This window comes from Saccharopolyspora sp. NPDC049357 (assembly GCF_040677225.1).
Classification (GTDB): Bacteria; Actinomycetota; Actinomycetes; order Mycobacteriales; family Pseudonocardiaceae; genus Saccharopolyspora.
On sequence record NZ_JBFAQJ010000001.1, the window covers coordinates 227,397 to 285,067 of the forward strand.

At 68.3% G+C, this 57,671-nt stretch carries 52 protein-coding genes (2 of these 52 cut by a window edge); 12 read left to right on the forward strand and 40 right to left on the reverse strand.

All coding sequences use genetic code 11. From position 1 onward, the window contains the following. From AB0J91_RS01045 to AB0J91_RS01060, 4 genes are all read right to left on the reverse strand, one after another. Positions 1–1,226 carry the 5' portion of a copper resistance protein CopC gene (locus tag AB0J91_RS01045; protein WP_363862661.1) on the reverse strand. It extends 535 nt beyond the left edge of the window, so only the first 1,226 of its 1,761 coding nucleotides appear in the window; the start codon lies at positions 1,224–1,226; its stop codon lies off the left edge, out of view. After that, on the reverse strand, positions 1,223–2,101 hold the full coding sequence (locus AB0J91_RS01050) for a DUF1775 domain-containing protein (protein ID WP_363862664.1): 879 nt from the start codon (positions 2,099–2,101) through the stop codon (positions 1,223–1,225). Before AB0J91_RS01050 ends, AB0J91_RS01045 begins: the two co-directional genes overlap by 4 nt. A gap of 155 nt (positions 2,102–2,256) precedes the next feature. Then, positions 2,257–4,536, reverse strand: a complete 2,280-nt coding sequence (locus AB0J91_RS01055; protein ID WP_363863007.1) for a copper oxidase — start codon at positions 4,534–4,536, stop codon at positions 2,257–2,259. Between the two features lie 698 nt (positions 4,537–5,234). Further along, the gene (locus tag AB0J91_RS01060; RefSeq protein ID WP_363862667.1) at positions 5,235–6,029 is read right to left on the reverse strand and encodes a hypothetical protein; all 795 of its coding nucleotides are present in this window, start codon (positions 6,027–6,029) and stop codon (positions 5,235–5,237) included. A 1,110-nt stretch (positions 6,030–7,139) separates the two neighbouring features. Here AB0J91_RS01060 and AB0J91_RS01065 point away from each other — a divergent pair. Then, on the forward strand, positions 7,140–8,105 hold the full coding sequence (locus AB0J91_RS01065; protein ID WP_363862670.1) for a PDR/VanB family oxidoreductase: 966 nt from the start codon (positions 7,140–7,142) through the stop codon (positions 8,103–8,105). 728 nt (positions 8,106–8,833) lie between these two features. Beyond that, positions 8,834–9,664: a helix-turn-helix domain-containing protein gene (locus tag AB0J91_RS01070; protein WP_363862673.1), complete on the forward strand. Its 831-nt coding sequence runs from the start codon at positions 8,834–8,836 to the stop codon at positions 9,662–9,664. Here the strand turns inward: AB0J91_RS01070 and AB0J91_RS01075 are convergent. Both AB0J91_RS01075 and AB0J91_RS01080 read right to left on the reverse strand, forming a co-directional pair. Then, positions 9,651–10,853 carry a saccharopine dehydrogenase NADP-binding domain-containing protein gene (locus AB0J91_RS01075; protein WP_363862676.1) on the reverse strand — a complete coding sequence of 401 codons (1,203 nt, stop codon included), beginning with the start codon at positions 10,851–10,853 and terminating at the stop codon, positions 9,651–9,653. The two genes, AB0J91_RS01070 and AB0J91_RS01075, sit on opposite strands and share 14 nt — an antisense overlap. A gap of 28 nt (positions 10,854–10,881) precedes the next feature. Next, on the reverse strand, positions 10,882–12,120 hold the full coding sequence (locus AB0J91_RS01080) for an NADH:flavin oxidoreductase/NADH oxidase family protein (protein ID WP_363862679.1): 1,239 nt from the start codon (positions 12,118–12,120) through the stop codon (positions 10,882–10,884). A gap of 63 nt (positions 12,121–12,183) precedes the next feature. On the opposite strand from AB0J91_RS01080, the gene AB0J91_RS01085 reads away from it, so the two are divergent. Further along, the gene (locus AB0J91_RS01085) at positions 12,184–12,783 is read left to right on the forward strand and encodes a TetR/AcrR family transcriptional regulator (RefSeq protein ID WP_363862682.1); all 600 of its coding nucleotides are present in this window, start codon (positions 12,184–12,186) and stop codon (positions 12,781–12,783) included. 174 nt (positions 12,784–12,957) lie between these two features. On the opposite strand, the gene AB0J91_RS01090 is transcribed toward AB0J91_RS01085, so the two are convergent. Next, positions 12,958–13,917 (reverse strand): NAD(P)H-quinone oxidoreductase, encoded by a 960-nt coding sequence (locus tag AB0J91_RS01090; RefSeq protein ID WP_363862685.1) that lies wholly within the window; start codon positions 13,915–13,917, stop codon positions 12,958–12,960. Between the two features lie 431 nt (positions 13,918–14,348). On the opposite strand from AB0J91_RS01090, the gene AB0J91_RS01095 reads away from it, so the two are divergent. The 4 genes from AB0J91_RS01095 (at position 14,349) to AB0J91_RS01110 (ending at position 18,779) form a co-directional block, all read left to right on the forward strand. Beyond that, positions 14,349–15,266, forward strand: coding sequence for an acetoacetate decarboxylase family protein (locus AB0J91_RS01095; RefSeq protein WP_363862688.1), 918 nt, complete (start codon positions 14,349–14,351; stop codon positions 15,264–15,266). A 43-nt stretch (positions 15,267–15,309) separates the two neighbouring features. Next, positions 15,310–16,017 (forward strand): type 1 glutamine amidotransferase domain-containing protein, encoded by a 708-nt coding sequence (locus AB0J91_RS01100; RefSeq protein ID WP_363862691.1) that lies wholly within the window; start codon positions 15,310–15,312, stop codon positions 16,015–16,017. Positions 16,018–16,081: 64 nt separating this feature from the next. Continuing rightward, positions 16,082–17,053: an alpha/beta hydrolase gene (locus AB0J91_RS01105; RefSeq protein ID WP_363862694.1), complete on the forward strand. Its 972-nt coding sequence runs from the start codon at positions 16,082–16,084 to the stop codon at positions 17,051–17,053. A gap of 121 nt (positions 17,054–17,174) precedes the next feature. Next, positions 17,175–18,779, forward strand: coding sequence for a succinic semialdehyde dehydrogenase (locus tag AB0J91_RS01110; protein ID WP_363862697.1), 1,605 nt, complete (start codon positions 17,175–17,177; stop codon positions 18,777–18,779). Positions 18,780–18,818: 39 nt separating this feature from the next. On the opposite strand, the gene AB0J91_RS01115 is transcribed toward AB0J91_RS01110, so the two are convergent. From AB0J91_RS01115 to eutH, 3 genes are all read right to left on the reverse strand, one after another. After that, positions 18,819–19,718: a GNAT family N-acetyltransferase gene (locus AB0J91_RS01115; RefSeq protein ID WP_363862700.1), complete on the reverse strand. Its 900-nt coding sequence runs from the start codon at positions 19,716–19,718 to the stop codon at positions 18,819–18,821. A 187-nt stretch (positions 19,719–19,905) separates the two neighbouring features. Then, positions 19,906–21,312 carry a sugar porter family MFS transporter gene (locus AB0J91_RS01120; protein ID WP_363862703.1) on the reverse strand — a complete coding sequence of 469 codons (1,407 nt, stop codon included), beginning with the start codon at positions 21,310–21,312 and terminating at the stop codon, positions 19,906–19,908. A gap of 370 nt (positions 21,313–21,682) precedes the next feature. Then, a complete protein-coding gene (gene eutH, locus AB0J91_RS01125; RefSeq protein WP_363862706.1) occupies positions 21,683–21,934 on the reverse strand; it encodes an ethanolamine utilization protein EutH in 252 nt (83 codons plus the stop codon). A gap of 273 nt (positions 21,935–22,207) precedes the next feature. Here eutH and AB0J91_RS01130 point away from each other — a divergent pair, with 273 nt between their 5' ends. Further along, positions 22,208–23,560: an MFS transporter gene (locus tag AB0J91_RS01130; RefSeq protein ID WP_363862709.1), complete on the forward strand. Its 1,353-nt coding sequence runs from the start codon at positions 22,208–22,210 to the stop codon at positions 23,558–23,560. 60 nt (positions 23,561–23,620) lie between these two features. Here AB0J91_RS01130 and hydA read toward each other — a convergent pair whose 3' ends face one another. The 9 genes from hydA to AB0J91_RS01175 form a co-directional block, all read right to left on the reverse strand. Further along, on the reverse strand, positions 23,621–25,027 hold the full coding sequence (gene hydA / locus AB0J91_RS01135; protein WP_363862712.1) for a dihydropyrimidinase: 1,407 nt from the start codon (positions 25,025–25,027) through the stop codon (positions 23,621–23,623). Then, positions 25,024–25,419: a gamma-glutamylcyclotransferase gene (locus tag AB0J91_RS01140; RefSeq protein ID WP_363862715.1), complete on the reverse strand. Its 396-nt coding sequence runs from the start codon at positions 25,417–25,419 to the stop codon at positions 25,024–25,026. Before AB0J91_RS01140 ends, hydA begins: the two co-directional genes overlap by 4 nt. 31 nt (positions 25,420–25,450) lie before the next feature. Further along, the gene (locus tag AB0J91_RS01145) at positions 25,451–26,611 is read right to left on the reverse strand and encodes an FAD-binding oxidoreductase (RefSeq protein WP_363862718.1); all 1,161 of its coding nucleotides are present in this window, start codon (positions 26,609–26,611) and stop codon (positions 25,451–25,453) included. A gap of 73 nt (positions 26,612–26,684) precedes the next feature. Further along, the gene (locus tag AB0J91_RS01150; RefSeq protein WP_363862721.1) at positions 26,685–28,079 is read right to left on the reverse strand and encodes an FAD-dependent oxidoreductase; all 1,395 of its coding nucleotides are present in this window, start codon (positions 28,077–28,079) and stop codon (positions 26,685–26,687) included. Next, positions 28,069–28,344, reverse strand: coding sequence for a (2Fe-2S)-binding protein (locus AB0J91_RS01155; RefSeq protein ID WP_363862724.1), 276 nt, complete (start codon positions 28,342–28,344; stop codon positions 28,069–28,071). The genes AB0J91_RS01150 and AB0J91_RS01155 overlap by 11 nt, the downstream gene beginning before the upstream one ends. Continuing rightward, positions 28,341–29,132 (reverse strand): amino acid ABC transporter ATP-binding protein, encoded by a 792-nt coding sequence (locus AB0J91_RS01160; protein ID WP_363862726.1) that lies wholly within the window; start codon positions 29,130–29,132, stop codon positions 28,341–28,343. Before AB0J91_RS01160 ends, AB0J91_RS01155 begins: the two co-directional genes overlap by 4 nt. After that, a complete protein-coding gene (locus AB0J91_RS01165) occupies positions 29,129–29,857 on the reverse strand; it encodes an amino acid ABC transporter permease (RefSeq protein ID WP_363862729.1) in 729 nt (242 codons plus the stop codon). The genes AB0J91_RS01160 and AB0J91_RS01165 overlap by 4 nt, the downstream gene beginning before the upstream one ends. A gap of 15 nt (positions 29,858–29,872) precedes the next feature. After that, a complete protein-coding gene (locus AB0J91_RS01170) occupies positions 29,873–30,733 on the reverse strand; it encodes a transporter substrate-binding domain-containing protein (protein ID WP_363862732.1) in 861 nt (286 codons plus the stop codon). 30 nt (positions 30,734–30,763) lie between these two features. Continuing rightward, a complete protein-coding gene (locus AB0J91_RS01175; RefSeq protein WP_363862735.1) occupies positions 30,764–31,702 on the reverse strand; it encodes a dihydrodipicolinate synthase family protein in 939 nt (312 codons plus the stop codon). A gap of 173 nt (positions 31,703–31,875) precedes the next feature. On the opposite strand from AB0J91_RS01175, the gene AB0J91_RS01180 reads away from it, so the two are divergent. Then, entirely contained in the window at positions 31,876–32,886 is a 1,011-nt protein-coding gene (locus AB0J91_RS01180; protein ID WP_363862738.1) for a LacI family DNA-binding transcriptional regulator, read from the forward strand. Positions 32,887–33,142: 256 nt separating this feature from the next. On the opposite strand, the gene AB0J91_RS01185 is transcribed toward AB0J91_RS01180, so the two are convergent. Further along, a complete protein-coding gene (locus AB0J91_RS01185; RefSeq protein WP_363862741.1) occupies positions 33,143–34,039 on the reverse strand; it encodes a short-chain dehydrogenase/reductase in 897 nt (298 codons plus the stop codon). 174 nt (positions 34,040–34,213) lie between these two features. Between AB0J91_RS01185 and AB0J91_RS01190 the strand changes: the two genes are divergently transcribed. Beyond that, complete coding sequence (locus AB0J91_RS01190) at positions 34,214–35,854, forward strand: GMC family oxidoreductase (protein WP_363862744.1); 1,641 nt, start codon at positions 34,214–34,216, stop codon at positions 35,852–35,854. Here the strand turns inward: AB0J91_RS01190 and AB0J91_RS01195 are convergent, their stop codons facing one another. Genes AB0J91_RS01195 through AB0J91_RS01215 form a run of 5 tightly spaced genes read right to left on the reverse strand, consistent with a single transcriptional unit; the run spans position 35,855 to position 41,072 of the window. After that, complete coding sequence (locus AB0J91_RS01195; protein ID WP_363862747.1) at positions 35,855–36,700, reverse strand: alpha/beta hydrolase; 846 nt, start codon at positions 36,698–36,700, stop codon at positions 35,855–35,857. After that, on the reverse strand, positions 36,697–37,701 hold the full coding sequence (locus AB0J91_RS01200) for an NADP-dependent oxidoreductase (protein WP_363862750.1): 1,005 nt from the start codon (positions 37,699–37,701) through the stop codon (positions 36,697–36,699). Before AB0J91_RS01200 ends, AB0J91_RS01195 begins: the two co-directional genes overlap by 4 nt. A 1-nt stretch (position 37,702) precedes the next feature. After that, positions 37,703–39,178: an AMP-binding protein gene (locus AB0J91_RS01205; RefSeq protein WP_363862753.1), complete on the reverse strand. Its 1,476-nt coding sequence runs from the start codon at positions 39,176–39,178 to the stop codon at positions 37,703–37,705. A 5-nt stretch (positions 39,179–39,183) separates the two neighbouring features. Further along, entirely contained in the window at positions 39,184–40,083 is a 900-nt protein-coding gene (locus AB0J91_RS01210; RefSeq protein ID WP_363862756.1) for an alpha/beta fold hydrolase, read from the reverse strand. 8 nt (positions 40,084–40,091) lie between these two features. Further along, entirely contained in the window at positions 40,092–41,072 is a 981-nt protein-coding gene (locus tag AB0J91_RS01215; protein WP_363862759.1) for an enoyl-CoA hydratase/isomerase family protein, read from the reverse strand. A 105-nt stretch (positions 41,073–41,177) separates the two neighbouring features. Between AB0J91_RS01215 and AB0J91_RS01220 the strand changes: the two genes are divergently transcribed. Continuing rightward, positions 41,178–41,885 (forward strand): WHG domain-containing protein, encoded by a 708-nt coding sequence (locus AB0J91_RS01220; RefSeq protein ID WP_363862762.1) that lies wholly within the window; start codon positions 41,178–41,180, stop codon positions 41,883–41,885. Positions 41,886–41,998: 113 nt separating this feature from the next. Continuing rightward, positions 41,999–42,646, forward strand: coding sequence for an alpha-ketoglutarate-dependent dioxygenase AlkB (locus AB0J91_RS01225; RefSeq protein WP_363862765.1), 648 nt, complete (start codon positions 41,999–42,001; stop codon positions 42,644–42,646). Positions 42,647–42,727: 81 nt separating this feature from the next. On the opposite strand, the gene AB0J91_RS01230 is transcribed toward AB0J91_RS01225, so the two are convergent. From AB0J91_RS01230 to AB0J91_RS01300, 15 genes are all read right to left on the reverse strand, one after another. After that, positions 42,728–43,228, reverse strand: a complete 501-nt coding sequence (locus tag AB0J91_RS01230) for a hypothetical protein (protein ID WP_363862768.1) — start codon at positions 43,226–43,228, stop codon at positions 42,728–42,730. Then, entirely contained in the window at positions 43,225–44,493 is a 1,269-nt protein-coding gene (locus AB0J91_RS01235) for an aromatic acid/H+ symport family MFS transporter (protein WP_363862771.1), read from the reverse strand. Before AB0J91_RS01235 ends, AB0J91_RS01230 begins: the two co-directional genes overlap by 4 nt. A 69-nt stretch (positions 44,494–44,562) precedes the next feature. Then, entirely contained in the window at positions 44,563–45,099 is a 537-nt protein-coding gene (locus tag AB0J91_RS01240; protein ID WP_363862774.1) for a nuclear transport factor 2 family protein, read from the reverse strand. Positions 45,100–45,504: 405 nt separating this feature from the next. Next, positions 45,505–46,758: a cytochrome P450 gene (locus AB0J91_RS01245; RefSeq protein ID WP_363862777.1), complete on the reverse strand. Its 1,254-nt coding sequence runs from the start codon at positions 46,756–46,758 to the stop codon at positions 45,505–45,507. Positions 46,759–47,116: 358 nt separating this feature from the next. Further along, complete coding sequence (locus tag AB0J91_RS01250) at positions 47,117–48,160, reverse strand: LLM class flavin-dependent oxidoreductase (protein WP_363862780.1); 1,044 nt, start codon at positions 48,158–48,160, stop codon at positions 47,117–47,119. 177 nt (positions 48,161–48,337) lie between these two features. After that, a complete protein-coding gene (locus AB0J91_RS01255; protein WP_363862783.1) occupies positions 48,338–49,111 on the reverse strand; it encodes an enoyl-CoA hydratase/isomerase family protein in 774 nt (257 codons plus the stop codon). Next, positions 49,101–50,693 carry an AMP-binding protein gene (locus AB0J91_RS01260; protein WP_363862786.1) on the reverse strand — a complete coding sequence of 531 codons (1,593 nt, stop codon included), beginning with the start codon at positions 50,691–50,693 and terminating at the stop codon, positions 49,101–49,103. Before AB0J91_RS01260 ends, AB0J91_RS01255 begins: the two co-directional genes overlap by 11 nt. Before the next feature lie 41 nt (positions 50,694–50,734). Beyond that, a complete protein-coding gene (locus tag AB0J91_RS01265; RefSeq protein ID WP_363862789.1) occupies positions 50,735–52,432 on the reverse strand; it encodes an FAD-dependent oxidoreductase in 1,698 nt (565 codons plus the stop codon). Between the two features lie 102 nt (positions 52,433–52,534). Beyond that, a complete protein-coding gene (locus tag AB0J91_RS01270) occupies positions 52,535–53,371 on the reverse strand; it encodes a mycofactocin-coupled SDR family oxidoreductase (protein ID WP_363862792.1) in 837 nt (278 codons plus the stop codon). Further along, entirely contained in the window at positions 53,341–55,032 is a 1,692-nt protein-coding gene (locus AB0J91_RS01275; protein ID WP_363862795.1) for an FAD-dependent oxidoreductase, read from the reverse strand. Before AB0J91_RS01275 ends, AB0J91_RS01270 begins: the two co-directional genes overlap by 31 nt. A gap of 52 nt (positions 55,033–55,084) precedes the next feature. Continuing rightward, complete coding sequence (locus AB0J91_RS01280) at positions 55,085–55,927, reverse strand: mycofactocin-coupled SDR family oxidoreductase (RefSeq protein ID WP_363862798.1); 843 nt, start codon at positions 55,925–55,927, stop codon at positions 55,085–55,087. Between the two features lie 56 nt (positions 55,928–55,983). Then, positions 55,984–56,595, reverse strand: coding sequence for a nuclear transport factor 2 family protein (locus tag AB0J91_RS01285; RefSeq protein ID WP_363862801.1), 612 nt, complete (start codon positions 56,593–56,595; stop codon positions 55,984–55,986). Position 56,596: 1 nt separating this feature from the next. After that, positions 56,597–57,031 (reverse strand): thioesterase family protein, encoded by a 435-nt coding sequence (locus tag AB0J91_RS01290; protein WP_363862804.1) that lies wholly within the window; start codon positions 57,029–57,031, stop codon positions 56,597–56,599. Further along, positions 57,028–57,456: a MaoC family dehydratase gene (locus AB0J91_RS01295; protein ID WP_363862807.1), complete on the reverse strand. Its 429-nt coding sequence runs from the start codon at positions 57,454–57,456 to the stop codon at positions 57,028–57,030. The genes AB0J91_RS01290 and AB0J91_RS01295 overlap by 4 nt, the downstream gene beginning before the upstream one ends. Next, positions 57,456–57,671, reverse strand: the final stretch of a protein-coding gene (locus AB0J91_RS01300) for a hypothetical protein (protein WP_363862810.1). Its footprint extends 231 nt past the window's final position; only the last 216 of its 447 coding nucleotides appear in the window; its start codon lies off the right edge, out of view; it ends in the stop codon at positions 57,456–57,458. Before AB0J91_RS01300 ends, AB0J91_RS01295 begins: the two co-directional genes overlap by 1 nt.

Consider the following 57,671-nt stretch of genomic DNA (forward strand, 5'->3'; position numbering starts at 1 on the left):
CGTCGCAACCGGATGCGGAGGACGGCGCTGACGACCACCAGCAGCACGGCGAGCGCCACCAAGCCGATCGCGAGCCAGCCCGGTTCGCCATCTCGCACTGCCTGCCACACGTGATATCCGCCGGTTCCCACGAGCACTGCGGAACAGCCCACCAGCACCGGGATGAGCCGCGGCACAACGGATTCCTGTTCCCGGTGGCCCCTGCGCGCCACGCGGCCGAGCAGCAGCACGCTCGTGATCCCGACCGCCGCCGCGGTGAGCGTCGCGGTGTCGACGACGGCCTCGAGCGGCGTCGGGGTGCCGATCGGGCGGGTGCGGGCCAGCGGCCACGTCGCAGCCAGCGCCGCTCCGCCACCGAGTGCGGCGACCCCGCGCATCAACCGTGCGCGCCGCGTCTCCGCCGGAGAGGCCTCCAGCAGGCACACCAGTCCTGCCAGCACCGGTACCAGCAGCGCCAGCCTGCCCAGCATCCCGTGCCCGGTCGGAGATTCCACAGCCGCCCAGAAGAGGGCAGGGTCGAAGGCGTCGCCGAGCGGAACCCACGCCGCGTACGGGCCAAAGGTCACCAGCGTGCCGATCGTTGCCAGCGCAGTGCCGATGCCGGACCAGATCAGCACCCTGCGCACCGATCTCGACCTCGCGGCGCCGGGCTGGAGAGCGGCGACGAACACCGCCACGCCGATCAGCAGCGACATGGCTCCCAGTGCGGCAACGCGTGCCGCGACGTGCGCACCGGTCACCCACGGATCGTGTTCCGCCGCGATCTCGGGAACACCCACCGGCGTCGACGGCATCACGAGGTCGAAGGTGAACGCGCCCGCGACCTGTTCGAGCCGGTCGGACGGCAACGCCCACGCGACCGTGTAAGTCCCGCCGTAGCGGACCGGCGGCATCGCGACCGCCACCGTGTCGTCATGTCCGGCCGGGTTGTAGGGGCGGGTGAACACGACCTGGTCACCGGGCGGGCTGATGATGCGTACCGTCGCCAGCCCGGCGGGCACGGGCCTGTCGAACCTCAGCAGCACCTCGTCCGGTGATTTCACGTTCTCCGAGTTGCCCGGCGAGGTCGAGCGCAGCACCGGATTGCCCTGCGGCGCGGGCATCGTGGCCAGCAACGCCCCCCAGCACACCGCGACGAACAGCACGGCGGCCAGGACGCGCCGCAACATCGGTGGGCGCGGGACGTCCCGTCGATCAGGTCGTTGTCGGGTCAGCATCGCTGTCATCGCGAGGTCACCTCCGAGACGGTGGCGCTGTCGGCGCCGCCGTCGTGGTCGTGTGCTGGTGCGGTTTCGTCGTCGAACACGGCGAAGAGCTCGTCGGGGTCGCCGCGCTCTCGCCGCCGGGCCCGCAGCGCCAGGGACCCGACGGCCGCGAGCAGCGCTACCGGGAGGGCGGTCGCGAGTCCGAGGAGCTTCCAGCGCGACGACGTGTCGGTCTGCGGTACAGCGGGGTCTCCGGCCAGAACGCGTTCGGTGGGAGGAGGTGCCGATGCGACCGCCTGCGGGTCCGGTGCCGGTGATGGCTGTGCCGAAGGCGTGACCGCGGCGGCCTCTCCTCGGTCGGCCGTAGGGGGCATCGGCCCAGCACCGAGTTCCGGGACGGCCGGTGACGTCGATTCCGGAGCTCGCGGTATCGGGTCGCCGATCGTGATCGTCGGGGCACCGGTGGCCGCTGCGGACCAGCGCAGGACCCGTCCGTCCGAGAACGTCTGCGTCGCGGTGAACACCAGCGAGGTGTTCTCCGGCAGCGGAGCCATGGTGAGCGGAAAGTCCTGGTGGTTGCCCGGTCGGACCCTCCCGCCGCTGTAGGTGATGATGTCGGTGACGACCGAGGTTTCCCGGTCATCGACGCGCACCGGCCGGTCCGCTCGGCGGTCCCGCCGGGTCACCGTCCAACCGGGGACCGGCGTCGCGTCGACCAGCAGTGCCGGGTCGCGCGGGAAGTGCAGCTCGAACCGGGTGGTGACGGCGTCGGCGTCCTCGTTGACCACCCGGACCGCGACGCTGCGGGTGCCGCCTTCTGCGATCGCGTCGGGCACCAGCGACACGCTGGCCGATGCCGGCGTCGGCGCCAGCACCGCGACATCGACGGCGATCACCCCTGCCACCACCAGGTACAGGGCGGTTTTCGGACAGCACGGCATGACTGTCTCCCGGAAAGCGTTGGAAGGAAGGCGTTCACAGCCAGGAGGCGTCTTGAGCGACCGCCCGGGGCCGGGCCGGAACCCGGCCCCGGGGGCTCACTCGGCCCGGATCACTTGCCGGTGCCGATCGGGTCGCGCTGCTGCGGAGTCAGCATCTCGGCCCACTTGCCCGCGTTCTGCTGCGCCCAGCCGTTGTAGACCAGCGGAATCGCGAGGACACCCTGACCGCCCATTCCGGACGCGCCGGTGATGGTGCCGTCGACCTCGGTGTCCGCGGTGGCGTCGAGCGTCTTGGTGCCCACGACGGCCGCATCAGCGATGTTGCCGTCCATGTTCGGATCGACGTCGATGATCTGCATGACGTTGGCGAACTTGTTGGACACGTAGGCGTAGTAGCCGCCGCCCTTCTTGGCACCGAAGTTGATGCCGTGGCAGCCCGCCGAACACGGCAGGTCCTTGACGACCTTGTCCGTCTTCGGGTCCACCACCGAGACCGTCTGCGAGAGCACGTTCGCCGCCACGAGGGCCTTGTCGTCCGGGCTCACCGGCAACTGGATCGACAGACCGCCGAAGGGCTTGCCCTCAGCCGGACCACCGATCGGACTGTAGTTCTCCCACAGGTCGATCGTCTTGCTGTGCACCAGCTTCCCGTCGTCGGCGCACGCGTTCTCCTTCAGGGAGACGCACGTGAGCGACTGACCGGTGAAGTCCGCCGTGTAGGCCTTGCTCGCGTCGGACGTCATGCTGGTCGCGATCGGGAACTGCCCGGTCTTCTCCGTCTTGACCGCCCCGGAGTCGAGATCGATGATCGAGGCGTTGTCGGTCATGACGTTGGGCGTGATCGCGGTCTTGCCGTCGAAGGACAGCCAGTGCGCGTGCGGGTGCCGGATCTCCCCGGACGGGCTGACGTTGATCCGCTTGGTGACGGGGCCACCGCCCGGAGCGACCTCGACGATCTCGTTGCCCGCGTTGAGACCGACGATCAGCTGGTCGGTACCCGGCTTGGTCATGATGTGCGCCGGGTTGTGGCCGACCTGGGTGTTGACGATGTGCTTGCCGGTCTCCCGGTCGAAGGCGTTGATCTCATCGTCGAACCACTCGGACTGGTAGAGGAACTTGTAGTCCTTGTCGGTCCACATGTTGTGCGGGTTGTTCATGTTGATGCCGGGAGCACCGATCTTGCGCTCGATGTTCCAGTTCTCGGCGTTGATCCGCGTGGCGGAGCCGACCTTGTCCTTCTCGCCGAACTCCTCCATCTCGGTGTCGAGCCAGACCTCGCCGACACCGGGAACGGGCGGAGCCTTGTCACCCGGGTTGAGCGTCTTGGGGTACTTGAACTTCGAGTCGAAGTAAGCGTCCAAGATCGGGATCAGGATGGGGTTGCCCGCCTCGTCGTACTGCAGGATCGGGGCAGGCGCCTGGGTCGGGTTCCAGCTGACCGGGTTCTTCGGGTCGAACTTCTGCCAGTTGTTCGGGTTGGTGATGTTGAAGAACGCGTTCACCAACCGGTTGACGATGTCGGAGTGGGACGGCACGTTGAGCTCGCGCGAGTTGATCTGCGAGCGCTTGCCGAAGTCCAGCCCGATCGTCAACGGGTCATCCACCACGACCGCACCCAGCATGTACGGCGACACCATGTCGGCGAACGCGTACAGGCCCGGCTCGGTCAGCTGGATCTGCTTCTCACCGAAGAACGCTCCCTTGGGATCCATGAACGGAAAGCCCTGCGCACCCTCAGGGGCGATCAGGCCCATGGGGTTGCGCAGACCCTCCGACTCCTTCGGGTCCACCACGAACTTCACCGTCACGGGCGGGCCCTTGACCGCGAACGTCTGCAACTCGTTGAGCGCGCCCTGCAGATCCACCCCGACCGGCAACTGGTTCAGGTTGATCGGCGCGTCGACCGGCAGCCCGGCCACCTGCTGGGTGAAGGAGCCCAGCAGACGCTCGGCCTTCAGAGCAGTCGGCAGAGCCTTCGGGTTCGAGACCCCGATCTCCTTGACCGTCTTCAAGGTGCTGTCCAGGTTGAGCATCTGGGCCAGGTTCTGACCCGTCTGCCCCAAGGCCGGCACCTGCTGGCCAACGCCCTTCACGAGGCCGCTCAGCCCCTCGGCCTGATCCATGTTGGTCAGCGACGTGGCCTTCTGCGGCGAGACCGACCCAGTCAGGCCCGGCAGGCCCGGCAGCGCACCATCAGGCACGCTCGGGATGATCGAACCGTCGGCGGCCGACGTGCCCACCCGAGGCAGCTCGGCGACGGCCAGCGACTGACCGCCGAAGAGGTTCAGGCCGGAGTCGAACCACTTCCCGTTGTCATCCTTGATGTGGAAGGTCACCGGCAGCGGACCTGCGCCGACCGGCTGCTGAGCAGCCGCAGGCACCGCGGCCATCGTTCCGGCGCTGGCGGTGGCGACCACCACCGCCGCGGCCGCTTTCAGGCGGCCACGCCATTTTCGGGCTCCCGGAGGAGATTCTGCGGACATGTGATCCCTCTCTGATCCGTGCGATGCGAAGATCGCCGGTTCGGCGGTGTCGGGACGAAGCTCGTTGGGTCCCAGCACCCCGGCGGTCCGACACTTCTTCCGGAGGAACGACCGCACCTCTCCGAATCCTCGGTTCGGAAAACCCGGGCAGCCCTGCGCCACACGGGTATCGTCAATTCGTTTCCGGATCGGCGGGTCATGCTCGACATCAATCGAACGAAAAAAGTTAAGCACGCCGCCGATCCCAGCGAAACGATCAACCGGTAAATCGAATGTAAAACGACCCTCACCGGACAATCGGAATTTCGGTGATCAGAAGAGAAGACAATGCATCACGTGACACGTGAAAGAAATTGAATCCAGCCTCAGAGAAATAGTTCCCACGCGCAGGGTCGGCGCATACCAGCTGGTCACCGTTGCGCACACGCAAGATCAAGGGTCCGCCGAGACCGCGTCACCATGATCACGCACTTCCGCGAACCCATTGTTCAGGCGCGCTCGCGCGAGCCTCGAGAAAATGACGCGAAGAGATCGGGAGAGCGCGCGGAAAACACGATTCGAGGTCGCCTGAACCCCAATTCAGGCGACCACGCGATTTGCTTTCCCTACCCTCGTCCACCCCGGTAGCGCGTCCAGCTCCCGACCGCGATGGCTAACAGCACCGCAGCGGCGAAAAAGAGCCACAACGACCTCTCGTCCGCAGCGGAGTCCGCACGACTCGCTGTCAGCTCGGTGCGCGCGGCCGACATCTCCGGCTCTCCGGATCCCGGCTCCAGATCCCCGACGACACGACGTCCCGCCGCCCACGGCCACTCCTGCGGCGCGCGTTGCTCAGCGCGTGGCACGGCGCCGGCCCCCACCTCATCGGCAGCCAGGGGTTTCGCGGTCTGCGGGGGCGGCGCCGCCGGAGGCGGAGGCGGTTCCGCCGGTTGGGGCGGCATGGGCGGAGGGCCGAGCGGGAGACGTGGCAGGTCGGGAAGTTCCACGTGCGTCACGATTCCGCACACCGGGCTCAACGTCGCGTGCACGACCGGGGCCAACCCGCCCAAGACCGCACGTGCGGCGGGGATCTCTGCCAGGCGCGCGATCACGGCGTCCGCGATGCGTCCGCCGGACAGGTACCCCTCGCCGATCCGCCCCACCGAGATCGGCGGCGCGGCGCTCCACTCCGCCCGGAACGCCTCGGCCACCCCGGGCAGGCCGACGACACCCTGCACGGCCGTCGCGACGGGCTCGACCAACGCCTGCGGAAGCACCATGACCTCGGTACCAGGGGCACCCTCGACGACCGCCGAGCAGGTCGGGAGGACGACAGCGGGTTCAGCCGCCTCGGCCGCGGGCGTGGCGGAGAAGGCCGCGAGCACGAGCGCGCCGGACGTCAGGTGACGGCGGAGTCCCATGCCTTCCCCTCCCGCTCAAGGCGCTTTCTTCGCCTGTTCTCAGCAAATCCACATGCGCCGGTGCGAGCCTGGGAGCTCAGCGCGGACCGAGCAATGGTGGCACGTCCCCCGGGCGGTGCCCAGATCACCGTGACATCGATCATCGATGCGTGTTTCGCGCTCGTTTCCTTACCCGGGACGCGCCCCTGACCAGCAATTTCTCGACGGATCGGCGATCGTGGACGGGGTTGCGGACGGACCACGCCGAACGCGGTGTCCGGCAAATAGTTCACAACCCGGCGCTCCCCACCGCTGACCCCGGCTCGCCGGGTGGAACCTATTTCTCGCGCGCCAGGACCGTCGGTGGCGGCGAAACCCGTCGTGAAAACACTCCGTCTCGCTGCACGGCGCGGTTTCTCACCCGATCGCAACGTCACGCGCGACCGGTCGTCACATCGTCCGGTTATGGATGAGCGCTTCGGCACCTGGGGCGTGCCAGATCGCCGCACGCCGCGGATCGGTCCTCGCCACCACCTGGTGAACGCTGGAACGCGTCGCACGACGTGTGTCCCCGGCGTTTCGCACCCGTCATCGTCGCATGAATTCATGTTGGCAATGTGATTTCCGCGCAGGTGAAACAGGCCGCTCCATCGGCATTCCGGATCCGAACGCCACGCAGAATTGTGACAACCGAAGCGATCATGCACATCGGACTGATAGGCACGACAACGACGCATTTTGTCGAAACGCCCGTCAATTCACCCATCGCGAAGCGTGGAACCACTTTCGCCGCCCGTTCATCGCACCCCCGCTTACACCCAGGAACGACCTCGCACGTCACCACTCGCCCGTGAGCCCGCTGACCTGCGGGAACGCTTGGCACGCGCGTGTTTCGGACAGGTGAACGCGAAGCGCAAAGGAGAGCCACAAGACGTCGAACGCTGCTGGTCAGAACGTTGTCCCCGTGTCACGATGACCTGGCCGGCCATTCCGACACCACTCATTCGCGCGGCGTCATCGACGCCGATCCGCGCGCCAACCGTGGCGGCATTCGAATCCGGGAAACCGCGAATCATTCCGCACCGCCCACAGGTCGTGCGCGGAACGCGGTATCTCACTGAGGAGGCATTGATGACGACGGGCGCCCTGTCCAGAACCGAGGTGGAGCTCAAGGTCCAGCTCGACCGCAAAGACGTCCTCGCCGCCGGTGTCGTGCGGCTGACCTTGCGCCATCCCGATGGAGGCCCCGTGCCGGAATGGGAACCCGGCGCCCACATCGAGATCGTGCTGCGCGACGACCTGGTGCGCCAGTACTCGCTGTGCGGGGACCCCGCCGACCGCTCGACGCTGCAGGTCGCGGTGCTGCGCGAACCAGACGGCCGAGGCGGGTCCGACTACGTCCACCGCGAACTCGCCGAGGGCGACCTGCTGCGGATTCGCGGTCCCCGCAACCACTTCCCGCTGGTGAGGGCCAAGAAGTACCTGTTCCTGGCCGGCGGCATCGGTATCACGCCGATCCTGCCGATGATCGACGCCGTCGACCGGGCGGGAGCCGACTGGCGACTCGCCTACGGCGGCAGGTCCCGCGACACGATGGCATTCGCCGACGAGCTCGTCACCCGCTACGGGCCGAGGGTCGGCCTGAGCCCGGAGGACGAAACCGGCCGCCTGGACCTCGATACCCTGCTCCGGGGGGCCTGCCGCAGAACCGCGGTCTACTGCTGCGGCCCGGAGTCCCTGCTCGCGGAGGTGGAGAGCCGCTTCCCGTCGCGACGCCGCGGCGCGCTGCACCTCGAACGGTTCAAGGCCACCCAGGTCGATGCTCCGACCAGTGGTTTCGAGGTCGAGCTCGCGCGTTCGCGACTCACGCTCACCGTGCCGGAGAACCGCTCGATCCTCGAGGTCGCCGAGGACGCGGGCGTGCCGGTGCTGTCGTCATGCCAGGAGGGCATCTGCGGCACCTGCGAAACTCCCGTGCTCGACGGCGTCCCGGACCACCGCGACTCGCTGCTCACCGAAGCCGAACGCGCAGCGAACCGGACGATGATGATCTGCGTGTCACGCACGTGCGGGACACGGCTCATCCTCGACCTGTAATCGGATCACCCGCTGAGCCCCCACGCCGCCCCTCTGGCGCGGGGGCTCAGCGACTTTCGGGCATCTTCACAGCTCGCGCACAGGAAACCGGCCGATGACTCAGTACCGTGGAAAGGGCCTGGAGTGCGGACCGGGCTTTCACGGGATCCGGTGGACACGCCCCCTGCGGACAGCGTGTCCGCCGGATCCTGTTAACCGCCTCGCCACATCGGCGAACGGATCCTCCGGAACGGCGTTTCCGCAGTTCGGGCACCACACGGCCACCTCCGGTGCGCCACCGACCCCGGAGTGCCCGAACACCGGATGGGGGCAAATGCGTGCCACCCGACTCCGCCCTCCCCCACGGCACCACCGGCCCCGGGCCTGCGCGTTCTCCGCGTCGACGCGCGCACTTCGGGATGCGGACGAGAAACACTTCTCCCCGATTCAGGTGACCGCGCATCACGTCGATCATCCATCCCGCTTGATTCGGAGCTGACGGACAATTAACAGCAGGCCGTTCATTCGGGAGCAACCGGTCGGGTAATTTCACCGGAGCCGGGTTTTCGTCAGTGCAGCGACCGTGAAGCGGTGCGCGGCCCGCAGCCGACCCTAGTCATCGTCCACAGTGCTCGCACGAGAGCGCCAGGAACGCCGTCATCTCGCCAGATCCATCGTCGGCGAGTTCCCGAACGACGAGTAGCTGGGATGTGAGCCATCGAATGACCAATGCTGAAGGCTTGAGGATGATGGCACGGGACGCACGCAAGCTCTCCCCCGAAGCGCTGGAGGAGATCCGTCGTCGAGCCGTTGCCGCAGTCGAGTCGGGAGCATCGCAATCCGACGTCGCGCGCCTGCTCGGTGTGTCCCGCAAGACCGTCGGCGCGTGGGTGCGCGCCTTCCGGAGCAGCGGTGAGGACTCGTTCCGAGCGAAGACGCGGGGACGACGTCCTGGCGAGCAGCTCGCGCTGTCGACGCGGCAGCAGGAGTGGACGATCCGCGCCATCACCCGGGGAACGCCGGATTCGCACGGCCTCCGAGCTGAGCTGTGGAGCAGGCAGGCGGTTTCCGACCTCGTCCACCGCGAGTTCCAAGTGCTCCTCAGTCCCGCGACCGTCGGTCAGTACCTCGCGCGCTGGGGTCTGATCGACGAGGCGCTCCTCAAGGACATGGTGCGCACACGCATCGCCACGGTCGTGCCCCCGTGGCGAGCGACGAACGCCGAACCGCAGTGGTGGATCCCGGGAGCCAAGGTCGCGTGGATCGTCTGGAGCAGGCCGCACACACCACCGCCCGGTCACAGCCACCACAAGCGCAACCTCATGAACGGTTTTCGCGATCACTTCGGCGACGTCAACGTCCTGCAGGCCATCTCGCACCGGAACGTCGTGCTGTTCCACGCACAGCTCGGGCCCTTCGACGCACATCAGGCCGGCCGGTTCCTGATCGGGCTGCAGCACCAGCTCAACGGCCCGCTCAACGCGATCGTCTGCCACTGGCCGGCCGAACACCGCACCACCTTGCAGGAGTGGTCAGCACCCCACGACCACCCGATCGCCCTGCACCTCAGCGCTGGCTGAGTCCGGGCTTCCCGGTGACGGGGTCGAGCACGCTGAACGTGATTCCGGCGTTGATCAGTCGTCGGGTGAGGTTTTCGCCCATGGCCGTGGCGGTGGTGACCTGACCGGCGGTCGGTGGGTTGTCGTCGTAGGCCAGGCACATGGCCGCTTCGCCGAGCATCTTGGCGGTCTCGGTGTAACCGGGGTCGCCGCCGCCGACGCGCGTGCGCACCGTGCGGCCGTCGGCTTCTCCGATGAAGTCCACGGTGAACCACGAGCGCGCACGCCTCTGCTGCGAGGGGCCCTCCCCTCGTGGGAGCCTTGAAGCGAGAAGCCGCCGCAGCGGCGGAACCTGAGCGGCTCCCATCAGAGCCGTGAAACCCACTGCGGCCACGGCGATCGTGGCCGGGTTCTTGACGCCCGCGCAGTGGGTGTAGGTGAAGTCCGGGCCGTAGTCGGCGCGCGCCGCGGCCGAGCGCTGGACGATGAACGGGTCGATGGTCGGCAACGGCAGCAGCCACAGTCCGAGGTACCCGTCACGCCGTGGCCTGTCCGACTTCACCCGTGCACGACGACCTTCGGGGCGCGGCTCCGCTTCGTTGCGCTCCTTCATCGCCCGACGCATCTGCCTGATCCGCGCGAACTGTCCCAGCGCGGAGTGGAAGGTGCCGCCGGAGACCATGGCGTTGCTGCGCACGACGCCGCGGATGGTCACCGCGACGTCGTCCGGCAGTTGCCGACGGGTGAACAAGGCGCCCAAGTCGTGCGGGACGGAGTCGAAGCCGCAGGCGTGCACGATGCGGGCACCGGTGCGCGCGGCAGTGGCGTGGTGGGCCAGGTACATCCGGTCGACGAACTCGGGCTCTCCGGTGAGATCCACGTAGTCGGTGCCGGCAGCGGCGCAGGCGGCCACGAGCGGCTCGCCGTGCTCCAGGTAGGGCCCGACGGTCGTGATCACGACACGCGTCGACTCGGCGACCTCGCGGAGCGCGTCCGCGTCCGTCGCGTCGGCCTCGACGAGCTCGACGTGCGCGCCGTCAGGATGCGCCTCGGCGAGCCGATCCCGTGCTGCTCGAAGTTTGGCCGGGTTGCGACCGGCCAGCGCCCAGCGCGCCCCGGCTGGGAGGTGACGTGCCAGGTAGTCGGCGGTGAGCCCACCGGCGAATCCGGTGGCGCCGAACAGGACGAAGTCGTAGGTGCGGTCGGGCATGGTCTCCTCCGGGAGGTCGGGCAGCGGGTCAGGCGAGTCCGGTCCGCAGCCAGGTGCGGTAGCGGCGCAGGGCAGTGTGCCGGAGTGGCGCCTCCCGGAGGTAGGCCAGGACCGGGTTGACGCCCGGCCGGGCGGGACGACCTCGCCCGAGGCGGCGGAGCTGGTAGCGCACCCGTGCCATGCCGGCCGCTGAGGCGAGGGCCTTGTCCTTCAACCGGACCGGCGGGAGCTCGACGCTGGCTTCGCCATCCGCGCGCCACGTGTTCGGCAGGTCGGGATCGACGGCCAGCGCCGTGCCCATCCCGACCAGGTCGATGCCGCTGGCGAGGACCTCCTCGGCGACGGGGCGCCGGATGATGCCGCCGGTGAGCATCAGCGGCAGCGAACTGGTCCGCGCGAGATCTTCCGCGAGGGTGAGGAAGTAGGCCTCCCGCGCGCGGGTGCGCTCGTCAGCGGCCTGCCCGGTCATGGCCGGGCTCTCGTAGCTGCCGCCGGACAACTCGACGAGGTCGACGCCGAGCGGGGCGAGCAGCTCGATGACCTTCTTCGCGTCGTCGGCGTCGAAGCCGCCCCGCTGGAAGTCGGCCGAGTTGAGCTTGACCGCGACCGCGAACCCCGGGTCCACCTGCGCTCGGATCGCGCGGACGCACTCGAGCAGGAGACGGGCACGGTTTTCCAGGGTGCCGCCCCACTCGTCGGTGCGCTGGTTGGACAGCGGCGAGAGGAACTGCGAGAGCAGGTAGCCGTGCGCCGCGTGGACCTCGACCCCGTCGAACCCCGCGGCCTCGGCGCGGCGCGCGGTGGTGGCGAACCGCGCGACCGTCTCCTCGATCTGCGCCGACGTCATCGCCACCGGCTGCGCCAGCCGCTTGCTGTTCCTGCCGATGTCGACCCGGATCGCCGACGGCGCCCACACGACCCCCGGCATGTTCGCCATGACCTGACGACCGGGGTGGTTGATCTGCATCCACACCTTCGCCCCGCTCTCCCGGGCCGCACCGGCCCAGCGCTGGAACGGCTCCAACGGCGAGTACTCGTCGAGCACGACGCCTGCCGGCCCGGTGAGCGCCTGGGCGTGGACCATGACGTTGCCGGTGATGAGCAGTCCCGCGCCACCCCGGCTCCACCGCTGGTAGAGGCGGATGAGCTGGTCACCGGGCAGTTGCCCGGCGACGGCCATGTTCTCCTCCATCGCGGCCTTCGCCAACCGGTTCGGGATGACGGCCCCGCTCGGCAGCGTCAGGGGCGTGAAGAGGGTGGATGACATCGATCCTCCGGATCGTGCGGTATGTTTACAGTGCTAACGCGACACTAGGGAGGGAAGTAAGCAGTGTCAACATCCGAGAAGAGTGGCTACCACCACGGTGATCTGCGCGCGGCGCTGCTGACCACGGCCATGCAGATGCTCGAGAACGGGGAAACCTTCTCGCTGCGCGCCGTCGCCCGGAACGCAGGCGTCTCCCCCACCGCCCCCTACCGGCACTTCCCAGACCGCGACGCCCTGGAAGCCGCCCTGGCCGTCCAGGGCTTCGGCGACCTGAAGCACGACCTGACCGACGGCCGCGACCTGCCCACCTCGATCGCCGACCTCGCGGAATTCGGCGTCACCTACGTCGACTTCGCCATGCGGCGACCGGCCCTGTTCCGGCTCATGTTCGGCAACCCGTGCGACAACACCGACGACGAACGCGTCAACGCCGCCGACGAGCTGCACGAACTCCTCGCGCAGGCCCTGGCGAACGTCACCTCCGAGTCGGACACCACCGCGCTGGCGAACGCGGGCTGGAGCCTGGCGCACGGCCTCGCGTTCCTGCACCTCGACGGCAAGCTCTCGGCAGACTCCCCCGAGGAGATCGCCGAGCGGGTGCGCTCGGCATTCCTGGCGATCATGACGACCCAGGGCAAGACCAAGAGCCGACGACGCACCTGAGCCGTTCCGCCGTGCTCCGCCGCCTCCTCGCCTTGGCGCACGCCCCATGTCCGTGGGAACAGGGGGTGCGGGCCCCTCGGGATGGGGCCCACACCCCCTGGAACAGCAGGCGAGCCGGACATTCGCGGTGTCGACCCGGGCGCGGCCGCAACCGTGCGCCCAAAACGGTCCGTGCTACGCGTTGACCAGCAGGATCTTGCCGATGTGCTGGCCGGCGTCCATGAGCTCGTGCGCGTGTGCGGCTTCGGCCATGGGCAGCGTTTGGGAGATCACGAGCTGCACGTCGCCGCTCTCGATCATCGGCCAGACCTCGCTCTGAACCTCGGCCACGATGGCCGATTTCGCGGCTGCGGACCGCGTGCGCAACGTGGTGCCGTGCACCGATGCGCGCTTGAACACCAGCTCGGCGAGGTTGAGCTCACCGGCCAGCCCGTCCTGCAGACCGATCACGACAAGGCGCCCGTCTTCGGCCAGTGATCGGACGTTGCGTTCGAGGTACTGACCGCCGATGACGTCCAGGACGACGTCGTAGGGGCCGTGATCGACGAAGTCCTCCGAGCGGTAGTCGATCGTCAGGTCAGCACCCAGTTCCCGCGCGCGGGCGGCCTTCGCGGGACTGCCGACGGTGGTGACGACGCGAGCTCCCAGCGTCTTGGCGATCTGGATCGCCATGGTGCCCACTCCCCCGGCTCCGCCGTGCACGAGGAAGGTTTCGCCCTCCTTCAGCCCCGCGGTCATGACGAGGTTGGACCACACCGTGGCGGCCGCCTCGGGCAACGCCGCCGCCTCGACCAGCCCGGTTCCCTTCGGCACCGTGAGCAACTGCCCCGCGGGGACGGCGACCTTCTGCGCGTAGCCACCTCCGGTCAACAACGCGCACACCTCGTCGCCCACCTGCCAGCCGGTCACTCCCTCGCCGAGGGCGCTGATGCGACCCGAGACCTCCAGCCCCGGATACGGCGAGGTGCCCGGCGGCACCGGGTACAGGCCCATCCGCTGCATGACGTCCGCCCGGTTCAGCGCGCTGGCCACCACGTCCACGACGACTTCCCCAGCAGCAGGCGACGGGTCGTCGACCTCGGCCCACTCCAGGACCTCGGGCCCACCAGGTTCTTTGATCACAACTGCTTTCATGGCGTGCTCCATCCACGTCGCTGAAATGAGGGCTCTCGCCGACGTTCTGGTCAGGATGCTCGCGACATGCCCCTGCTGCGAGTGCGGCGCCACAGCACGGCGGAATGCACCACAGCAGAGCGCAAACAGGCACCCAGGCAGAGAGTTGAAATGTTAACGCTGCACACATTAACCCAGGAAGTGTGCACCGTCAACATTGGGCCGCATCCAGCCGCCTCGCCGTCGGAAGCAGCCCGACTTACCGTTGGGGCCGCAAGCTGAGCAGCACGTCCGACCACCTCAACCCAGGCGAGCGCACTCCACCCGCCCGTCGAGGTCGGCCACGACGCCCCTGGCGCCACAGGCACCCCAACGCTGGTGTTGACAGTGCTTACATTCCCGCTTAGCCTATGTAAGCATCGTAAACATCCTCGATGAGGGAGCTGCCCGCAATGCCCACAACGCACCAGGACACGGTCGAGGTCGACCTGGGTGGCCGCACGGTCGCCGTTCCCCAGGGCGGCTTGTTCGACCAGTACCGGATGAACACCGATCTGGACGAGGTCGCTCGCGATCCCCGCGTCAGCAGCGTGGATTTCTTCCGAAAGCTTCCGAAGACCCGGGTCGAGTCGCCGATCGGCCCGACGTTCACGCCGAACTTCTACTACCGCATGTCCTCGACCCGGCTGACGATGCTCGCCCGTTCCCGCGCAATTCGCGCCCGCCTGCCCCGTGAGCTGGCTCCCTTGGAGGTCGCGCCCGGACTCGGGCTGGTCTCGGTGATCTTCTTCCGCTACGACGTGTGCGACATCGACTTCTACACCGAGGCCGCCGTCGGAGTCGCCGTGCGGCCGGCACGGCACGGCAAGCTCGGCTTCGTCGACCTCGTCGCGGCGTTGAAGAACGACGCCCTCGACTCCTACGTGCTGTCCCTGCCGGTCAACACCGACATCGCCCAGGTCCGCGGTCACGACGGCTACGGCTTCCCCAAGTGGGTCACCGAACTCGACGTCGACATCGACACCAGCCGCACCACCGCGCGCGTGGCCAACGACGCTGGTGAAACCGATCTGACGCTCTCGGCGCCCACCCCTGCGCAGACCAGGCACCGCAGCGGTGAACGGGTGTCGGCCCTCACCTCGTACACGTCGATCGACGGGGCGTGGCATTCGACGTTGAGCCAGACCAACGCGCTGTCGTCGGGCAGCACCGCTTTCCCCCGCCACATCGACCTGCGGCTCGGCCGGGGACGCATGACGGACGACCTGCGCTCGCTCAAACCGATCCGGACCATCCGCCTCGACGTGATCACCGAAGGCCAGCTCGCGCTGCACATGCCCGTCCCGTACTCGGTGCCGGACAAGTCGTGACCCACCCCAACCGCAACCGCCACAGCCGCTGAGGAGTCTTCCGATGACCAGAGTTCTCCAGGTTCTCTCCGCCGCCCGCGTGTGGACGCTCAAGAACGGCACGGAGCACCCGACCGGATTCTGGGCAGAGGAGTTCGTCGTGCCCCACACGCTGTTCACCGAAGCCGGTTGGGACGTCACCGTGGCCACCCCCGGCGGCGAACAGCCCGTCGTCGACGAACTCAGCCTCGGAGTCAGGGGCGGGGTCCTGCCGCCGCGAGCCAAGAAGCTGCGCGCCGAGCTCGATCGGCTCGCGCCCGTGCTGCTCAGCCCGGCCGATCTGTCCGAAGTGGATCCTGATGACTTCGACGTCGTGTTCTACTCGGGCGGGCACGGGCCGATGGAGGACCTCGCCGTCGACGAGGCCTCCGGCGCGCTGCTGACCAGGCGGCTGCAATCCGGTCGTCCGCTCGCGCTGCTCTGCCACGCCCCGGCCGCCTCCCTGGCCGCCAAGAACCCCGACGGCAGCTGGCCTTTCGCCGGCTACACCATGACCGGACTGTCCAACGCCGAGGAGCGGGTCAACCCGTTCGCGTGGAAGGCCAAGTGGCTTCTCGAAGACCGGCTCAAGCAGGCCGGTGCGCACTACACCGCCGGCCTGCCCCTGAAGTCGAAGGCCGTGGTCGACCGCAACGTCTACACCGGACAGAACCCCGGCTCCTCGGCCGCGCTCGCACGCCGCATCATCGCCGACGTCTCAGGAAAGGAGTGAACCTCGGAACAGCAAGCGGGACACCCGGTGTCCCGACCGGCGAACCACGAAGAGGGAGAGAGCAATGACTGAGATCCCGCCTCCCATCAAGCCTTACCTCGAACCGGAAGCGACCGAACTGGCCCAGGCGACCGATCCGCACCCGCGCATCTACGAGCTGCCGCCGGATCAGGGTCGGCAGCTCCTGCTCGACCTGCAAAGCGGCGAAGGCGTGCCCCGTCCTGATGTCGACGAGACCTGGGTCGACGTCGACGCCGGGGAATGGGGCACCGTTCCCACCCGCATCATCCGCCCCAAGGGTTCGACGGGACCGCTGCCGGTGGTGTTCTACATCCACGGCGCCGGGTGGGTCTTCGGTGACGACAAGACCCACGACCGCCTCTTCCGCGAACTCGCCGTCGGCGCGGGCGCCGCAGGCGTCTTCCCGGTCTACGACCGCGCACCGGAGAAGGGCTATCCCACCCAGGTCGAGCAGAACTACGCCGTGGGTCAATGGGTGCTGCAGCACGGAGCCGAGCACGACCTGGACACCTCCCGCGTCGCGGTCACCGGTGAGTCCGTCGGCGGCTGCATGTCCGCGGTCTTCGCGCTGATGAACAAGGAACGCGGCGGTATCGACCTCAAGGCCCAGGTGTTGCTGTACCCGGTGACCAACGCAGACTTCGACACCCCGTCCTACATCCAGTTCGCCGAGGGCTACTACCTCACCCGCGACGGCATGAAGTGGTTCTGGGACCAATACACGACCGATCCCAACCAGCGCGCCGAGAAGTACGCCTCGCCGCTGCAGGCGTCCCTGGACGACCTCAAGGGCCTGCCCACCACCCTCGTCATCACCGACGAGGCCGACGTGCTGCGCGACGAAGGCGAGCAGTACGCCAACAAGCTGCGCGAGGCCGGTGTCGACGTCACCTCGGTCCGCGTCGCCGGGATGGTCCACGACTTCCTGCTGCTGGACAGCCTCCGCGACACCCGCGCCGCCAACGTCGCCCGACACCTCGCGATCGACGCCCTGAAAACCGCGCTGCAGCAGTGATGCGCTGACCGGTCCGGCGGTGCCCGCACCGAATCGAGCGGCCACCGCCGAACCGCACCACCCGCCGCATTCCGACCAGTGCACCCATCCCCAACCACCCCCTCGCGCACGGAGCCTGACCATGAACGCCGCACCAGCCAGCACCCCCGGCATCGCCTCCGCCTCGGCGGGCGCGTTGCCTCCGTCGATCACATCGCCGACCCTGCAGCGCCTGGCCGCACGGGTCACGGCCGCGGCGGAGCCCGCGACGGTCACGACCCGTGCCCCCTGCACCGGGGACCCGCTGGCCGACCTGCCCGTCTCCACGCCCGCAGACGTCGAGACCGCGTTCACGCGGGCCCGCCGCGCGCAGGCGGCTTGGGCCGCCACGCCCATCGGCGAGCGCAAGAAGATCCTGCTGCGCTTCCACGACCTCGTCCTCGAACGTCAGGACGAGGCGCTGGACCTGATGCAAGCCGAGAGCGGCAAGACGCGCCGCGACGCGTTCCTCGAAGTCACCGACATCGCGATCACCGCGCGCTACTACGCGCGCAGCGCCGAGCGGTACCTCTCGCCCCAGCGCCGCCGCGGCGCCATCCCGCTGCTGACCCACACCACCGAGCTGCGCCACCCCAAGGGCGTCGTCGCCGTCATCTCCCCGTGGAACTATCCCCTGAGCATGGCCGCGGGTGACGCCATTCCGGCGCTCATGGCCGGAAACGCCGTCGTCCAGAAACCCGACACGCAAACCGCGCTCACCGCGCTGTGGGCGCTCGACCTGATGCGCGAAGCCGGCCTGCCCGAGGGCGTGTGGCAGATGGTCGTCGGCCGGGGCAGCTCCATCGGCGGTGCGCTCATGGCAGGCGCCGACTACATGATGTTCACCGGCTCCACCGCCAGCGGACGAAAGATCGCCCGCGACGCCGGGGAACGACTCATCGGCTCCTCTCTGGAGCTCGGCGGCAAGAACGCCATGCTCGTGCTCGACGACGCCGACATCGGCCGGGCCGCCGACGGCGCCATCACCGCCTGCTTCCCCTCGGCCGGTCAGCTCTGCGTCTCGATCGAACGCCTGTACGTGCCCGAAGCCGTGCACGACGAATTCGTCGCCGCATTCGTCGCCCGCACCAACGCACTGCGAATCGGTGCCGCCTACGACTGCAGCATCGACGTCGGCTCCCTCACCAATCCCTCCCAGCTCGACACCGTCACCGCGCACGTCGCCGACGCGGTCGCCAAGGGAGCCACCGTGCGAGCCGGGGGCACTGCGCGACCGGATCTCGGGCCGCTGTTCTACGAGCCGACCATCCTCACCGGCGTCACCCCCGACATGACCCTCCACGACCACGAGACCTTCGGCCCGGTCGTGTCGATCTACCCGTACCGCGACCTCGACGACGCCGTCGCGCAGGCCAACGCCACGCCCTACGGGCTCAACGCCAGCGTCTGGACCCGCAACGGTTCCAGAGGACGCGCGGTCGCAGCGCGTCTGCACGCCGGAACGGTCAACGTGAACGAGGCCTTCGCCGCGGCGTGGGGAAGCATCGACGCCCCGATGGGCGGCATGGGCGATTCCGGACTCGGGCGCCGCCACGGAGCCAACGGCATCCTCAAGTACACCGAACCCCAAACCATCGCCCACCAACGACTCCAGGGCTTCACCCCGCCCACCAGCGTCTCCCCTAAGACCTGGGCCACCATCCTGACCACAGCGCTGAGGCTCCTCAAGAGGATCGGCTCACGCTGAAGCGCGGCCGGGCGAACTCCTCGGCCCGATCTCGAAAGGCTAGTACAGGATCGATGGCAAATAGGCGCCGGAAGGCTCGTTGTAGAGGCCTGTCGTCATCAGCGTCGTCACCATGCGGATTCGAAGACCGTGGTCGAGGCACCAGCCCACGAGCTGGCTGTTCCTGGCGGGGAGGAGGAAGCCGGGCCCGCTGAACTCGGTCGCGGCGGTGATGAGCGCCCGCAGGCCGTCATTGGTTTCCGCGACCGAATGAGCGAAGAAGCCCACTCCTGTCGTGTACCCGGTGATTCGCCCGTCGAGTTCCACCACCCGGGCCGCACCTTGGGACAGCGCGTCACGCACCTCACCGGCGCGGTCGTGGCCGTGCACGGCGCGACAGACGCCGTTGCAATCCTCGAGATCGTCGGCTGTCGCCGACCGGACCATGTAGCCAGGCACCGTGCCGCCGATCGGTTTCCCCTGCATGTTCAGCACGGCTTCGCGGATCTGGAACCCGAGCTTGGCGTAGAGGCTCAACGATCGGTTGTGATAGGCCGACTGCAGAAGCCGTACACCGGGAAAGCGCTGACGCTCCGCACGCCGCATCACGTCGATCATCATCAACCGGCCGACCCCCGAATCCTGCACGCCAGGGGCAACGGTGATGGGGCCAACACCCGCGACCTCCGAACGCTCGTCGAGGAAGTTGCTCCCGATGACCTTCCCCTCGAGTTCCGCTACGACGCCGTAGAACCCAGGGTGTGACAGCAGGCCGCGCACCGCCGTCACACCTACCTCCGAGGAGGGGAAGTCGGACGGGAAACCGTGCTCGTGGGCGAGGGCGGTGAAGGCGTCGTAGCAGATCCGCCCGCAGGTCTCGGCGTCGTCGGGCGTCCCTGCTCGCAACGTGGCGGTCGTCGCCGACCCGGACGAGCCGAGCGTCTGCGGAAGACTCGACATGGCAACCTCCCGGCCCACGGTGATACGCGGTCGCGCCTGCCCGTCCGCGAACGGAGCAATCCCAGTACACGACCACGCGGCTGCTATCCGGCAGAGGCTTTCGACTCGAAAGCTCACCGCCGCAGAGCAGCCGGATCACGCCGGGCTCCGCCCCATACCGAAACTCGATCGATGGCCGTGAGGCGAATCAGTGCGTGCGGGTGGACTCGCTGCGGTCTGCTGTGAGACTGGCTTCGATCTCCTCCAGGCTGCGGTTCTTGGTCTCCGGGAGCCACCGGTAGAGGTAGCCCAGGCACAGCGCGCCGAGCAACGCGTAGATCCAGAACACCACCGAAGCACCGAGTGCGGAGATCAGGGTGAGCACGGTCAGCGACACGACGAGGTTCATCGCCCAGTGCGTGACGATTCCGAACGACGCCGCCTGACCTCGAACGTTGTTGGGGAAGATCTCGCTGTTGACCAACCAGATGGCGATGCCGAGACTGCACGCGAACGCTGACTCGTAGATCATGAGCACGGCGATCAGCCAGCCCACGGTCGCGCCCTGCAACGGGAACAGGAACACGATCCCGATCACCACGAGCGCGAGGACGATGACCGCCGTACCGCCCAGAATCCAGGGGCGACGGCCGACTCGGTCGATCCACAGCAGAGCGGGCAGCGTGAACAACACGTTGACCACACCGATCGCCACCGAAACACCGATCGCCGCAGTCTTGCCGAACCCCTCGTCCTCCAAGATCGTCGGCACGTAGTAGATGATCGCGTTCACACCGACGACTTGGCTCGCCCCCGCGGCGACGACGCCCACCGAAATCCATCGGCGGTAGCGCGGACCGAGCAGCTCGCGGTAGGTGATGCGCCCCTCCGCGCGGACCGCTTCCCGGATCTCCGAGATCTCCGCCTCGACCTCGTCCGCACGCCGAGTGCGCATGAGCACACCCCGCGCTTCGGCTTCCCTCCCGTGGGAGAGCAACCACCGAGGTGTTTCCGGGAGGGCGAGCAGCCCCACCGACATCAACACCGCGGGCAGCACGCCGACCCCGATCATCCAACGCCACGAAGCGGACTCGGACAGACCGTAGCCGATGAGGTAGGCCATCAAGATTCCGACGGTCACCATGAACTGGTGCAGCGACACGAGCCTGCCCCGATTGCGAGGCGGCGCGAGCTCGGCGATGTAAGTCGGTACGACCAAGGAAGAAATGCCGATCGCCACGCCCAGGAACACCCGCGAAACGATGAGCCAACCCGCATCCGGAGCGACCGCTGAGCCCAGCGTCGCCACCGCGTACAGGACGGTGACACCGGTCAGGGTCCGCTTGCGGCCGAACCGATCTGCCAACTTGCCACCGACGATCACGCCGACGACGGCCCCCGCCAGCAGAGCCGCGGTCACCACCTGCTTCATCGTCTCGCCGAGCGCGAACGCGTCGCTGATGTAAGGCAGCGCAGCTGCGACGACGCCCGTGTCGTAGCCGAACAGCAGCCCACCCAGCGCGGCGACGATCGAGGCGCCGGCCACCAGCGCCCCTCCTGTCAACCTCCCCGTCCCGGAGACCGGGGCATGCTCTTCGCCTGGAGCGCGCGCCATGGTTTCCTCCGTCCGCGGTTACCTGCGCGATCGGGCACTTCGACCTGGCGATCAGTGTCAATCGGTGGTCGACCTGTCGCAACAACGGCCTGAGTCACGCTGTTCGGTGCTTGGTCGTGAGGCCCGGGCAGGCAGGACATCGGCGCGCGCGTGAATGCGACGCCGAGAAGACGAACCCGAGAAGGGCCTTGTGGTGCTCCGTCATCCGACACCTTGCCATCGGTCGGAGTTCGCCGCTGGCCGCTAACGATCCCTCAACTGGTGGACGCGCGCTCACGTCCTCGCAACCGCCGCCTCTGCGCGAGGGGGGGGCGAAAGTGCTGTTCTGACCGACAACCGCAGCGCTGCTAGCCGAGAGACCGAGGGGCACTTAGGGAATGGCAGGATCGTGGCGGGAGTCCCTGCCGGTGCTCATCGGCTCCGACAGGGAGGAAACCACGCCGCTGCCCGCGGTTTCCTGCACCGTCTGGTAACCGCCCATGTCCACCGCGATCAAGCTCGTCGCAGCAATCGCGGGGTCCGCACCGATCGCGTTCAACAGCGATCCGGCGACCTGTGCGACGAGCGCCGCCAGGTACGGGATCGCGGCCATGATCCCGTTGACGGGGACGAAGATCCGCACTCGGCGATGCGGAAGACAGGAGTCCACAACCGCACGGCGGCAGTCCCCGCGACTCGCGCACACGGCATCCTCTGACCACATTTCCGCCGCGCCCCCCGATGAGCCACTGCCTCATCGGCCACTTTGGCATGTGCTCTGACCTGCAACGATGGGTCCGTCATGCCGCCACGTCCACGCGCCCGAAATGCCCCCTTTCGCGGGTAGTGGCCCCCGCGGCACATCGCCATACTTCCTGCACCCGAATCGCCATCGTTCTCAACGAGGAGATCACCCATGGCCATCGAAGAACCGCGAGCGCGCGAGGTGTCATTGCGCCGGGTCGCGATCGCGAGCTGCGCGGGAACGACGATCGAGTTCTACGACTTCTTCATCTACGGAACCGCAGCCGCGCTCGTCTTCCCCAAGGTGTTCTTCCCCGCGCTCGGACCGGCCGCAGGCACCGTGGCATCGTTCGCGACGTTCGCCGTCGCCTTCTTCGCACGTCCGGTCGGAGCCATCCTGTTCGGCCACTACGGCGACCGGCTCGGGCGGAAACGCACCCTGATCTCCACATTGCTGCTCATGGGAATCGCCACCGTCCTCATCGGGCTGCTCCCCAGCGCGGAAACCATCGGCGTCGCAGCTCCGATCATCCTCGTGGCTCTTCGCTTCGCGCAGGGCTTCGCCGTCGGAGGCGAATGGGCCGGCGCGACGCTTCTGGCAGCCGAATACGCGCCCAAGGCGAAGCGAGGGCTCTACGGCGTGTTCCCCCAACTCGGCCCAGCGATCGCGTTCGCGCTCTCGAGCGCCACGTTCCTCATCACAGGACTGGTCATGGGCCATACGAACGAGGCGTTCCTGTCCTACGGCTGGCGAATCCCGTTCCTGGTCTCGATCTTGCTCGTCGGCATCGGTTTCTACGTCCGCCTCAGCATCGACGAGACCCCGGCGTTCAAGGCGGCGCAGTCCGCAGCACTCGCCGAACAACCGAGACGTCTGCCGTTCCTCGAGGTCTTCAGGACACAACCTCGAGAGGTCCTGCTCTCGGCTGGTTCCCTGACCATGCTCTTCGCGTTCTTCTACATGGGCACGGCTTATCTGACCAGCTACGGCACCAGCCCGCAGGGCGCTGGGCTCCCGCGCACAGTCGTCCTCGCCATCGGCATCGCCGCGGCGGTGGTCTTTGGCATCGCCACCGTGCTCGCCGGGGTGCTCTCGGACAGGTTCGGGCGCCGAAAATTGATCATGGGTTCGTGCGCCGTGGGCATCCTCTGGGGGCTGGCGCTGTTTCCGCTGCTCGACACCGGCACCGCCGTCGCGTTCGCCATCGGACTCACCGTGAGCCTCTGCGTCGTCGGCATCTCCTACGGGCCGGCCGGTTCGTTCCTGCCTGAACTGTTCGAGCCGCGCCACCGCTACACCGGAGCCGGCCTGGGTTACAACATCGCCGGCGTACTGGGTGGCGCCGTTCCGCCTCTCCTCGCTCCCGGCCTGGCCGCGACCTTCGGCGGAATCGGAATCGGTGTGATGCTCTCGGCGCTCGGACTGGTCTCGCTGGTCTGCACCACCGCGCTGGCGGAAACGCGAGGTCAGGCGCTCGCCCACGAACGGTCGGGTCTGCCGCCGATGGCGGCCGCCGCTGACTGATCTCGCGCCAAGTGGTGGGCGGGCCCCTACCCGGGCCCCGCCCACCATCCATCTCGCCCATCAGACCGCCAGGAAGGGAACCTCCGGCCTCCACAGCTGCGAGGCCCGCAGGTGGCGGCCCCGGGGTGTGACGTCGAGGAGCTCGCCCTGGTGCACGACCACCCGGCCGCCCACCAGCACCGTGGAAACCGCACCCGTGACGGCCAATCCGTCGAACGGCGAGTAGTCGGTCGCCATGTGCAGGTCGGTGTTGTCCACGGTGCGCACCGCCGCCGGATCCCACACCACGATGTCGGCGTCCGCCCCCGGCATCAGCGACCCCTTGCGGGGGTAGAGCCCGTTGAGCCGCGCGGGATTCGCGGAGGTCATCGCTACGAAGCGCTGCGCGGGAAGGCCGCGCCGCACGACGAACTCGGAGAACAGCACCGGCATCCGGGTCTCCACCCCGGGCAGCCCGTTGGGCATGTGCCGGACGTCGTCCTTGCGCTCCAGCTTCTGCGCGGTGTCGTAGCAGCAGTGGTCGCTGCCGACCGTGGTCACCTCCCCCGCCATCAAGCGAACACCCAGCTCCCGCACGGTCGCCGCGGAGCGCAGCGGCGGGCAACACACGAAGCGCTCGGGATGCGCCTCGGCGTACTTGCTCTCGTCCAGCACGAGGTGATGGGTCACCGCCTCGGTGAACGCCCGGATCCCCCGTCCCCGGGCGCGAACGACCTGGTCCACCGCGGCCGGCGTCGACTGGTGCACGAAGTAGACCGGGGCGCGCACCGACTCGGCGATGGCGAGCACTCCCGCCACCGCGGCGTCCTCGGCCAGTTCCGGGCGGGTCCGGTGGTGATCCCCGGCGCCGATGTGGCCGCCACCAGCGCACTGGTGTTGCACGTCCTCGATGATGTGGTTGGACTCGCAGTGGATGACCGCCATGCCGCCCAGGTCCCGGAGGTGGGTCATCACCCGCAGGATGGTGTCCTCGTCCGCCATCGTCTCGCCGCGGTAGGTGGTGAACATCTTCACGGTGACGACGCCGTCGGCGACGAACGAGCGCAACTGATCGGGGATGGTCTCGTCCCAATCCGTGACGCACGCGTGCAGAGCGCTGTCGCACACGCCCTGCCCGGCCTTCGCCCGCTGTCGCTCCACCGCCTCCGCGGGAGACTCGCCGGGCCGAGGGATGGCGAAATCGACGATCGTGGTGGTGCCGCCGAAGACCGCCGCCGCAGTGGCTTGGAAGTAGCCATCCCGCGTGGTGTAGGCACCGGAGGTGAATCCGACGTGGCAGTGCGGATCCACACCGCCCGGCATCACCAGCTTGCCGGCGGCGTCGACTTCGTCCAGCCCGCGCGGGCCGGTGCCGGGCTCGATCAGTGCGGCGATCCGTCCATCACGAACCAGCACGTCCGCCGGAGCGGACCACGAGTCGGTGACCACCGTGCCGCCCCGGACGAGGAGCTCTCCACCGCCCGTCACGACGCCCTCCCCGTTGTGGCGAGGTGCGCCCGCCAGCCACCCGCTGCGCTGATGTCCACGACGCCCTCCGCGTCGAGCTGGTCGTCCCGCAGGCGCATGCACAGCGAACCCGAACCGTCCGCCATCTCGATCACGCTGAGCTCCAACTCCGCGGGCTCGTTGGGCAGCAACCGTTCCCGCAGCAGCTCGTAGTCCACCTCGTACAGCTCGCCCGGGACCGAGCAGCCTCCCGTGACGTCCGGGTGCAGGCCGGGGAACTCGTCCCGGACCGAGTAGAACCGGTACTTCGCGGCCGTGCGGGCCTCTCCGAGGAAACGGCCACCGGCGAGCGCCCCGTTGAGCTCACCTCCCGACATGGCCTGCCCGTTGACGAACATCCGCAGGCTTGTCATCTCCTACCTCCATCGCTCGGTGTTGTCGGATTCAGCTCGTGACGGCCGCGTCCGCGCACAAGCGCGCCGGGCCCAGATCATCGATCGGCAGCGGCGGACTCCCGCCCGCCACGAGCCGCGCCAACGCAGAAGCCCACAGCGGGGCGAGGGTGAACGCGTAGGTCCCCCCGGCGACGAAGAACCCGGGAGCCCCGGGAACCTCGCCGATGACCGGCATCTCGTCCGGTGTTGCCGCCAGCGGCCCCGCCCACATCCGCAGCAGTTGCAGATCGGCGAGGAACGGCAGGATCCGGGCCGCCTGCAGCAGGTTTCCGCGCATGCTCGCCAAGCTGGGTGCGCTGCGCCCGGCCAGGTCCAGCCGCTCGGCCGGCCACCCGCCTCCGATCAGCAGATGCCCGGCGCTGACCTGCTTGACCGACATGCCTTCGCCGATGTGCTGCACGAGGTGGCGCATGATCGGCCGGACCCTGGTGGTGACGTGCATCTGGATCGCCACGGGGGTCATGTTCAGCCGGGTGCCGGCCAGTTCTGCGACCTGACCGATCCACGGCCCGGCGGCGTTGATCACCGTCGGAGTCGACCAGGTGCCCTCGCCGGTGCTGACCTGCCACGTCCGGCCGGTGCGGGCGATGCGGGTGACCGGGGAGAAGCCGCGGACCACCGCGCCGTGCCGGCGGGCGGCGGCGAGGTAGGCCGGGGCCACGAGCAACGGGTTGGCGTACCCGTCGAGCCCGCACCACGTCGCCGCGACCACCCGCTCGGACAGCAGCGGCAGTTCGGCCCGCGCCGCTGCCCCGTCGAGGACCTCGGTGCGCAGTCCCAGTTCGGCCTCCATCCGATTCTTCTCGACGAGTTCCCGCGTCTGCTCGGCGGTTTCGGCGACCATGAAGCCGCCGTTGCGGCGCACCTCCAGATCCGCGTCGAGCCGGGCTTCCAGGTCGCCCCACAGCTGGGAGGCCGCCAGCTGCAGCGGCAGGAACCTCCGGTTGTCGGCCGGGATGGGCTGTCCGGGCCGCCGGGTGTGGATCGCCTGGATGTGCAGGTTCCCCGCGGTCGTCCCGGACCCCTCCCGGTTGGGTGCCCGGCGCTCCAGCACGACGACGCGATGGCCGGCGGCGGCCAGCTCGTGCGCCGCGGCCGCACCGAGGATGCCGGCACCGATCACGACGACATCAGCGGTCGAAGTCGTCACGACGTCTCCTCGCCTTTCCCGCGGGACACCCGCGCCGGTCGGCTTTCAAGATCACGGAAGCGGAAAGGGGCGCTCATGAGACCTCCTCGACCGACTCGCCCATCGCGACCCGGATCGGCACCGGTTTGATCGGCATCCGGGCGGGGAACGGCTCTGCGGAGCCCGATGCCCCGCAGAGAGCGGCCACCGCCGGGGCGCATTCCCTGCCCTGGCAGGGCCCCATCCCGGCGCGCGTCGCACCCTTGACGCTGTTGCGGTCGTTCCAGCCGACCGCGTCCGCGGCGCGGATCTGCCCCGCGGTCACCCCCTCGCACCGGCAGATCACCGTGCTGTCGCACAGACCGCTGACCAGGGAATCCGGCACCGGGTAGAGATCAGCGGTGACGGCGCTGAACGCCTCCCCGCGTCGCAGGCGCCGCAGCGTCGCCCGAGCGGGCTCCGCCGCACCGGGCAAGCCCAGGTCGGCGGCGATCGACGCCGCGGCGACCTCCCCGCGCAGCCGCGCCACGTGCACTCCGGCGATGCCGGCGCTCTCGCCCGCGACGTAGACGCCCTCGGCCGTGGTGCGCCCCCGGCCATCAGTGCTCGGGAACAGGTCGTCCTGCCGCACTTCGCACCGCGCTCCGAGCAAGCGGACCAGTTCGGTGGCGGGCCGGAACCCGTAGGCGACCGCGAGCGCGTCCACGTCGTACTCGCGACCCGCCTCGTGGCCGCCAACGGGCTCGATGCGCACCCGCTGCAAGGTCCCCGAGCCGGTGGCTTCGGCGACCTGCCACCCCTGCAGCAGCGGAACCTTCCGGCGAGCGAGCACCGCGCGGTACGACGCGAACTCCGCGAGTCGGGCGGGATGCGCCAACGCCGCAGCGGCGCGCAGGCTCGGCCGGTACGGACGGTTGAGCTCGACCACGGCGGCGACCTCCACCCCGACGTCGAGCAGCGCGCAGCTGACCGGGAGCAGGAACGGACCCGTCCCGGCCACCACGGCGCGCTGCCCGACCGGAATCCGATCGCAGGTCGCCAGGTGCAGCGCGTACCCGGGTGTCACCACACCCGGCAGTTGCCAGCCGGGGAACGGGATGCTGCGCTCGAAGCCTCCGGTGGCGACCAGCACGGCCCGTGCCGACACCGATCGGGGCTCGTCCTCGGGACCGGCGACCAGCAGCGTTCGCTCGTCCTCGCCGACGCCCCACACCGAGCACTCGGTCCAGCACCGCACACCGCTCGCCCGCACCGCTGCGATCAGCGAGGTGCCTTCCGGCCGGAAATCGCCGTGCTGCGCGAGAACCGAGCCTTGCCGACGCTTGAAGTACTGACCGCCGAGCTCCTCGGCCTCGTCGAGCAGGATCACGTCCGCACCGAGGCGGGCGAGGTGCAGCGCGGCGGACAGACCGGCCGGGCCGCCACCGACCACCGCGACATCGCAGCGCTCGATCGCGCCCGCTCGGCGCGGATCACCGTCAACGCTCATCGTCGTGCTCCCGCCCCGTGCTCACGACCATGCCCGGCCGCACGTGCACCTGGCACGCCCGGTGAAGCCGCCCGTCGACCAACACCTCGCACTCGAAGCAGACACCCATCCCGCAGAACGGAGCCCGAGGTTCATCCGTGACGAGATTGCGCCGCAGGAAACGAATTCCCGCATCGTGCAGCGCCCCCGCGAGGCTCTGTCCGATGGTTGCGGGAACGTCCACCCCGTCCACGCACACCGCTGTGTCGTCGCGCTGGCCGCTCATAGGATCCTCGCCAGGAAAGCTCGGGCGCGCTCGCTTTGCGGATGGGCGAAGAACTCGCTCGGCGCGCCTTCCTCGACGATCACGCCCTCGTCCATGAAGACGACGCGGTCGGCGGCGGCACGGGCGAAACCCATCTCATGACTGACGATCACCATCGTCATGCCTTCTTCGCGCAGCTTCACGAGAACCTCGAGCACCTCGTTGACCATCTCCGGGTCGAGCGCTGAGGTCGGCTCGTCGAACAACATCACTTCCGGGCGCATCGCCAGCGCCCGTGCGATCGCGACCCGCTGCTGCTGGCCACCCGACAACTGGCCGGGGTAGTGATCGGTCTTGTCCGCCAACCCGACCAGCGCGAGCAGTTCTCGCGCCTCATCGCGCGACTCCGGTTTGGCCTGCCCGCGAACGTGCACCGGCCCGGCGGCGACGTTGTCGAGCGCCGTCATGTTCGGGAAGAGGTGGAACTGCTGGAAGACCATCCCCGTCCGGCGGCGCTGGACCGCCAGCTGCTTCTCCGCCACGCGGCGCCCGTCAGCACCGACCCCGAGGGGTTCGCCGCACACCGACACGGTGCCGGAATCGATGGGCTCCAGCATGTTCAGCGTGCGCAGGAACGTGCTCTTCCCGCTGCCCGAAGGCCCCAGGACCAGGACGACCTCCCCGCGGCGCACCTGCAGGCTCACCTCGCGCAGGACCGTCAGCGGACCGAAGCTCTTGCAGACGTCGCGGGCATCCACCACGCACTCCGGCTGCGCGGGCGCGGTGGATTCGATTCCACTCGTGCTCATCGGGTCTCCCCCACCAGTTCGGCGGACTGCGGCACCTGATGGCTCGGCCGCTTCGCGGTCCCGGTGCCGTGCGATCGGTTGACGAGGGCTTCCAACCGCCCCTGCAGCAACGTCCAGACCGACGTCATCACCAGGTAGTAGCAGGCCGCGGCCACGAGTCCTTCCAGCACGCGGAAGTTGAGCTGGACGGCGTACTGGGTCAACCGCAACAACTCCTCGACCGCGATGATCGAAACGAGGGTCGTGGTCTTGAGCAGGCCGTTGAGGCTGTTGCCCAGCGGCGGGATCATCACTCGAAACGCTTGCGGGAGGACGACGACCCGCATCACGGTGACCGGTTTCATCCCCAGCGCGCGTGCCGCCTCGAACTGGCCACGAGGCACCGACATGATCCCCGAGCGCACGATCTCCGACAGGTACGCCGCTTCGTTGAGCGCCAATCCGAGCAGCGCCGCCTGGATGGGGCCGAACTTGATGCCGAGCTGCGGCAACCCTGTGTAGATGATGATCAACTGCACCAGCAGCGGCGTACCGCGGAACAACCAGATGTAGGAGTTGGCCACGGCCCGAATCGATCGCGAGCGGGCCGAGCGCATCAACGCCAGCACCAGGCCGACGACCAAGCCGACCACCATCGTGACGACCGTCAACCAGATCGTCGTCCACGCGCCACGCAGGAGGGATTCGCTGCTGAGGAAGGTGAAGAACGCTTCCCAAGACCACATGTCAGCTCCCCGATCTCACTGCTGCACCGGAAGCGGTCCGGTGGTGACGGCGAGCTCGCCGTCGAAGCCGCTCACGCCGTACTCGTCGAACAGCGACTTCATCCACCCGTCCGCCCGCATCGCGGCCAGTTCGGCTGCCACCGCATCCGCCACCGGCCTGCGGTCCTTGGCGAAGCCGAGGGCCAGCGGCGCCCTGTTCATCCCGCGCACCACGGTCTCGAACCGCCCACCCTGCTGATAGAACGACATCACCGATTCCACGATGGACGCCCCGTCGACCTGGCCCGCCGACAACGCCTGGAAGGCGTCGGCGTTCGTCTGGAAGGTCCGCAGCTGGATGGGCGCCTTGCCCTGAGCGATGAACTGCTCGTTCAACAGGTTGAGGGTGTCGAACTCGTAGCCGGGTGCTTCGACCGCCAGCGTGCGGCCGGAGAGGTCCTCGCGGCTCTTGATCTGCTTCGGGTTGCCCGCTGCCACCGCGACGCCGACGGCTTGGACCTCGTAGGGCACCAGGTTCATCGTCTCAGCGCGAGGAGGGGTGTAGAACATACCGGTGTTGATCAGGTCCCACCGGTGCCCTTGGACCCCGGGGACCTGGGCGTCGAACGGCACGTTGACGACCTCCGTTCGCAAGCACAGCCGTTTGGCCAGCTCGTTGGCGAGGTCGATGCGCATCCCGACGACCTCGTCGCCCTCCACGTACTGCATGGGCGGGAGCGTGGCGTTGGTGGCGTAGGTCAAGGTGCCGGGCTTGACCAGCTGGTCGTCCGGGACCTTGGGGGTGCAGTTCGCGGGTGCGGCTTCGGTGCCAGATCCACAGGCCGTGGCGCCGAGGGTGAGCAGTGCGGCTGACAGGACAGCGGCGATGAGGCGCATGTCCCCTCCTTGATCAGAATCGGGGTGTGGTCAGGTGGTCGGGCTGCCGCGGAGGAGCCCGAGTGAGTCGAGAGCAGCGGCCAGCGCGTCCAGGCGAGCCGGGTCGGTCAGGTCCAGCAGCGGCGGGCGCACCGCTCCCCCGGGCTGTCCCAGCAGGTTCATGGCGGCCTTGACCTGAGCGGTCGGATGCGCGAACTTGGCGCTGTAGTCGGGGTTCACCAACGCGGCGACCATCGCGCCGTAGAGATCCGACCACCGCAGGGCCTCGTCGCGGTCGCCGCGCCAGACGGCCTCGTAGTAGGGCACGGCGAAGGGCGCGCCGACGCCGCCGCCGTCGATGTTGCCGTCGCCGCCCACACCGAGCATGAACGCCATGCCCCGGCGGTGGATGAACCGGCCGAAGGTCCGCACCCGTCCGGCCACGACCTCAGCCGTGGCCATCGCCATGAGCTCGTCGCCGGTGCTGTCCTTGTAGGCCACCACGTTCGGCAGGTCGGCGAGGCGGTCCGCCGTCGCGGTGTCGATGTCGACCGCCACTCCGCGCGGCCAGTTGTAGATCATCCAGGGCAACGGGACCGCCCCGGTGACCGCTTCGTAGAAGCCGACGATCTCCTCCGGGGTCAGGTGCGCGTACGGCGGCGGGGTGGCGAGCGCGCCGTCCGCCCCGATCGACCGCGCGTGCTCGGCGAATTCGATGACCTCGGCCGGGGTGTAGGCGGTGCACCCGACCACGACGGGCGTCGACCCGCCCAGCACTTCCACCGCCAGTTCGGCGACTCGCCGCCGTTCGGCGGGGCGCTGCGCGAACCACTCGCCGGTCGTGCCGTTGACCAGCACACCGTGGACGCCCTGGTCTGCGTAAAGACGAAGGACGTTCCGCAGCGCCTGCTCGTCGAGCGCACCGTCAGCGGTGAACGGGGTGGGTGCTGCGGGCCAGTACCCCCGCCAGCTGACTGAAGTTCGATCCACGGTCGCTCCGCCTCTCTTGGAATCGATCCCATGAGACAATCGCACCCGGGCACAGCTAAAGCAATACTCGAAATGTCGCCTCGTGCGACAATCATGTTTCCAACCAGTATCATCACCTTGCCCTTCCGCTCGGATCGTCGATCATGGAAAGTGTGGGAACGATTTCTCGTACAGTGACGTTGCTCGACGTCGCACAAGAAGCCGGCGTCTCCCGGAGCACCGCCTCCCGCGTGCTGTCCGGAGCGACCTCGATCAGCGCGGACGCCCGCGATCGGGTCGAGGCGGCAGCCGCCAAGCTGGGCTACCGCCCGAACCGGGCCGCGCAGAGCTTGCGCACCCGCCGGACGCGGTTGGTCGGGCTCGTGCTCAACAACCTCGTCAACGCCTCGTTCCACGCGATCGCGGAAGTGCTGCAGCAGCGCCTCGACGATCGCGGCTACCAGGTCATCCTCTGCGTGACCGGGGCCGACGAGGACCGCGAGGCGCGATACCTGGAGATGCTGGCCGAGCACCAGGTCGACGGTGTCGTCGTGATCGGCACCGGCCGGAACGTCGCGCTGCTGGAACGGATCGTCGCCGAAGGCATACCCGTGCTCAGCCTCATCCGCTGCGCCCCGGAAGCTCCTGGAGAAGCGGTGCTCGCCGATGACTCCGATGGCGCCTACCTCGCCACCGAGCACCTTCTCGACGCCGGCCACCGGCGCATCGGCTACATCGGCGGGCCGCTGGAAGCCAACTCCGGGCGCGAACGCTTCCACGGCTACGCCGCCGCGCTCACCTCGGCCGGCCTGCAGGTGGTGGACGACCTGGTGGTGCGCGGCCCCTTCCTGGAGTCCTTCGGCGAGAAGGCGCTCGCCGCACTGCTCGACCGCGACGACGCCCCCACGGCGCTCTACGTCGCCAATCACGAAGCGGCGTTCGGCGTGCTGCCCGAACTCCGGGAACGCGGCGTCAGCGTCCCGGACGACGTGTCACTGATCTGCCACGAGGACGTCAGCTGGTTCCGCTACTGGCAACCGGCCATCACCGTGATCGACAACGGTGCCGCCGAACTCGCCGAACTCGCCGCCAACCGCGTGCTAGCCGCCATCGAACGCGGCCCCGGAGACGCGCGATCCGGCCGAGCCATGCGAGTGGGCGCTCGACTGGTACAACGCGCCTCGGTGACCAACCCACGCACCTGACGGGGACTCGACGCGCAGGACCCCTCGCCCAACGCGGGCTGCGCGGGCTGGCCACGAGCAAATCGGGCGCCGCACCGGTCGACGTCATGTCATCGTCCTAGGGCTGTCAAACAGCTGGAGCGAGCAGACTGTGGCGAGTCAACCGGACACGGGCAGTTCCGCGGCGACCGAAGACTTGCCCGTGCTGTGCACCGCAAGCAACGGCCTTTCAAAGCTGTGGCCGCCGTGTGAAGCGCGACGGCGCACGTGGCCGCGGCTACGCATCTGCGGCCTCCTCCACGGACTCGCCCGGGTCGCGCATGGGTTGGCCCCGCCGCTCCAACGCCTCGGCCTCCCTCTCCAGAGGTGGCACGGATTTGGCGGCGAACCGCTTCGTCCAGGGCCACATGAGTGGGGAGTTGAGGATCGCCTTCGCCCAGTTGACCCCGGATACCGCGCGTGGGATGTACACGCGGCCGCGCCGGCGCCTGAGCGCGTTCACGATCGCCGCAGAAGCCTCGTCGACGCTGGTGGTCACGTTGCCCGGATATGGCAACCTTCGGCGCAGATCCTGGAACGAACTAAGTTCTCCCTCGGCGTCGCGCACTAGATCCGTGTCGATCCAGGACGGATGCACAAGACCAACCGTGATCCCGAGGTGGGCTACTTCCTGTCGGTAGGTGAGGGTGAGCATTTCTACCGCGGCCTTGCTGGCGCAATACGACGCCAGGCTGGCCAACGGCAGGAACGACAGTGCCGACGCCACCACCAACACGTGACCTTGCGATCTCTCCAGATGGGGTGTCGCGTACTTGAGGGTGCGAAAAGCGCCGGTCACGTTGGTGTCCAGAACCCGCTCGAACGACGCCTCGTCCGCTTGCCGAACCGTCTCGAATGCCGCGATCCCGGCATTGGCAACGACCCTGTCGATGCCACCCATCGCCTCGGCGGAGGCATCGATTGCCGACTGCAGAGCCGCACCGTCGCGCACGTCCGCCTCTCGCCAGAACGCGGTCGGCCCCAAGTCGTCCGCGAGAGAACGCAACCGATCCGGTTCGAGCCCGATCAACGACACATGCGCACCGCCGGCAACAGCACGACGTGCTACCTCACTGCCAATACCACGCGCTGCTCCGGTGACAACCAACCTACGACCTGCCAGGCGTCGATGCATGAGCCGACGATAACTTCGTTATCACTTGTGCGCAATGGCACTTCGCGCTGCCGCTCGCACTGACGCTGAGCCTTCGCGGCGCACCCCCTGCCGAGCCTGCGATCACAGGGGGTGCTGACATTTCCCGATAACTTCGTTATCGTAGCCGGGTCGTAGTTCACCTGAGGAGAATCAATGTCGGTGATCCATAGGCAGGCGCGGACGAGCCGTCCGCACTGTGCGTCGACCCGGCCGGACTTCGACTGGTTGGTGGTCGGGTCGGGATTCGGCGGCAGCGTCGCCGCACTGCGTTTGGCGGAAAAGGGATACCGCGTCGCAGTCGTCGAGCGAGGCCGGCGGTACGCCGATGAGGACCTGCCGTCTGCAGCCTCGGACACGCGTCGCTTCGTCTGGGCACCGAAGCTGGGCCTGCGCGGGATCATGCGCAATGTCCTGTTTCGGCACGTCTTCAGCTCTACCCAGACCGGAGTGGGAGGAGGGAGCCTCGTCTACGGCGGCGTGCTGTTCCGTGCGCAGGACGGCTTCTACGACGACCCGCAGTGGAGCGGGATCGCGAAGTGGGACACCGTTCTGGCGCCTCACTACGCCACCGGTGAACGCATGCTCGGGGTTCGGACAACCCCGTGGGAGTCGGAGACGATGCGGCTGTCCAAAGAGCTCGCCGGCCACTTCGGAACCGAGGAGCTGTTCGCCCCGGCGCCTGTCGGTGTCTTCTTCGGCGAGCCCGGCGAGACCGTCGAGGATCCCTACTTCGGAGGCGAAGGTCCACCTCGAACTGGATGCACTCGCTGCGGTTCGTGCATGGTGGGTTGCAAGCTCGGCGCGGCGAACCGCCTCACGAAGAACTACCTCTGGTTCGCAGAGAAGCACGGTGCACAGATCCTGGCCGAGCGCCAGGTGATCGACGTTTCTCCGCTCGGCGTCGGCGATGGCAGCGATGGCTATCGAGTCGTCACCGAGAGCACCGGCTCTCGGAGGAGCCGCGGTCGGCGTGTCTTCACCGCTGGAGGCGTCGTTTTCGCCGGCGGTGCCGTCGGGACCAACGAGCTGCTGGCGAACTGCAAGCACCGGGGTTCGCTTCCGCGCCTCAGCGATCGGCTGGGGCGTCTGGTGCGGACGAACAGCGAAGTCGTCCTGTCGGTCCTCCTGCCCGAGGACCGCGAGACTTGGCGAGACGTCACGGCCAGCAGTCGAGTCATGCTCGACCGGGAAACCCAGGTCGAGTTCCTCACCTACGGACGCCACGGCGATTTCATGCGCCTGTTGTTCACCACCTTGGCCGGCGGCGGATCCCATCCGCGACGGCTTGCGAAATGGTTGGGCAACGTCCTCAGACACCCCCGCAGGTGGGTCGCGACCATGCGATCCGGCTGGAGCACTCGGACCATGATGATGCTGGTCATGCAGGCGCGTGACAACGCCATCACCTTCCGAGCCAGGAAGAGGCGCTTCAGGCCCGGCTATCGCCTCACCACCGAGACCGACACCGCTCGACCAGCACCCACGCACCTCGAGGTGGGGCACCAGGCGGCGAAGTGGTTGGCGGAACGCACCGGAGGTATCCCGCAGAGCAGCATCTTCGAGGCTTTCGGAGACAGGCCCATGACCGCTCATGTGCTCGGTGGTGCGGTGATCGGCGCGGACCCGGCCCGTGGCGTGGTCGACGATCGGTTGCGGGTTTTCGGCTACGAGAACTTGATCGTGTGTGACGCTGCCGCGCTTCCTGCGAACCCGGGAGTCAATCCTGCTTTGACGATCACTGCGCTCGCCGAACATGCCATGGCGAACATTCCTGCGGCCGCGGAAAGCGCCTGATCACCTGAGGAATCGTAAGGCCTGCGGGACGAACCGATCGTGGTGCTGGAACACGCCACCGTGCCCTGAGTCCGGATAGATCGTCAAGGTGGCCTGGGGTAGGCGGTGGGCGAGCTCGAAAGATCCCCGGGTGGCTAGCATCCGGTCGTCTTCTCCGTTGGCCACGAGGACGGGATGGGAGATTCGGCCGAGGTCCATGGGGCCTCGCGCTCCCCATCGGCTGATCGCCAGAAGCTGTCTCGCCGCACCGAGGATCGAGGTGGGCCTCACGCGATCTGCGGCACGTTCCTGAAGACGCGCCATGTACGCCTCCGCAGCAGCCTTGCCGTTGCCGGTTCTGGTGAAGAACAGCAGGGGCTTCGGATTGCTTAGGGTGACGAGCCCGCGCAGGGAGTCGATGAGCATGCGCGGATTGAGCTGCCCGACGCCGGGGAGACCGGTTGGACCGGTTCCGGACAGGATGAACCTTCGCACCAGTTGCGGCTGTTCCGCGGCGATCACCTGGGCGATGAACCCGCCGAGCGAGAAGCCCAGGAGGTCGACCTGCTCGAGGCCGAGGGCGCGGATGAATGCGACGGCGTCGTCGGCCATCGCCTCCACAGTGGTGGGGACTTTCCCGGGCGTGCCGCCGACACCGCGGTTGTCGAAGATGATCACCCTTCGTTCGGCGGCGATGCCGTCGATCACCCGTGGATCCCAGTCATCGATGACCGCGGTGAAGTGGTGGAGGAAGACCAGTGGCACACCGTCGCGCGGCCCGAGGTCTCGGTAGGCGAAACTCGTGTCCCGGGTTGCGACGCGCAGCGTTGGTGCTGCCTTTGCCGTGTGCGCCAGGGAATCTGTCATGAGTTGGTCCCTGCGGTGATGACGATCTTGCCTTTGGCGCGCCCTTCCTCGACGTAGGCCAGGGCCTCGATCGTCTCGTCGAAGTCGAAGGTCCGATCGAGCACCGGCCGCAACGTGCCGTTGTCGTACAGACCCGCCAGCTTCTGCAGTTGAGCACCATTGGCTCCCATGAAGAAGAACGCGTAGCGCACCCCCAGGGCCTTGGCGTGCTTGCGGATCTTCCGGCTCATCAGGGCCATGACCGGTTTCAGCAGAGGTTGGCCGAGTTGCGCTGCGAATGCCGGGTCAGGCGGCCCGACGACGCTGATCGCCAATCCGCCGCGCTTGAGCACGGTCAGCGACTTCTGCAGGCTGGCAGGCCCGAGGGAGTCCAGGACCACGTCGTATCCGGTGAGCGCCTCGGCGAAGTCCTGCTCGGTGTAATCGATGACTTCGTCGGCACCGAGGTCGCGGACCTTGTCCCCGTCGCGGGTGTGAGCGGTCGTGGCGACGTAGGCGCCGAGGTGCTTGGCAACCTGGATGACGGTCGATCCCAAGCCGCCCGCCCCTGCGTGCACGAGCACCTTCTGCCCGGGCTTGACCTTGGCGACGTCGACCAGGGCCTGCCAGGCGGCCAGCGCGACCAGCGGTACCGCCGCCGACTCTTCCCAGGAAAGCGTTGCGGGCTTCAGGGCGACATCGCTCTCGTCAATGGCGATGTACTCGGCGAACGTGCCGATTCGCAGGTCACGGGGCCGGGCGTAGATCTCATCGCCGACCTTGAAGTCTCGTACCGCCGAACCTGTTCGGGTCACCACGCCCGCGACGTCGTGCCCCAGTGCGAACGGGGTCTTGTACTTCAGCAGCTGCTTGAACTCACCGTCTCGGACCATCTTGTCGAGCGGGTTGATGCTGGCCGCCGCCACGCGTACGAGCACGTCGTGATCACCGACCGCAGGTTGGGGCAGGGTGGCGGCCTTGAGACCGCCCTTGTCGTAGGAGTCCACCACGAAGGCCTTCATCTCACACCGCCCTATCAGGGTTGGTGTTGGTCTGCGAGGAGCGCAGAGCCGGCTTGGCCACCTTGCCCACGGCATTGCGCGGGAGGGCGTCGAGCACGTGGATCGCGATCGGTCGCTTGTAGCCACTGAGATTGCGTGCGCAATGCTGCGCCAGCGCGTCGGTGTCGATCTCGTGTCCAGGTCCGGGCTCCACGAACGCGACGACGACCTCGCCCCACTTCTCATCGGGCATGCCGATGACGGCGGCTTCGGCAACGGTGGGGTCGCTGGTCAGCACGTCCTCGATCTCTCTGGGGTAGATGTTCTCCCCACCGCGGATGATCATCTCCTTGGATCGTCCCACCAGCGTGAGGTAGCCGTCGGCGTCGAGGTGACCGACGTCGCCTGTGCGCAGCCACCCGTCGACCAGCACCTTGGCGGTTTCTTCGGGCCTGCCCAGGTATCCCCGCATCACATTGGCACCGCGAACTGCGACCTCGCCGTTGGTACCGGTCTCCGCCGGCCTGCCGTCAGCGTTCAGGATGCGCACTTCCTGTCCCGGGAACGGGATGCCGGCCGTGCCGGCGCGGCGTGGTCCGTTGATGGGATTGATCGTCGTTCCGCAGGTCGCTTCCGACAGCCCGTAACCCTCGACGATCGGGATGCCGAAGCGTTTCTCGAATCGCTCGAGCAACTCCGGTGGCGCCGGGGCCGCGCCGCAGACGGCGAAGCGAACAGAAGACGTGTCCGGTCGAACTTCGCTCGGAAGAGCCGCCAACATGCTGTAGATCGTCGGGACGCCGCTGAAGTACGTCGGCCGCTCGGCTTCGACCACATCGAAGAAGGTCTGCGGGTTGAACCGGTTGCCGACGACCACGCTGCCGCCGGCTACCAGCGGGAGCAAAACGCTGACCACGATCCCGTTGACGTGGAAGAGGGGCAGGATGAGAAGGCACCGGTCGGCGTGCGTGACTTTGAGCGCGCTGCGCCCCATCTGGGTCATCGCGTCGAGGTTGGCGTGGTCGAGCATGACGCCCTTGGGGGCGCCGGTGGTGCCGCTGGTGTAGATGAGCAAGGCCAGCGCCGCCTGGTCGTGATGGACTTTCTGATCCGACCCGGTCGGTGCTTCCCGAATTTCGGAGACGCTCAGGCTCGCGACCGGCGTGGCCGGCTCAGCGCCCGCCTCGATGACGAGCAGGCGGGCGCCCGAGTCCTGGAGCTGGTGGCTGACCTCGGTGGAGGTCAATGCGGGATTGACGGGAGTCGCGGCGGCGCCCAGTCGCCACGCGGCGAACAGGAGCACCACGAACTCGATCCGATTGGTCAGCTTGAGAGCGATCACGTCACCGCGCCCCACTCCGAGTTCGTGGAGCTGCTCGGCCGCTGCCCGCGTTCGCGAGAGGAAATCGGCGTTGGTCAGCGACCGGCAGTCGTCGGAGATTGCCAAACCGCTTGGATCCTGAGCGAAGCGATCGTCCGGGAGGGTGGCGAAGTGCATGGTGGTCACCCCTTGGGAGAGCTGAGATGCCGAACGAGGAATTCGGTCTGATCGGCAACGACGGTTTCGAAAGGTTCGCCGAGGTAGATGTCGAAGTGGCCGGCGTCGTAGGACTTGATCTCGCCCCTGGGTGCTGTGCGCGCGAAGGCGCGGGTTTCCGCGGGCGGTGTCACGGAGTCGTGTTCGCAGATGCAGAACAGGATCGGCGAGGACACGTTCTTCGCCGCACGACCAGGCCGGTGCTTGGTGATGGTCGGGGCGACGCGCGCGGCGACCTCGTTGACGAAGGTGCCGTCTTCGGGGACGAGTGCGAGATAGCCGTTCAGCGCGTCGGGCGCGGTCATCAGCGCCTTCGAGCCCGGCGCGCCGGCCAAGGTGATGGGTACCGGCTGCTTTTGACGAAGCATCGCCAAGAGGTCGCGGCCCACTGTCGGCAGCATCCTCATCGTGCCCACCGGGCCCAGCGCCCGCGCTGAGGCGAGCCCATCGGTGAAGGGGCACTGCGCGATGGCCGCAGCCAGCTCGGGGTGCCGGGACGCGACGACGATCGCGTGCCCGCCACCGAACGAACTCCCCCACACCGCGATACGGGCGGCATCGACGTCGGTTCGGCTCTTGACGTGGGCGATCGCGGCATCCCAGTCCTCCAGCTGGCGCTTGATCGACAGCAGTTGACGAGGGTGGCCGCCGGAGTCTCCGAAGTAGCGGTAGGTGAACGCCAACGCTGCGATCCCCGCGGACGCGAACCGCTCGGCGAAGGCGTCGAGGCGCATCTCACGGGTGGCCCCCAGTCCGTGGCCGAGGATGACGACCGGCGGGTTATCGACCCCTGCGGGGAGGTAGAGCCAGCCCGCGCAGTGGGTCTCACCAGAGGTGAACTCGACGTCGAGGCGCGAATAGTGCATGGTGCGGGTCATCCCTCGCTTCCGGTCTTGTTGGGGACGCCCGCTCCGCGTGTCGTCCCGGTGGAGAGAACCGCGTCGTACACACCGGGGACGTAGAGCGGAAGCTCACCAGCAACCTCGGTGTTGGCCATGTAGTCGAGCATCAGCTCCTGGCCCAGCTTCGACAGCGCGGTGGTGAGGAACTCAGCGCGCTCCAGGTGGAGCCCGTCGGACAGCTCCATCGATCCACCGAAGTAGACCGAGCGTTTGATCGCCGCTCGTGACTCCTTGGGTCGGGTGCCGAAGTGCTCGGCCAGACTGATGGCTCGCTCGAGAACCTGATCCTGGGGCACGACGTCATCGACGGCGCCGATGGAGAGGGCCTCTTGGGAGGTGAAGGGCTTGCCTTCGAGAATCGCAACGAGCGAGCGGTGAGTTCCCACCAGACGCGTGAGTCGCTGCGTACCGCCACCACCAGGCATGATGCCGAGCAGCACCTCGGGCTGGCCGATGACGTAGTCACCGTCGGCCATGACGCGCAAGTCGTTCGCCCAGCTGAACTCGGCGCCCAGCCCCAGCGCGGACCCGTTGAGGGCTGCCACGAAGACAACCCCGCTCCGGTTCATCTTCAGAAACATCTGGTGGACACGTTCCAACTGAACCGCGGGCCACAGGGGGGACTTGCCCAGCGCTGCCTTGAACCCACCGGCCTTGTTCACTCCACGGGCCGTATGCGCCAGCGCTGACGCTCCCCGGGTCCCCACCGGCGGTACGGCAGCACCGCCTTCCTGCAACCAACGAACCTCAGCGTGGCTGACGAAACGGTTCGGGTGCGTTCCGGTGAAGACCACGGCCTGCACCTTCGGGTCGTGGTCGGCACGCTCCACGAGCTCATCGAGGGCCTCGGCGACGTCGTTGCCGAACAGCCCTAGTGGGCCACCGTTGATTCGGGCGACGAGCACCGACCCTCGATCATCGACCTCGATGCTTCCCCGGACTTCTTCTGCCATGACGCTTCCTTTGGCTTGCGTGCAGTGAGCGCTACGATAACGAAGTTATCTGAGTGCCACGACCTCCCCACCAAGTACGAGGAGCGCGATGCAACGATGGGATCCATGTCCGACAACCCGACACCGAACGGCATACCGGAACGCCTGATCGAGGCGACGATCGCCCTGCTCGCCGAACAAGGGCCATCCGCGATCAAGGCCCGCACGGTGGCGGCCGAAGCGGGCATGTCGACGATGGTCGTCTACAACTACTTCGGCGGCATTCCGGAGCTCATCGGCGCTGCCGTCGAACACGGCTTTGCCGAGATCGAGAGCACCCTCGCCGGCCTCCCCGTCACCAACGACCCGATAGCCGACCTGTTTCGAATGGCGTTGGCCGTACGCGACATCGCCCGAGCCAACCCCCACCTGTACGACGCGATGTTCGGCCTCTCCACCCGTGCGACCTATCGGCCGGCCTCAGCGAACGACGCCCGCCGCAGCGGTCATTCGCCGACCTTCAAGGCCGCTTACGCCCACATCGTCGGAGCCTGCACGAGGATCGCAGAGGCGGATCGCTTCGAGGCGACCGACCCCGATGCGCTCGCAAGCTCGCTGTGGAGCTTCGTGCACGGCTACATCACCCTCGAACTCGCCGACCACTTCGTTGAGTTCGATGACCCTGTTGTGCAGGTCCTGGTCCCCATGGGAGTCACGTTCACCGTCGGACTCGGCGACGATCGCGAGCGCGCACGCGCATCGCACGAAACAGCCCTGACCTCCCACCGGTCGGCGACGCACTCACCTGATTCGACTCACGAACGCGATGACTAATCTGCCGAGTGGGTCGACATAAGCACCGCCTCGCTGCTCATCGTTGCTCAAACCCTCGTTCGACGAGGTGACCCGCCCCGCTCCGAGGTGCGAGTCCGAACGTAAAATCGCAGGTGATGGAGCTCTTCCCGCGTCCGCGCACTGACATCGCTCCGGGGGCGGTGCACGTCCCCGGGTGGTTGTCGCCGCAGTGGCAGCGGCGATTGGTGACCGCCTGCCGCGAATGGGCCAGACCACCCGCCGGGCTGCGGGCGGCTCGGTTGCCCAACGGGGCGCGGATGTCGGTTCAGACGGTGTGCCTCGGTTGGCACTGGTACCCCTACCGCTACTCGAAGACCGTCGACGACGGCGACGGTGCGCCGGTGAAGCCGCTGCCCGACTGGCTCGCCGAACTCGGCAGGCAGGCCGTCGCCGAGACCTGCCCGGACACGGGGCCCTACGCCCCGGACATCGCGCTGGTCAACTTCTACGATGCCGGGGCTCGGATGGGCATGCACCAGGACCGCGACGAGCTCAGCCGGGCCCCGGTGATCTCGCTGAGCCTGGGGGACGAATGCGTGTTCCGCTTCGGCAACACCGAGAACCGCAAGCAGCCCTACACCGACGTCGAACTGCGCTCCGGGGACCTTTTCGTCTTCGGCGGGCCGTCGCGGATGGCCTACCACGGTGTTCCGAAAACCCTTCCGGGGACAGCTGATCCAGCGATCGGCATGCGTTCAGGACGGCTCAACATCACGCTGCGCGAATCCGGAATGGACTGAGCTCAGCCAGCTCGGGCGGCGAAAATGCGCTCGCCACCGCGGAGAGGCACGATGCCGGAACCGGCAGGCCGTGTGCGGCCATCACGGAGCGCTCCCCCCGCGACCATCGCCAGGCAGCTTTCTCGAGTCGTGACTCACCGCCACGCGCACCGGCCGCAGCTCGAACACGACGCGGTTCTCGCTGTCGAGCAAGGAGAAGAACGCGTCCCGGTCCTCCACCGAGAGCCGCTCACCGAGCGCGCCGTAGAACCAGTGCCGAGTCGCCTCGTCGACGTGCGCGTGCGCGAGGCACCGCACCGAGACCATCCGGCGACCCGGAAGATGAGTTCCTGTCGCCGAGATCACCAGGGACACCCTCGGGTCGCGACGGAACGCCTTGGCATGCGCCCGATCCGACACCGCCGTCACCCAGAAAGCACCGCCGTGGCGCACGTAGCTCATCACGACTCCGCTGGCCCACCCGGTGTCGCTGGTGAAGCTCACCACGGCCTCGCTCTGCGCCTCGATCAGCTCATCGATGCTGCTGGAACTGCCGCGGACCGACTGGAGGTTCTCCAGATCGTCGATGCCAACCCGGCTCACCTCTCGACCACCGGCTCGCGCACCGCCTCCGACGTCATCCTCGCGCCCCTGTCGAAGAACATGATCACCACGCCCACGGCAGCAGGGAGGAGGAACGCGTAGAAGCTCCACTCCACGCCCAAGTCGGAGGCCATCACCCAGCCGCCGACGAGCGGGCCGAGCACCGCGCCCATCTTGCCGATGCCCATCATCACGCCGAGCGCGGACGCACGGACATCCGCAGCGAACTGGGTTGCGGCGTAGCCGTTGAGCACCACCATCGTGCCGTTCGCCCCCACACCGGCGAGCGCCACCGCGAGGTACAGCGCCGCCGTCGGCGGATTCATGCTCATGAGCAACAGCGAGACCACCGCGACGACGAAGCCGCCGATCACCACGATCCGGCCACCGACCCGGTCGGCAAGAGCCGAGAGCACCAGCGCGCCCACGATGGCACCGAGGGACAGCGCCACCAGGAACTGAAGCGCCGGCCCGAGCGGATACCCTGCGGTGCGCATGATCTGCGGAAGCCACGTGTTCAGCCCGTAGGTGAGGAGCTGGCCGATCAGGCACGCGCCCGCGAACACCATCAGCAAAGCCACGTAGGGCGGGCGGAACAGGCGAAGAACGCCCTTGGCCGTGGTCCGGGCCTCCGGAGCGGTGGCGGGCTCGGCCACCGGCAGGCCGAACCGCTTGGCGACCTGGTGCGCCTCAGCCGTCTTTCCCTTGGCCATCAGGTATTCCACTGATTCCGGCAAGACCTTCCACGCCAGCGGCACCAGGAGCACCAGCGGCAACGTACCGATCGCGTACATGACTCGGAAGCCGTGGTCCTGAACCAGAACGATCGCCAGCAGCGAGGCGATGATCGCGCCGATGGAGTAGCCGGAGCAGGTCATCGCGTTGAAGAAGTTGCGGCGGCCCTTCGGGGCGAACTCCACGGTCAGTGCCACCGCCGTGGGCAGCACGCCGCCGAGCCCGATACCGGCGAGCAGCCGGAAGAGGCCGAAGACCTGCGCGTTCGGCGCGATCGCGCACGCGCCCATGAACAGCGAGAACCACACGATGCTGGCCAGCATCATGCGGCGACGCCCGATCATGTCCGTGACCACGCCGCACAGAAGCGTGCCCACCAGCATTCCGGCCAGGGCATAGCTGCCGATCAACCCGGCGAGCACCGGAGTCATCTGCCATTCCTGGTAGGCCAGGATGCTGGGCAGGGTCGCGCCGTACACGATGAGGTCGTAGCCGTCGAACACCACGGCGGTGAAGCAGATGGCAACCACCCACATACCTCTGCGGCGTTGAGCCTCGGATTGCACGCTCGCCATTGAGCCCTCCTGATTCGTCGTGCGCTAAAGACCCTTGGAGTCACGCCAAGTCGGCAGGGACTCCGGGATGTCCGCCGGCGCCGGCTCCGCGCCAGGCCAACGCTTGCGGAGTACTCCCGCGTAGATCTCGGCCAGCTCCTCGGTCGGTGCCGCGTAGATGAACTGGATGTCACGGCGGCGGAACCGCCACCGTCCGTCTTCCCGCACGTAGTCGTCGTAGTAGCGAAATGCGCAGAGCATCCGCTTGCCGAGCAGCGACAGCTCGGCAGCACCCGTGGCGATGCCGCTCGCGTGGTCATCGTCGACCCACGTGATCAGCAACGACTGGGGAACGTGAATGCTCGGCCCGTAGGACGCGGTCTGCTCGCACAGGTAATCCACCACCGCGTCGCGGCCGCGCACGACCCGATCGCGGCCGTTGAACTCGGCATCGCCGGCGTAGAGCTCGGACAACGTCGCTGCGTCCCGGTCGTCCACCGCCACCGCGTAGCGGGCGACGAGACGGTGCAGCTCCAGTTCGTCTTCGACCACGCGCAGTCTTTCCTCAAGGCCTGCGGACATCGACGCGCCTCCTCGCACCCGGCGATTTCTCTTATCATCGTTATACTCAATAATGGCTGTCAAGGGCGCGCGGTGCACAACAGTTCTTCCGCGTTGACAAAGAAGGGCGAGCACACCGCCCACGGCGAGCAGTTCCGCGAGCGCGCGCTCGAGCCGGTCCGCGAGTGTCCTGCTGATCGATCTCGACGGGGCAGATTCGATCAACGATCAGCGCCGGCGAGCTGTGCTGATGATGCCCACAAATCGCACGCCGGCGTCTCGGCGACGCGTGCGCGCGCGTGATCAGTCCAGGAAACCCGAGCGGTTTCCTGGACACGACTCACCCGAAGCTCGCCGACGCGGCTGTCGCCCGCGGAGAAACCGCGCCGCGGACACCAGCCTCGACGCGCGACGCACCGGACGTGGCTACGGCGTGCTGGGGAACAGCGGGGACGCCAGGCGGCGCTCCCCGGGCGTGAAGCTGCACGGGATCGAGTGGTAGCCCGCGTTGGTCCCCTGGTCCGGGTACCGGACGATGCCGTCGACGTCCACCACGTAATCCGGCATCCGCTCCAGCACTTGGCCGATCATGGCGCGAGCCATCGCACGCCCGAGATGCGATCCCGCGCACCGGTGGATGCCAAGACCGAACGCCATGTGCTTGTTCGGCCACCGGGTGATGTCGACCTCGTCGGGGTCGTCGAACTGCCGCGGGTCGCGGTTCGCCGACGCCCAGCTCATCAGCGCGCGGTCACCCGCGCGCAAGTGCACCCCTTGGAACTCCGCGTCCCTGGTGACCGTGCGGGCGAGCGCCTGCGTCGGGGAGAAGACCCGGAGGAACTCCTCGACCGCGACATCGATCATGCTCGGATCGTCGATGAGGCGTTCGCGCTCGCCGGGGTTCCGGTAGAGCCACACCAGAGCTTGGGTCACCAGCGAGGCCGTGGTGCCGACCCCACCTGAGATGAGCAGTTCCAGGATCGAGTAGATCTCGTCGTCCGTCATCTTCCTGCCGTCGACCTCGGCGGCGAGGAACGCGCTCGTGGCGTCGTCGGTGGGATGTTCCCGACGAGCGGCGATGTGGGCGCGGACGGTCTTCTCCACCCAGGGAACCGCGACATCCCTCGCGTGCGCGTACTCGGCCGAGTCGGGTCGCGCGGAGACGAGCGTGTGCATCGCGTCGACGTAGCGCTTGTACTCCGAGGCATCGAGGCCGAGCCAGTCCACGGTCACCGCCGCGGGAACCCCGGCCACGAACGCGAGGTCGGCCTCACCGGTCTCGATGATCTCATCGATGAACCCGGTGACGAACTTGTCGATCACGTCGGTGAGCCGACGCACCGCGGCCGGCGAGGTGACGGCGTTGACCGCCTTGCGGTAGCTCCGGAACTTCGGCGGGTCGAGTTCGATCGGGATGTGGAAGGCGGTCGGAGCCTTCGGGATGATGATGGCGAGCCCCTCCCCGCCGTGCTCGGACCTGGCCGAGGAGAACAGGTCGTCGTCGCGCGAGGCCTCGAACACGCTCGGGTAGTCCGAAAGCACCCAGAACCCGCCGTGCGCGTCGGTCCAAGCGACCGGGCACTCCTCGCGGAGTTCGCGGTACGCATCGACGTGATTCGCGGCGTGCTCAGCAGAGTGGTGATCGAAATGCACGATCGGACAACGAGGTTGCTCGGTCACAGACATCACTCCTTGCAAACTTCCCTGATAATAGTTATCGGCAAACCGGCGTCAAGGGCTTCTTCTCACCCCAGCCGATGACTCCCGTGACGCCGTTTTCGACCCCCAGGGATCTGAATCCAGAAAGGAAGAAATTCCAGGTGGGACGGCACTCGCACCCGGGAAAGGTCTGCACCAAAGTCGAGCCGTCGCGCGGATCCGGAAGCCGGTCGTGACACATTCGCGAAATTGAGTCGAACTCCGGCGAGAAACGGTCCAGCCGTTGCCGCGCGCCAATATGAACGCTCTTCCGGTTCCATTGCCGGACGCCTCGCATCCCGAGACCTTCCCGCCCGAGCCGCCCGCGAACACGACCGCCTCACACCGTCGTCGAATCGAGGAAGTCCGCGAAGCTGCGAGGCCGCAGATCGCGCAGCGGAGCCACGATCTCCCGGCCCACCTCATCGAGGTAGGCCGCCGTCTGCTCGGCATCCATCCCCGGCCAGTGCGGACGAATGAGCAGCGGGCCGATGGGCAGCTCCTGGGCGATGCGCGCGATCTGCGCGCGGCACTGGCCGGGATCACCGAGGATGACGTGGTCCTGCACGGTGGAGGCGAACTCGTCCCGGACCGCGCCCTCGTCCAGCAAGGTCATGCCGCGGCCGGCGTAGGCCTCGTACTTGCCCCGCGCCACCGCGGCGAACCGCGTGACGGCGTCGTCGAAGTCCGAACCGATCATGAGCTCCCGGCGCAGCGGAAGCGGAGACAGCTCCAGCCCCCGGCTCATCCGCTCCTCGGCGTAGAGCTCGATCAGGGATTTCACCTGATCCACCGTCTGCTGAGGGGTGATCGTCCAGACATCGCCGTGCCTGGCCGCGCGGCGCACACCGGTCTCCTTCATGGCGCCGAGCCAGATGGGTGGACGCGGTTGCTGGAGCGGGTGGACGTGCGTTGGCGCGTCGTCGATGGTCCAGAACCGTCCGCGATGGGTGACGCGCTCTTGGGACCACAGCTTCGACATCACCTCGATCAGCTCCTCCAGCAACCGGTAGCGCTGCTGGAAGGGCACGCCCATGGCCTCGTACTCGGCGGGGAGGTATCCGGTCCCGATCCCGACGACGAGACGACCTCGGGTGATGACGTCGAGGGTCGCGAGCTCCTCACCGAGGATCACCGGGTGGTGGACGGGGCCGACGAGGACCGTGGTGCCGATCTTGACGTGCTCGTCCAACTCGGCCGCCAGCCGCGCGAGCAGCGGGACCGGCTGGAACCAGCGGTATCCGTCGTAGAGGAAGTGCTGGCCGATGGTCAGGTAGGTGAACCCCGCGCGCTGAGCCGCCTCGACCTTGCGCAACATCAGATCGAGGTGTTCCGCTGGCGAGGATCCGACCGGCTGGTCCCCCATCAAGATTCCGAACTCCAACGCAAGCTCCTCATCACGTCGTGGGGTCACGCTTCGCGAGGTCGGCGGTTCCCGAGATCTCGGGGTGCGCCCAATGCCCGCCGAAGTGGAGCGCAACGGAATTATTTATGCTTACTATTATACTAGTTTTGCGGCGATGGGGGAACCCTCCGACCGAGTTCGCGGAGCATTCGGCCGTCAGGTCCCGCTCGCCCTGGACTCGCGGAAGGCCTTGACCGCGTCCCGGTGCTCCTCCGTGCCGAACAGCAGTGCGGTGGCCTCCACCGATTCGTTGAAGCCACCGCCGGTGTCCCGGTTGATGAACGCCTTCGCGCACCGCACCGCCAGAGCCGGGTGGGAGGCGATCTCCGAGGCCAGCGAGACCGCTTCGGGCAGCAGCGACTCGTCCGGGTGCACCTCCTGGACGACACCCGCCCGCTCCGCCCGTTCGGCGTCGACGTCCCTGCCGCTGAGGGCCAGGTAGCGCGTCCAGTGCCGGCCCATCACCGCCGGTCCTCGCACCACGCCGAAGCCCGGCATGAGGCCGACCGAGGGTTCTTTGAAGGCGAACCGGGCGGACCGCCCCGCCAGCACCACGTCGCAGGCCAGGGCAAGTTCGGTGCCGCCGCCGTAAGCCAGCCCGTTGACCGCGGCGATGACCGGGACGGCGCACCGCTCCACCGCGTGGAACGCGTCGTAGACCCGCCGCAGGTGCGGACGGGTCCGGTGCACGTCGCCGTCGAGCCCGGCGAACATGTCGATGTCCCCGCCTGCGGAGAACGCGCGGCCGGCGCCCGTGATGATCACGGCGCGGACCTCGTCGCCTTCGTCACCGAGCCCGTCCATCACCTCGCGGAGCTCTCGGAACCACGCCTGGTCCATCGCGTTGAGCTTCTCCGGCCGGGACATGGTCAGCTGCAGCACGCCGGGGTGCGGCTCGGATCGCGTGAAGCGGGTCAGTTCAGCGGTCATCGGAATTCGCCTCCCGGTCCCAGGTTTCCGCGGTGATGCCCTCGGCCTGCAGCTTGTACTTCTCGACCCGCTGGCTGGGCGTCATCGGCAGCTCCGGCAGCACGCGCACGTACCGCGGGAGCGCGAAGGCGGTCAGCGAACCCGAGCAGTGCGCGATCAGCTCGTCCGGTGCCAGCGTCCGCCCCGGCGCGAGCACGATCGCCACCATGACGTCCTCCTCGGACACCTCCGAGGGGACTCCGTAGGCAGCGGCCTGGGCCACCGCCGGGTGGTCGGAGACGACCCGCTCGACCTCCCACGAGGAGATGTTCTCGCCGCGACGGCGGACCGTGTCCTTGATCCGGTCGAGGAAGGTCAAGTACCCGTCCTCGTCGAGCATTCCGCGATCGCCGGTGTGAAACCACAGGTTCCGCCAGCTTTTCGCGGTCGCCTCCGGCATCGCGTGGTAGCCGTCGAACATCCATCCCGGTTTCACCGGGCGCGCGACGATCTCACCCGCCACCCCGGGCGGCAGCGGTTCGTCGTGCGCGTCGACGACCGCCACCTGGTAGTTCGCGGAGGCCGAACCCGCCGTACCGATCTTGCGCCGGTGCGGCGGCATGTCGGTGACGATCGAGACCTCGGTGCTTCCGTAGATCTCCGTGAGCCGCACGTCGAACCGCCGCTCGAACGCGGCGAAGATCTCGGGCGGGCAGGGCGCGCCGAAGCCGAGCCGCACCGGGTTGTCGCCGTCGTCCGCGCGAGGTGGTTGCTTGTGGAGGATGCTCATCATCGCGCCCTGGTAGTTGAAGGCCGTCACGCCGTGCTCCCTGCAGCGGTCCCAGAACCGGCTCGCGGAGAACTTCCGGTCCAGCACGAGGTCGGCGCCCGCTTCGATCGCGGCCATGACGCTGCAGTACCGGGCGTTGCTGTGGAACAAGGGGAACACGCTGTACAGCCGGTCCTCTGCGGTGTAATCGAGCAGGTCGACCGTGTGGCGAGCCAGGTTGACGTTGGCGCGGTGGCTGAGCAGCGCGCCCTTCGGCGGGCCGGTGGTGCCCGAGGTGTAGAGGATCACCGCCGTGTCCGCGGGGTCGACCGGTCTGATCTCGCCCGCGGGATGCCGGGCGAGAGCCGACAGGCGGTGCCGGACCAGCCCGGTCGGCCCGGACTCGGCCCCCTCGGCCTCGCCGTCGACGACCAGGTGCACCAGGGAGTCGACGCCCCTCGCGCACTCCCGCACCTGCGGTTCGAACTCCGCGTCGCAGACGATCGCCTTCGCACCGGCGTGCTCGAGGAAGTAGCGCAGCAGGTAGGACCCGCTGGCGACGTTGAGCGGGACCTCGACGAGACCGGATTTCGCGAGACCGAACCACACCCCCAGGCACGCGACGCTGCTGCGCATCAGCACGCACACCCGATCACCTCGGCGGAGCCCGAGCGCGGCGAAGCCGCCCGCCATCCGGTCGCTGACCTCGTCGAGCTCCTTGTAGCCGATCCGCTGCTCGGCGACCAGTACTGATGCCGCGGGGGCGCGCTGGGCGGCTTCGCCCAGCCACTCGCCCAGCGTCCCCGACCCCGACCGTGCCCGTTGTCCCGCCATCTCGTCTCCCCTCCCCGACCCGGATCGGCCGGTCGCGCGGCCTACGGCGTGGGCGCGCCGCCGAGTTCGTTGGACACCAGGTAGGCGAGGGTGACACCGCGCCCGAGCGCGAATCCGCTGTTGTAGCCCGAACCCGTGGTGGTCAGCGCCGCGCACGAACCCACCGCGAAGAGACCGTCGATCACCTCGCCGCCGGTGTCGAGGACGTGGCCGTCCCCGTCGATGTGCACTCCGCTCGACCCGATTCCGGTCCCGACGAACTTCAGCCGCAGCCCGTGGAACGGCGGCTTGACCAGCTCGCCCAGCACCGGGCTCGGCTTGTTGCCGGGATCTCCGGCGAACCGGTTCACGTAGGTGACCGTTCCCCTGCCGAAGTCCGGGTCCTCGCCGCGCGCCGCGTTCTCGTTGAAGCGCGCGACGGTCGACTCGAACCGCTCGGCGTCGATGCCCAGCGCCTGCCCCAGCTCGTGCAGCGTCGGCCGCGAGGTGACCCACCCCTCCGGGTAGGTGCCGCCCGGCGGGGTCGCCGCAAGACCGTACTTCTGCCGGTGCTGGTCGTCCCAGACCAGGAAGAACGGCAGGTGCTTGTCGTCGGGGTCCAGCGTCTTCGCGACGATGTCGACCCAGTACGAGTCGTTGCAGAACCGCTCGCCCCTGGCGTCGACGATCATCGAGTGCGGCATCGCGTACTCGGGGCCGTAGCCGTAGCCGGTCCCGACCTGCGAACGCCAGCCGGGCAACATCGGCACGCTCGTCGCGGGAATCGTGGCGACCGCTCCACCGACCGACCGGGCGAGCTTGATGCCGTCGCCGCGCAGGCTCTCGGGCGCGACGCTGCCGAAGTCCTCGGGCTCGATCCCTACCATCTCGCGCACCAGGTCGGGATCCCAGTCGTAGGTGCTGGTCGCCAGCACGACCGGACCGCGAACCTCCACCGGCCCGTCGGGACCGTCGGCGCGGACCCCGGCCACTCGGCCGTCCTCGTGCAGCAGCTCGGTGACCGGGTGGGACGTGCGGATGTCGACGCGCGGCTCCTCCAGCAGCCTCGCCAGGAAGCTCGCCACGACGCCGGTGCCGAAGGTCAGCGGGTCCTCGCCGCGGTGCCGCCCCGTCTTCGGCACGCCGTCGGCGACCCCGAACGCCGGGACGCCGGCATGCGCGGCGATCTCCTCGTCCTCGGCGGATTCGTCGACGTAGGCCGCCCTGCGGCCCTTGATCAGCATGTCGTCGTAGGTCGTGCCCACCGGGAAGTACGGGCTGACCCGGAGGCGTTGCCGCCACTCGCCGAGCACGCTGCCGTCGATCAGTTCGTTGGTGAGGTACCGGCCCACCGGCAGCGCGCCATCGGCTTCGTCGTGGTAGTCGGCGAGCTCGGGAATCACCTTCCAGCGGATCGCCCCGACGTCCTCCCAGTGCTGGATCGCCTTCGGCGCCGTGCTGATCCAGCGCAGCATCGCCCGCTCGTCCAGGACCTCGGGCGCGGCGTGCGCGATCGCGCGCACGTAGCGTTCGGTGAGTTCCAGCGAATCCTCGATGCCGTCCCGCTCCGCGACGGGGTTCGCCCCGCACCAGACCTGCCCGCCGGAGAAGGCGGCGGCACCGCCGACCTGGTCGGCCGATTCGAAGATCACCACGCGTCGCCCGTGCAGGGCGGCGCCGAGCGCCGTCGCGATGCCCGACAGGCCGGCTCCCACGACGATCACCGGCTCCGTCGGCCGTGCTCCCGGGCTGACTCCCATGACCGCACCTCTCCGTCGAGATAGTCCACGATAATTATTATCATTTATTTTCGCCGTCGAAGCGGCCTCGGCATCCCTGCGCGGTCCGCACCGGCGACGGGCTCAGCCCGCGTTGGCGGCGTTCGCGCCCGCGGCGACCGCGATCGTCTCACCGGTGATGTAGCGCGCCTCGTCCGAGCACAGGAAGACCATCGCGGCCGAAACATCGGCCGACTCGACCCACGGCACGGGCATCGCGTTGACGCCCTGGAACAAGGGGGCGACCTCGTCCCGCGTGGGGTGTTCCGCGTCGGGCATGAACAGCTTGTACGCCGCCTCGTTCTGGATCATCGTGGTGTCAACGCCGGTGGGGCACACCGCGTTGACCGTGATGCCCAGCGAAGCGACCTCCTGGGCCAGCGATTTGACCAGCCCGATCAGCCCCCACTTGGTCGCGGAGTAGTGACCGACGTTCGGGTAGCCCATCTTCCCCGCCATCGACGAGGTGGCCACGATGCGCCCGGCCCCCTGCTCGGTCATCACGGGCAGGACGGCGCGCAACGTGTGGAAGGCTCCGGTGAGGTTCGTGCCCACCATCTCCGACCACATCCGATCGTCCATGTCCGCGATCGTGGAGAACGTGAAGATCCCCGCGTTGGCCAGGCAGAAGTCGATCCGGCCCAGGTCCGCGCGGGCCTGCTCGACGAAGGCCGTGACCTGCTCGGGATCGCGCACGTCGACGGTCACCGCCCTGCAACGCCTGCCCAGGCCGGTGACCAACCGCGCGGTCTCGTCCAGGTCGCTTCGCGTCGACATCGGATAGGGCACGCTGTCCAGTTGCGCCGCGATGTCGCAGATCGCGATGTCGGCACCCTCGCGGGCGAAAGCCAGCGCGTGCGAACGCCCCTGGCCTCGCGCCGCGCCGGTGATCACCGCGACTTTGCCGTCGAACTTTCCCATGTTCCCTCCACGGATTCGTGCCTGCGCACCGATCGTCGAGCGGCCTCCTCGGCGGCTCGCCTGCCCGCGCGATAACCGAACACCAGCGCGGGCCCGAGCGTGCCGCCCGCCCCGCCGTACACCATCCCCGTCGGCCCGGCCATCGCGTTGCCCGCCGCGAACAGCCCGGGGATCACCGCACCGCGCACGTCGAGAACCTCACCGTCCACAGTGGTGCGCGGCCCTCCCTTGGTCCCCAGCGCACTGGCCACGATCGGCACGGCGTAGTACGGCGCCGCCTCCAGCGGGCCCAGCGTCGCCGCACGTTCCGGATACTCGTCTCGGTCGCCGCACCACCCGTCGTACGCGCTGTCGCCCCGGCCGAAGTCGACGTCCCGCCCCGTGACGACCAGGCGGTTCCAGCGCCGAACCGTCCCCGCGAGCCCCTCCGCGTCGATGCCCACGCGCTCGGCCAGTTCGGCCAGGCTCGGGGCCCGGACGATCCAGTCGGCGGCGGGGCCGCCCGGCGGCGCGCCGAATCCGCCGTAGCGGCGCACGTACTCGTGGTCGAACACCAGCCAGCACGGCTGGTTGACGTAGTCGAACCGAGTGGGGTCGAACTGGTGGAACGCACCGCCGAGCGCGTTGTAGTTCGCGGCCTCGTTGGTGAAGCGCAGGCCCCTGGAATTCACCATGATGGACCTGGGAAGCGTGCGCTCGCGCAGCACGAGGCTCACCACCGGACGTCCGTCGGGATGCTCGTCAGGCAGCTCGACGACCGGAACCCACCAGGCCTCGCTCATGTTTCCCAGCATCGCGCCGGCCTGCATCGCCATGCGCAAACCGTCGCCGCTGTTGGTCGGCACCCCGGGCGGCATGCTCATCGGCCCGCGCAAGAAGTCCCGCACCAGCGCGGGATCGAATTCGAAGCCACCGGTGGCGATGACCACCGCTCCAGCGCGCACCTCAGCAGGGCCGCCCGCCCCCTCGAACCGCACTCCGCTGACCCGCCCGCGCTCGAACACCAGCTCCCGCGACCGCGCCCCGACCACCGGCGAGACCCCGTGGTCGAGACACCCCCGGAGCAACGCCCCGACCATCGCGCGGCCAAGACCTTCGAGCTTCCGCTCGCGCCGCTGCCGCGCCACCTCCGGGTCCAGCACGCCGGTGCCCCCGCCGATCGGTGTCTCGGCCACCAGCATCGGGCGCGTGGCGCCGACGATGCGAACGTCCCAGCCCGGAAGGCGGTCGAAGGAGAACAGCTCGGGCTCCAGCGACCGGCCCCCTCCCGGCTTCCCGCCCGGGTTCTCCGGGTGGTAGTCGGGGAACCCGGGTACGAGGCGGAGCTTCAGCGGAGTCGACGAGTCCAGCCACTCCACGAGTTCCGGCCCGGTGCGCACGAACGCTTCGGCGAGCTCGGGAAGAATCCTGCCGTGGGACAGGGAATCCAAGTACCCGAGCCCCTGCTCCTCCGAGTCCGCGACACCGGCCTCCGCCGCACGCGGATTGGCCGGAATCCACGCCACCCCGCTGGACAACGCCGTCGTCCCGCCCACGAGGTCGCCCTTCTCGAACAGGCCGACGCGAGCGCCGGACTGCGCCGCCACCAGGGCGGCGACCAATCCCGCCGCCCCGGTGCCGAGCACGACCACGTCGTAGGAACCTGCGTCCTGGTCGGTCATGGGCCGGACTCCCCGATCGTCTCTCGCCGTGGGCGCTGCACGATGCCGCACCTCACTTGACGTAGGCACCCGCGTCCACGGGAAGGGTGGCGCCGGTGACGTAGCGCGCCTCGTCGGAGGCCAGGTACAGCACGGCGTTGCTGATGTCCTCGGGTTCCACCCACGGGACGGGCATGGAGTTCATCGACAGGAATCCGGGAATCGCCTTCTCCTGGCTCGGTTCGGGGTCCTCCGGTGCGAACAGCCCGTAGACGCCGGGGTTCTGGATCATCGTCGTGTTGACGTTGGTCGGGTGCACGGTGTTCACGCGGATGTGGTGCGGCGCCAGCTCGTTGGCCAGCGTGCGCATCAACCCCACGATGCCGTGCTTGGCCGCCACGTAGTGCCCCACGTTCGGGACTCCCTTGAACCCGCCGATGGAGCTGGTGAACACGATCGACCCGCCGTTGCCCGCTTCGATCATGCTGGGGATCGCTGCGGTCGCCGTGTGGTGGACGCCGGTCAGGTTGACGTCGATCATGTCCCGCCACTCCTCGGCGGTCAGCTCCCAGGTCTTGCGGAACGCCGTCGCGATGCCGGCGTTGGCCACGACGGTGTGCACCGGTCCGAGCTCGGCGGTTCCGTGGTCGAAGGCCTTCTGGAGCGCTCCGAGATCGCGGACGTCGGCCTTCGCGGCGACGACCCGGCGGCCGAGCGCCTTGACCTCCTTCGCCGTTTCGGCGAGGTCGTCTTCCGTGGCCAGCGAGTAGAAGGGCGTGACCGTGCGGATGTCCTCGCAGATGTCGACGGCGATGATGTCGGCCCCCTCGGAGGCCAGGCGCAACGCGTGGCTGCGCCCCTGCCCCCGTGCCGCACCGGTGATGAAAGCGACCTTGCCCGTCATCCGTCCTTGCACGAGATGCTCCTCTCTGGATTGCCGCGCTCAGCGCGGTGCTGCGTCCCGGAGTCCGGTCAGCTGTGGAACTCGGCCCAGGTGGGCAGGCTTTCCGGATAATCCGCGGCGGTCGCGCGACCACCGGGCCACCGCATGCGCTCCGCGCAGCCGAGTCCGTCGACGAGCCGGTCCGCGGGGAGGGCGTACTTGAAGGTCAGCGACCGGCGGGCGAAGAGCCAGCGGCCGTCCGCGCAGCGGTATTCGTCCTCGTACCGGAACGCCGCCAGCACGGTGCGGGAATCCATCACGAGCTCGGCGTGACCCGCCGCCCACCCGATCGCCCGCCGACCGGGCAGCAACTGGACGACGTGGGAGTCCGGGGTGTGCACCATCGACCGGTTGGCCCGCATCGCCTCGGTGTAGGCCGCGCGGAGCGCGTCGCGACCGGTGGCCGCCTTGCCCCGCCGCTCGAACACACCGTCCGCCGTGAACATGTCGAGGAGCGCTTCCAGGTCGTAGTCGTCGACCGCGCGGGTGTAGAGCACCGCGAGGTCCCGGATCGCCTCCCGATCCCGCATGTCCCGCACCATCGCGAGGTGGGCCGCGACGTCGTCGTTCCCCGGGTGATCGACCGTGGTCTGCGCGCGCACCATCGCCGCCAGATCGGACGTCGGGAGTTCTCGCGCCATGTCAGCCTCCTGCGGGAACGGAGAAGTGCGGGCTGGGAAGGGATTCCAGGACGCGCCGCAGCGCGTCGGGAACCGGGGTCTTGGACCAGTCGAGACCGCGGCACACGTAGGCCATGCGGCCCCGGGTGATCAGCTCCCCCTCCCTGGTGAACTCGTAGCCCACGGAGTACGAGGTGGTACCGATGTGATCGAGGACCAGCCCGCAGGTGAGCCGGTCCAGCACCTTCGCCGGCCGCAGGTAGGTCGCACCGGAACTCACACCCACGGTGATGATGCCCAGCTGATCGGGCAGCTCCCCGCTTCGGAGGCCGTGCGAGGACATCCACGAGGTGTAGGCCCGCTCCATCCAGCGGTAGTAGATCGCGAAGAACGCGATCCCCACCGTGTCGCAGTCGCCGTAGGTCAGCTGGAACTCCAGCCTGTCGTGCTGTGTCACGTGATCTCCTCGTTCACCCGCCCGACGGCGACGGTGGCGGTTCCGCTGAGGACCGTCGCCCCGCCCACCACGTCGAGCGAGACGTCGCAGTCCGCCAAGGTGATTCCCGCCTCTGCGCGCACACCGGTGACCACACCGCCCGCGCTGAGCTCGTCCCCGGCGAAGACGTTGCCGCGGAAGCGCACTCGGAACCGGCGCAAGCGCTCGTGCCCGCCGCTCCAGGCGGCCACCATGTTGAGCACGTAGGCCATGTTCAGCGGGCCCTGGTTGATCGGGCGATCACCCATGCCGAGCGCTCGGACGACCTCGACGTCCCAGTGGATCGGATTGGGGTCGGCCAGCAAGGCCGCCGTGGTCTTCATCTTCTCGGCGCTGACCGCGGGCACCCGCCATTCGGGCAACCGCGCACCGACCATGACCTCCATCAGCCCCTCCGCGGGAAGACGATCGAGTTCCAGCAGGTCGCGACGTGCACCCCGTCGGCCTTGTCGCGCAGTTCGAGCTCGTAGCCGACGAGGTCGAACGCACCGGCGGTCCGGCCGGACTTCCGGTCGGCGGAGGTGATCCCGCCGCTGACCGCGTAGGTCGCCCCGACCACCAGCGGCCGGTGGATCGACGTCTCGTGCTCGCCGAACACGGG

Coding starts and splice junctions, on each gene's coding strand:
- AB0J91_RS01055 (WP_363863007.1), bottom strand. CDS start 4,536: ATGGCCGCGGTGCCTGCGGCTGCTCAGCAGCCGGTCGGCGCAGGTCCG.
- AB0J91_RS01060 (WP_363862667.1), bottom strand. CDS start 6,029: ATGGGACTCCGCCGTCACCTGACGTCCGGCGCGCTCGTGCTCGCGGCC.
- AB0J91_RS01065 (WP_363862670.1), top strand. CDS start 7,140: ATGACGACGGGCGCCCTGTCCAGAACCGAGGTGGAGCTCAAGGTCCAG.
- AB0J91_RS01070 (WP_363862673.1), top strand. CDS start 8,834: ATGGCACGGGACGCACGCAAGCTCTCCCCCGAAGCGCTGGAGGAGATC.
- AB0J91_RS01075 (WP_363862676.1), bottom strand. CDS start 10,853: ATGCCCGACCGCACCTACGACTTCGTCCTGTTCGGCGCCACCGGATTC.
- AB0J91_RS01080 (WP_363862679.1), bottom strand. CDS start 12,120: ATGTCATCCACCCTCTTCACGCCCCTGACGCTGCCGAGCGGGGCCGTC.
- AB0J91_RS01090 (WP_363862685.1), bottom strand. CDS start 13,917: ATGAAAGCAGTTGTGATCAAAGAACCTGGTGGGCCCGAGGTCCTGGAG.
- AB0J91_RS01095 (WP_363862688.1), top strand. CDS start 14,349: ATGCCCACAACGCACCAGGACACGGTCGAGGTCGACCTGGGTGGCCGC.
- AB0J91_RS01100 (WP_363862691.1), top strand. CDS start 15,310: ATGACCAGAGTTCTCCAGGTTCTCTCCGCCGCCCGCGTGTGGACGCTC.
- AB0J91_RS01105 (WP_363862694.1), top strand. CDS start 16,082: ATGACTGAGATCCCGCCTCCCATCAAGCCTTACCTCGAACCGGAAGCG.
- AB0J91_RS01110 (WP_363862697.1), top strand. CDS start 17,175: ATGAACGCCGCACCAGCCAGCACCCCCGGCATCGCCTCCGCCTCGGCG.
- AB0J91_RS01115 (WP_363862700.1), bottom strand. CDS start 19,718: ATGTCGAGTCTTCCGCAGACGCTCGGCTCGTCCGGGTCGGCGACGACC.
- AB0J91_RS01120 (WP_363862703.1), bottom strand. CDS start 21,312: ATGGCGCGCGCTCCAGGCGAAGAGCATGCCCCGGTCTCCGGGACGGGG.
- AB0J91_RS01130 (WP_363862709.1), top strand. CDS start 22,208: ATGGCCATCGAAGAACCGCGAGCGCGCGAGGTGTCATTGCGCCGGGTC.
- AB0J91_RS01140 (WP_363862715.1), bottom strand. CDS start 25,419: ATGACAAGCCTGCGGATGTTCGTCAACGGGCAGGCCATGTCGGGAGGT.
- AB0J91_RS01150 (WP_363862721.1), bottom strand. CDS start 28,079: ATGAGCGTTGACGGTGATCCGCGCCGAGCGGGCGCGATCGAGCGCTGC.
- AB0J91_RS01155 (WP_363862724.1), bottom strand. CDS start 28,344: ATGAGCGGCCAGCGCGACGACACAGCGGTGTGCGTGGACGGGGTGGAC.
- AB0J91_RS01160 (WP_363862726.1), bottom strand. CDS start 29,132: ATGAGCACGAGTGGAATCGAATCCACCGCGCCCGCGCAGCCGGAGTGC.
- AB0J91_RS01165 (WP_363862729.1), bottom strand. CDS start 29,857: ATGTGGTCTTGGGAAGCGTTCTTCACCTTCCTCAGCAGCGAATCCCTC.
- AB0J91_RS01170 (WP_363862732.1), bottom strand. CDS start 30,733: ATGCGCCTCATCGCCGCTGTCCTGTCAGCCGCACTGCTCACCCTCGGC.
- AB0J91_RS01185 (WP_363862741.1), bottom strand. CDS start 34,039: ATGCATCGACGCCTGGCAGGTCGTAGGTTGGTTGTCACCGGAGCAGCG.
- AB0J91_RS01190 (WP_363862744.1), top strand. CDS start 34,214: ATGTCGGTGATCCATAGGCAGGCGCGGACGAGCCGTCCGCACTGTGCG.
- AB0J91_RS01195 (WP_363862747.1), bottom strand. CDS start 36,700: ATGACAGATTCCCTGGCGCACACGGCAAAGGCAGCACCAACGCTGCGC.
- AB0J91_RS01200 (WP_363862750.1), bottom strand. CDS start 37,701: ATGAAGGCCTTCGTGGTGGACTCCTACGACAAGGGCGGTCTCAAGGCC.
- AB0J91_RS01205 (WP_363862753.1), bottom strand. CDS start 39,178: ATGCACTTCGCCACCCTCCCGGACGATCGCTTCGCTCAGGATCCAAGC.
- AB0J91_RS01210 (WP_363862756.1), bottom strand. CDS start 40,083: ATGCACTATTCGCGCCTCGACGTCGAGTTCACCTCTGGTGAGACCCAC.
- AB0J91_RS01215 (WP_363862759.1), bottom strand. CDS start 41,072: ATGGCAGAAGAAGTCCGGGGAAGCATCGAGGTCGATGATCGAGGGTCG.
- AB0J91_RS01220 (WP_363862762.1), top strand. CDS start 41,178: ATGTCCGACAACCCGACACCGAACGGCATACCGGAACGCCTGATCGAG.
- AB0J91_RS01240 (WP_363862774.1), bottom strand. CDS start 45,099: ATGTCCGCAGGCCTTGAGGAAAGACTGCGCGTGGTCGAAGACGAACTG.
- AB0J91_RS01255 (WP_363862783.1), bottom strand. CDS start 49,111: ATGACCGCTGAACTGACCCGCTTCACGCGATCCGAGCCGCACCCCGGC.
- AB0J91_RS01260 (WP_363862786.1), bottom strand. CDS start 50,693: ATGGCGGGACAACGGGCACGGTCGGGGTCGGGGACGCTGGGCGAGTGG.
- AB0J91_RS01265 (WP_363862789.1), bottom strand. CDS start 52,432: ATGGGAGTCAGCCCGGGAGCACGGCCGACGGAGCCGGTGATCGTCGTG.
- AB0J91_RS01270 (WP_363862792.1), bottom strand. CDS start 53,371: ATGGGAAAGTTCGACGGCAAAGTCGCGGTGATCACCGGCGCGGCGCGA.
- AB0J91_RS01275 (WP_363862795.1), bottom strand. CDS start 55,032: ATGACCGACCAGGACGCAGGTTCCTACGACGTGGTCGTGCTCGGCACC.
- AB0J91_RS01285 (WP_363862801.1), bottom strand. CDS start 56,595: ATGGCGCGAGAACTCCCGACGTCCGATCTGGCGGCGATGGTGCGCGCG.
- AB0J91_RS01295 (WP_363862807.1), bottom strand. CDS start 57,456: ATGGAGGTCATGGTCGGTGCGCGGTTGCCCGAATGGCGGGTGCCCGCG.